The organism is Aphanothece hegewaldii CCALA 016 (assembly GCF_003007785.1).
In the GTDB taxonomy this organism is placed as follows: domain Bacteria; phylum Cyanobacteriota; class Cyanobacteriia; order Cyanobacteriales; family Microcystaceae; genus Chroococcus; species Chroococcus hegewaldii.
The window spans coordinates 1-53,558 of record NZ_PXOH01000028.1 but is presented as its reverse complement, the minus strand read 5'-3'; the positions used below and the strand labels follow the sequence as shown (position 1 = coordinate 53,558).

Sequence of the window (53,558 nt, the reverse complement as noted above, 5' to 3'; positions counted from 1 at the left end):
GCAGAAATCAAGGTCAATTTCACCCTTCGGGAGTGGAAAAAGTTTAATCTGGTAATTGTATAGGTGAGGAAAGATTGATGGACAGACAATTCCCCAACTGGGAACAACTCTACCAAGAACAAGCTGTTGAGTCGATGCCTTGGTTTCATGAAGCACTTGATCCTGATTTAGAGAAAGCTTTGCATCAGTTGAGCCTTACTCAAGGAAAGGCTTTAGACATTGGCACTGGCCCTGGAACTCAAGCGATTGCACTGGCGACATTAGGTTTTCGAGTGACAGCTACCGATTTATCAACAACGGCTATTGAAAAGGCAAAGAAAAAAACTCAAGATGCGAGGTTAGACATCCTCTGGATGCAAGATGATATCTTGAATAGCCAACTTAACGGACAGTTTAGCGTGATTGTTGATCGAGGGTGCTTTCACGTTCTGCCCCCGCAACGGCGACAGGATTATGTAAGCGTTGTAGCCAGTTTACTCGAACCGTCGGGCTATCTATTTCTCAAATGCTTCAGCACTTTAGAAACTAGAGAATCTGGCCCCTATCGGTTTACGGCCAATGAAATCGAAGCGATTTTTCAAAGTCATTTCCATCTCATCTCTACTGAGGAGACACAATACTATGGCACTCTCGACCCTATGCCTAAAGCTTTATTCTGCATTTTGAGAAAAGAAGAATTGGCAATTGGAGCAGCAGTCTGACTAGCCATTTGGAAAATTGTGAAGGATACTATTAAAGGTGATAGTAAGCTCTGACTTGTTCAATTGGTAAGTGCCACATTATTTCAGGTTGCCAAGTATCGGGATTGAGTGTAGAGTTTTTTCCTCGTTCATAAGCTTGTTGCAAGGCTTTGAAAATAGTTTGATGAGATTGAGGAGTATTCACCTGAGCTTTCTTTAACTGTTTTAGGACTTTCAAAACCAATGCACCGAGCAGGATAGCATTGATGGGTTTGGTACGATTTTCCGTTCCTAATAAGAACGCCTGTACCCTGGCTTCATCAATCAGATCTACACCGTATCCTAGTAGCGCATGAAGGCCATCATGAAGTTGAACACGTCGTGAGCCAACGGTAAACGGTTGAAGTGAATGACTAGAGAGTGTCTCTGCCCATACCCGACCGAAACTAAAGGGCGGATAACAACGAAGGCGATCAATGTCAGCTATCGGTTCTGTAGATCTTGGGAAATGAGTTTTCATTGATGAATGATTGGCTAGTTTTTAGAGTTTTGACTTTAAACTTCAACTGCGAGTTCAACGATCTAACTTCTTGCATAACGATCACTTTTTAATTTTTGAATAAAGAGACATAGAATCAGTACGGTCAGCCGTGTGGGAAGTTATGAGAGTGTAAGCATTAGTCATTCTCTTCATTTTTAGATTTCGTCACTGCTTTAGATAAAATCATCACAATTTTGGGAATTCTTTAAATATAAATCTTTAAAATTGCCTAATACAAGTGCTATGCCAATAGGAATCGATCACCCAGGAAGAAAATTTGTAGAAACTGAACCAATTGGTAGAGATGGTGAAAATGGTGAGCAAACAGTTTGGAGTGCCTGTAAAAAAACTTTTGCTGACCGTGAATGTATTGGCTACTGGGGATACCCAATTTTTTCAAGAACTGGAGAGACTCGTAAAGAGCCTGACATCTTAATTGCAGACAAGGTATTGGGTTTAATTATTATTGAAGTTAAATGTTTTACAATTGACCAAATCGTTCGAGTTGATGGACATCAATGGCAATTTCAGAATTTCTATCAAGCACAAGGGAGTCCTTATAAGCAGGCAGAAAACCAGTTTTATGCGCTACTTGGTTACTGTAATCGAGAAGAAGCGATCCGTCATCAGGTTAGAGGCCGTGCAATTGTCGCTTTACCTTTAATTACAGAACAGCAATGGCAGCAACGAGGTTTTGACCAACTGCCTAGCTGTCCTTCGATTATTTTTGGTGATCAGCTAGGAGAAAGAACATTAATTAGTCGAATCGAAAATACATCGCCTCTTGAATCTGGTAAAAACTTAAATAATGAACAATGGGAGCTTTTATTAGCTGTTATTGGAGGAACACCTGTTTTACAAAAACCGCTTAGTGAATCGATAGCGATCGCTCAAAATGGGCTGACTCGATCTAGCGTAATTAATCAATTACGAGAGCAACTCTACGAATTAGATTTGCAGCAAGTTCATATTGGTTTAGAAATTCCTCCTGGAGCGCAGCGAATTCGCGGAATAGCTGGCTCTGGTAAAACAGTATTACTTTGTCAGAAAGCAGCAAATATGTACTTGAAACACCCTGATTGGGATATCGCTTTAATATTTTTCACTCGTTCTCTTTATGCCCAAATAGAAGAATTGATTGATAAGTGGTTACGGCATTTCAGTTGTGGAGATGTTCAATATAAAAGAAATCCTCATGCACAATCCAAGTTAAAGATTTTACACGCTTGGGGAGCTAAAAATAGACAAGGATTTTATCGTATAGCTTGTCAAAAGCATAATCAATTTGCCCTAGCCGTTAAAGATACAGGTTATAAACAGCCTAATGAAGGATTAGCAGATCTGTGTGGGCGACTGATTAAATCCACAACTATTCAGCCAATGTTTGATGCTATTTTAATTGATGAAGGACAGGATTTAGTGGTGGATTGTGAAGAACTCATATCCGAAAATAAGCAAGTTATTTATTGGATGGCTTATCAATCTTTGCGACCTTGTGATCCTGAGCAGCCAGAACAACGAAGGCTAATCTGGGCTTATGATGAAGCTCAAAGTCTAAATGCTTTAAAAATCCCAACTGCACAAAAGCTATTTGGCGATGAACTAAGTCAACTTATTAGTAAAGGGAGACAATATCGGGGGGGCATTAATAAATCTGAAATTATGAAGCGATGTTATCGAACTCCTGGCCCAATTCTAACGGCTGCTCACGCTATTGGAATGGGATTGCTACGACCAGAAGGAATGCTTTCAGGTTTCACGAGAAAAGACCAATGGGAAGCGATCGGATATGAAGTTTTAAATGGAACCTTTAGAGAAGGGCAAGAAATTACTTTGCATCGTCCGCCAGCCAACTCCCCAAATCCGATACCTGCTCTTTGGCCAGAGTCAGTTATTCAATTTAATACTTACAGTTCTAGACAAGAGGAACTGAGTGTTTTAGCTAATAACATTCGACATAATCTAAGCAATGATGAACTTCAGTCAAGTCAACAAATTTTAGTTTTGGTTTTCGGTAATATTTATGATTCTATGAGGCTAGAAACTGACGTAGCACAGTTTTTAATGCAACAAGGTATTGATATTTTTATTCCTAGTGGTACAAGGCTAAATCAAGTAAATCCTAAATTTCCTGATCACGATCAAGATACTTTTTGGTATGAGGGAGGAGTAACAGTATCTCGTATTGATCGAGCTAAAGGAAATGAGGCTGATATGGTTTATGTTGTTGGTTGTGACAATATTGCCAGAGATGAATCTAATATAAGTTTACGAAATCAATTATTTGTTGGATTAAGTAGAGCGCGTGGTTGGGTGCATTTAAGTGGAATAAGTTATTACCCAATGTACGACGAAATTAAGCGGGTAATCGACGGTGGTGATACTTTTACCTTCACATATCGAAGACCTAGAATTGATCGGGATGACGATGAGGGAGGGGCAGCGTCAGAGGAAAACGAAGATGAAAATCAAGTAGCCTGATTTTCCAATTTTCCTTATATTCATCAATCGGCTGAAATATAGTAAGTATTTTCTTACGGGCGATTTGGTTGTGATACGAATAACAGAGTACAGTTGTTTCTTCATAATGGCGTAAATATAGGGTTCGTGCAACCAGGGGTAATCAATTCATCTGTACTATTAGATAACCTTTTTTAAGCCTTGATTGATCAGAAATTTTAATTAAAACTTTGCCTAGTTTGTCTCCTTTTAGGCAATGTTTTGGGAATCAAAGACGTGGCTACGGTACTTTTATAGCCTACTTTTTAGGATCTCAACTTCTGTTTTAGGCAAAGATTTTCCAGAACGAACCCGATAATCAAACGATAAAGGTTACTTATTTATTTTAACGATTTTGCCTAATCTGCTTAAAACTCAATCAAATCGCTGTATCCCTTGCTGGGTAATAATTTCAAATGTAGATTGCCCCTAGTTGCACGAACCCTATATTTACGCCATAATGCTAGTGTTTCCATGTATGGAAGAAAAACGAGTAATTGCTAAAAATTAGTCAAATATCTGACAGCCTCTTTTACACTCAAGCATTTTTAATTATGTACTGCGCCAAACAATCATATTCTTTATCCATATCAGACATCAATTCTTTTTGATTTGACGACCAAGCTCCTCTTACTAAACTATCTCTAGTTGGTTTCTCTTTAGAAAGATATTTAATTGGAACGTTTTGTACAAGGCTATCAGGAGCCATAACATTTAAGTCTTCTATTTTAGCTATTGGTTGCTCCGTAACAAATTGAGGAACGCAATTATATTCTCTAATATTCTCTTTAAGACGAGGAATCAGTTGATTTTTAACAATTTCCAAAATCCTGTCTAACTGCGCTTTATCAGCACCCGTTTCTTGTGATATATTGCTACCTGATGGTTTTCTTGTATCAAATCCATTAAAAATCCATCCTCCAAATTTAGGTTGTCCTTTAGATGGAATTAATGGATCGTAAGGATTTGACTTATTAAAGCGATTTCGTCCCTGATTCCAATCATCAATAAATGATGGTAAAACCTCCCCAATGAGACCAATACAGTAAGCCGAAAATAAATCAGGCGTACAAGGAACTAAGAAATAATCTGAGCAATAAAGAGCAGAACGAACAAGAGTATTAAATGAAGGTGGTAAATCAATTAGTACATAATCATATTGCTTTTGATATTTTTTTTCTGTTTCATCAACTAAAGTTTGAGGAACAAGAAATCTATACAATCCTGAACCACTAATGACATCATTACCAACATTAAGATAGTCGGCAAAATTGTTAAGCCAAAAATCACCAGGAATAATATCTAAATTTAGATGAGTGCCTTGGTATTTTGGTTGAGCTAAATAAATCTGAACACTTGTAGGCATTTGTTGACTATAAGGCTGTGCATAAGCTCTAATTGTTTTGCCAAAAGGATGTGTTTTAGAAGCTTCAAGATATCCAGCAAACTCATCATACCCAATAATAGCAACAGAGAGATTGCATTGAGGATCGAAATCAACTAAAAGAACTTTTTTACCTGCGGCTGCAAGCGATACTCCCAAATACCAAATTGTCGTTGTTTTTCCCACACCACCTTTATTGTTAAACAATGAAATAATTTTTCTAACCATATAAAATCCTAATTCTGTTTTTAGTTCATTAAACCTAAACTAAGACAAATTCTTAAAAACCTTTTTTCAACTCTTTTGAGTTAATAGTGTTTGGTTATATAGTTCCCAAAAATTTTCTCTAAGAATAAATCTTACAAATTAAGATTTGTTACAAATTTTGAAAAAATTAATATTTTATAGAGCTTATCTCTAAAGTTATCTCAACTGCGATCACTCTCTCATTCTGCCCTAACACTTTCACCCGTCTCACCATACCAGCATAGGGCGGTCTGCTTCGCAGTGCCAAAGGCAACGCACCTCCACCATTTCCCCTAATAATTTCTCTGTATCCTGCAACTGGCTAACCAGTGAGGTCAACTCATACCGTTGTTTTTGTAAGTTGACTTCCTGGGCTGCCAATTGGATCGAGTGCTGGTATTGCTGCTGTTAATATCGGGTTTTCTCCTCTGAAAGACAAGCGATCGCCATCCTTTAACTCTCATAATATAAATCATCAAAATAATTAGTTTTTCAACTAGCATTCATCATGAGTAATTAAATCACTCCGAACCCAGCCAACAGTATAGTCAAAACGAATTTTGTACCAAGCATATCCATCTTTACCTGTAACTACATCTATAACTTGAACAATTTTAAGAGATTTAACTATCGAAATAATTGGATCGCTTGTAGATGCACCTGAGCGTACATTAGCTGTTCCATTTTCTGAACCTGTCCAAATCAAATAGCCATCACAAACATAGTTGTCAAAGTAATTATCAGCTTTAACCTGTTTTGTCAGAGGAAAAAAGCTAATTACTCCAGTCAATAGTCCAGTAAGAAAACAGATAGCCATTGATGATTTTCTCCTGTTTGCTATCCAATGTAATCCTCCTTTTACTTTAACTTTTAAAAAAACTTTATTATTCCTATTCATCTTCCTCTATCTCAACTGAAACAGGATTCAAATAGAACTTAACTTGTAAAGCTAATAACAACAAAATAATTAGGCTACCAATGCCTATAACCCAATAAAAATGAAATAATATCCAAAGTTTTATGGTAAGCCATCCGACTATGATGTTAATAGCTGTTGGCCAAATGATAATTCCATTTTCTGATTGATTGTTCATAATGTTGTTACTGTTTCGACGATAAACACAACGACACCCCAAAATTCACACTCCCTAAACTCAAGCCCCAACTCATCCCCAGAAGCGGATCAAGTCTGGTAAAAGATGCGATCGCCATTCCACTCACCACTCCTGTCGCTTGGAAAGCAAGAAACAGTTTAAGAATCTGCTGTCGTTCTCGTTGTAAAAACGCGCTTAGGTTGGTGATAGGTTGCGTCTGGTTTTGATTTTGTCCATCAGCTTTTTTGTAGCTACATTGGGAGTTTCCATCATCGACGCAAAACTTTCTCTGACTGCTTGTTCAGATTGATGAACTTCTTCTGCTAATCCTGCGACGGTAAAATCACGATGTTTCATGTAGTCCAACTGAAGGTAGTTGAAAGCAACGAGGTTTTGAGCAGCCCCATATTGAGCCGCCACATTAATAGAGTGTAAATTCTGTTCTTGAATATCCTCTAAAGGACTGGTATCAACGACAATTTCTTCGGTGATAGTGGACTCAATCTGAACAGGTTCGCTCTGGGCATGAATTAATTCACCGTTACTCTTGTTATCTACTACTTTTTCATCAGCTTTAATACAAAAATTATTCACCTCAATAACCACAGCAGGAAAACCCTCTAAAGTGCTGTGCTTCTTAATGTAGGTATTCAATTCATCAAGTAACTGGACTTGTTCATCGCTGTAGAAACAATTTCGACCTTGCTTGATTGGCTCCATGTCGTAACCGAGTTTAATCAGATAGTCCCGTCGCTGATAAAACTGGGTTCTACCGATGCGGTATCTGTCTGGTAATGCTGATGCTTGTTTCATGTTCTTTGTCACTCCACGAACAAGTTGAGTATTTTAGAAAACATAGCTTAAAACTAAGTAGCTTGACCTCCGTAAATTTGCTGATTCTGTCAGTTTTTACGCCAATAAATGCCTTTAGTTTTCTTAATACAGAGCGAAATACGCTTTTATCTCTTATATGCTAGATAAGAATACTCAACATAATTTATGTCCCGTTACCCGAAAAACTGGAAAGCGATCGCTCATCAAATTAAAGAACAAGCTGACTGGAAATGTTTCAAGTGTGGAATGCAGTGTTTAAAGCCCGAAGATGACCTTTCTCAATGGAGCAAATTAGAACGAAGACGGAAAACGCTACAAGTTCATCACTGGAATTATGACCCATCTGATAATCATCCTCAAAACTTAGTGGCGTTGTGTACTTCGTGTCATTTGATGTTTCATTGTCGAGGTCAGTCCAGTATTAGTCCAGGTCAGTTAAAATTAGAGTTGACGAGCGACTGAAACTATACTGTTTTTACAACATAAGCTCCTTTAAAGAAAGCTTACGATGCCCCTTCATTTTTCTCTTCATCTGTATCGATCAATAATTTCTTAAACAGAGAAACAGAGATAATTGTCGCTTTGCCAATTTTTTGAACTTCATCAAAATCTTTGTCCCCTGTAATCAGGAAATCAGCTTCAGCCGCTATCACACAAGCCAAAAATTTAGCATCTTTGACATCTCTAGGAAAATCGATTTCTAAAGCAACATCAATTATAAAAGGTATAGTATCTATCTTGTTTAACCATTCTTGTTTTACTTCATCAGTTAACTTGAATTTACGACGATTCAACACTTCTTTGTATTCAGCCACAATTTCTTGAGAAACGACCCACTGTATATTAGCTGAATCACTAATAAACTGAATGACCTCTCTAGGTTTTCTTCCTTTTAAAACAGCAGAAATTAAAACGTTAGTATCGACGACAACCCTCATTCGCCTCTCCGATACGCTTCTATCTCTGCCGCTATCTCCTCTTCTGTAATATCTTGAATTTCTGATATAGACTGAGTTTTATCAAATAACTCATTTAATTCTTGACTGAGTTTTAGTTGCTCAGAAGCGAGAGGTTTCTGACGACTTTCCTTTAGTTCTTGACGGAACTTCTTAACTTGTTCTTTCAGGTTTTTTTCCGCCTCTTTCCCTTTAATAATATCGATTTTCTGTTTAGGTTTATCTCGTTGGGAGAGAAGTTTAAAAGCTTCCGTTATCACTTCTTGAGGAGTCGAATAACGACCACTGATTAATTGCTCTTGCAGAAATTGTTCTTGTTCAAAAGTTAAAATAATCTGCATCATAAGTCATATCTCTACAAGATTTTTTAGTTCATTTTCTGTATTTTTAAAAATTGAAATAACGATTTTTTCTACAATTAATTATCATGTTATTGTCACTCAATTATAACTTAAATATCAGGATAAATCATCCATTTTCAACGTCACTCTTGGTCAGTTATCTTTGGGATTATGGTAATTTCTACTTCTAGCGGTCAAAGTCGCTCGAAGTTCCGTCCTTTTGAGTAGCCATCAGAGAATCAAGTTTAGCTAGTAATCGCAAACCTTCTTCGGGATTGCCACTAGCTGCGATCGCCTTAAAGCGAGTCATCGCATCAAATTCAGTTAATGCAATAGTAGAAAGTTCTTCGATCAGTTTGTTAACACTGATCCCTCTAGTTTGTGCCAGTTCTTTCAATCGAATATGTTTATCATCGCTTATACGAATTGTCAAAGTTGCCATTTGTCTCAACTCCTGATTATTGCTTCTGGTTTTAAAAATAATAGATTAGGAAACAGTAATTCGCTTGAGTGAAAATCTCTGATATTATGAGTAGCAATCATCTGAGCATTACCAGCTACAGCTAATTCGATAAGGTGATTGTCTGCTTCATCTTTCAAGTTCGGTCGCCATAAGTAGTAGATGGAAATCCATTGGCTGACACTCATCAAAGAAGCCAGCAAAGCTAGAATTTCTACTTCCGTTAGAGGACATTTAGCCTTAATCTCCTCTCGTTTAATGACCGATTCATACTCACAGAATAAGGCATTTCCCATCAAAGGCTGATACTTACCTTTTAGGGCTAGTCGGAGCAGTTCTCGACTCGCTCCAATCGGGCTAATTAAGGCACTAACAATCACGCTAGTATCAATAACAATTTTGATGGACATCAAATTATGATAGCATATGTGCTTTCAGAAAACTAATTTCTCATAGAACTTGTTCTACCTGTTAAAGCTGACAATTTCCTTAATAACTCCTGCTGCTCCATCTGAGCCTGAGTCAATCGTTCTTTCAAATGTTCTTGTTTTGCGATCGCTCCTAAATAAGCATCCGTAGATGAACCACCAAAGCGATAATCAATTTCAACAACCTTCATCAAAACAGTTTGACTGTTCAATGATGAGCGAATCAATTTTTCCTGTCTAGCGGCTGACTCATAACTTAAAAGCAAGGTTAAAATTTGCTCAGATAGCTGAGATTTCTTAACTTCCCGTTGCCGTTCTAGTTCGGCTCGTGAGGCTTCAAGGTCGGCTTTTCGGATTTCTAAATCAGTAATCAGAAGGCGATCGCGTTGAAGTTGGCCACCACCTAATAAGTTTTTAATCCAAGAGAAAGGATTGATTATAGTAACAGGATTAAATGAGTTACCTGAGTCTGGAAGGTAATTCGTCCACAGTTTCGACTCCCCGTAATTAATTCCTTCTTCAGCTAATCCGAGTCGTCTATTAAGCAGTCCAATCCGCTCATCAATCGTTTTCAGTTCATTGGAATAAGAGATCGCAGCATTTGTCAACTGTTCTACACACTCAGAGTTACTATCGAGACACAGTAGCGGTTCGGCTTTCGCTGCCGTCATCGACATCAAAGGTAAGTTCAACGAGAAGAGTATGATCAGACTGACCTTTCCACTTAACCTTTTTAACCGTTCCAGAATAGGGAGCTTTGACTGTGCTGAGTTGGGTGAGCGCATTATCTACCTCCTGAAGCTTGGCTTGTATCTGTGCTTTACTGTATTCCTGTTCTTGTAACTGTCCCGCCCGAATTGTCCTCTGTCGCTCTATTTCAATCTGTTGATTCTGAAGTGCGATCGCTCGTCGGTTTTCTTCTAGGTGCAGTTGATATTCTTCTTGAGTTCGACGTTCTTTGGCTGCTGTCAATTGACTCTGAGTAATTTGAAGCTGTAGTTTGGCTTTTTCTTGTTGATCTTGTAACTGTTTGAGGATTGCTTGTTCATGTTCAATAATGACAGTGACAGAATGTTGTGGCTGTGTCGATGAAGATGGCGGTTGAAGGTTAGTTTGTTCGTCAAAAGTGACAGGTTTTGATTGGCGATTAACAAATAGATTTGATACCGAAAGCGGTGTAGAAGAAAACGGTCTTTTTTCAGAGTTAAAACTGTTCACTAAGTTTGATGAACTGACAACAAATGACAATTGCTGTGTTTTCTCCTGATTTGGTGATAAGAGTTCTTGAAGCTGCTTGATTTTTTCCTGTTGTTGAGCGATCGCAGTCTGTGATTCTCTGAGTTCTTGCTGTTTCAGGTTAATATTCGCTTGTTCTTGTAGATAGGAAACTTTTGGTAATTGACGTAATGGAGAAATAGAAGGTAGTGAATTAATCACAGGAATCGGTAGATTTAGCCTTTTAAGAGATAATTCAAGCTGTTTTTTCTGATTGAGCAATCGTTGGCGTTCAATAGTGCGATCGCTTAATACTTGTCCTGGTGTTAATTGTTCCCCTGGTTTAACCTTAAGTTCTTGAGGACTCGACAAAGTAAGCTCAATCTTAATTTCACGGGGTTCGAGTTGTTGAGGCTTTTTCGGTGTTATTTGAGGAATAGTTTGAGTGTTTTGGGTGTCTGACGGTTCAGTGGTTGGTTGGTTTTTAGTGACAAATGGCAGATAACTACATCCCGCTAAACTCATGATGATGGCTGCTGTACTGATAACATAACGGAAAATAAATGTTTTTTGAGAGGGGATCACCAAAGGAATTACTTCTGCTGGTTCCTCTAACAGAACGACTGTTTCACGATGATTAGCTCGTTCTTTCTTCCATTTGCTAATTAACTTACGAGAGCAGCCTTTACTCGTTTTCTCTTTTACTAACTGGATTAATTGATCATAAGTCGCATCTGATGGTGCGGTTGCTAAAACTGTATAAACTTGCTGCGTTCGTCGCCAGTGAGGTTTACCTTTTGATGACGTATCAGTTAAAGTCGTTAAAGAAACTGCATTAACCATGTTGCTCAATCCTTTGATAGTAAGGCAAAATATTAACTTGTTCCGCATCTTTACCAAAGCGACACAATGCAGATAACTCCTTCAACTGAGCCAGTTTGTTTTCAGCCAATCTAAATTTAGCCGCGACTTTTTTGACCTCGGAAGAATCGACAGGTAAGACAATCTTTGTACTAGAATTACCAATCACATCTGCACTCAAATGTCGTTCAGACTGAGATGCTAAAATCAGCCCTAGTCCGTATTTTCTCCCGTCCGCGATAATGCGATCGCAGGCTCGACTTTTCTTAAGTTCTTTTGCTTCATCAATGACCAAATAAGTGCAAGGAAGTTTTTCCGACCTTTCACCCCCTAGACGATGCTGGTTCATCAATTGCCACGCTAAAGACTCTGCTGCGATCGCTCCAATTTCTGGCGGTAATTTAGAAAGATCTATACGAATATGTTTTTCTTTAAACTCTGGCTGTGGACGGCTAAAAACACCATATTGAAAACTCGCAGCCATTTTTAGCTTTAACTTAACTGACTCTTTACAGCCATTTTCGATGCGACCTTCAATGACTTTTTGGATATCACTAAAGTTAGGTGTTTTTTTTGTCCAGCTTGTCGGCTGTTCTTGGGTGATGCCCCTCAAGTTATAGCAGGTTTCGAGGATTTCTAACATTAGTCCTTCCTGATTTGGCCCCAATTGAAGAGAACGCTTGAGAGTTTGAGTAACAGCGATCGCTTGTAAATTCGGGCCACCTCCTTCAGGATCAAGATTAATAACAAGGGGATTAATCCCGTGAGGACTCGCCATATGTAGGGGATAACAAGTTTCTCCGATAATTTCCTGATCGCCGTGAAAATCAACACAAAATACCTGAATATCGGGATAAGTCTGACGCATTGAGTAAGCGATCGCCTTCAAAGTCTGTGTTTTGCCTGAACCGCTTGCACCGATAACGACGATGTGACCATTGGGTAATGCTACTGGATTCCAGTAACAGTTATCCCCTAGTAAAATTCCAGTCTGTTCCAACAAAGCTTCAGTTGTCGAAGACGATTCAGCCACTTGAAACACAGGGTTAGGTAAGGGTTTATGTTTTTTGCTGAACATAAACTGTCCTCACAATTAAATTTCCTGATACAGAATAATCACCTAAAGTAGCGATCGCACTACTCGGACTAGCAGCCACCAGACGAGCATAGGCCAGTTCCCCAGGCTGTAGCGTAATTGTGTCAAAACGATCAATATGACTGGGTAACATTAAATCTTCAGCATCATGAACGGTCAACGTACCACTCAGATAAGTTCGTTCTTGGGGCAGTTGAGTAAGGAATGAATAAAGATCATCTTCTTCCAAAATCAAATCCTTAACTTCGACGGTAATCGGTGATAATCGCTCAATTCTGATTTGTGTCGCAATAATTTGACATTCTTGACTTGACCCCACTCGATAAACGATTCCTTGCTTGTTCTTCACCAGCAGATCGTTAGCCGTCAACGGTTCGACAACTTCATAACTTTCATCGACGGGTAATTCTGTTAAAGCATTTCTCCCCTTAATTTGGGCGATCAACAAATAACGTGAGGCATCTTCTTGAGTCGTAAAAATTGCCCCTGATGGTAAACCAATCGCTTGATTAAAGCCTCGAATTATTCCACCATTACTGTTGATGTTAATGCTTAAGGTGGCGATCGCTACCAGTACCATCAACAAAAACCATTCAGCATTGCTGCGCGTTCCTAGTCTTAATCGAGGGTTTCTTGGAATAATCATTCTACCCCGACTCGGATAGAACGCCTGTACTCCAGATTTAGTAAAAACATCGCCGAACCAGCCGAAGAAGTAACCCAAGATTAAACCTTGCCAGATATGGCTATAACCGTTGAGGGCTAAAGGGTAACTCACTAGAATAACTACACCACTGGCAAAGAAACTGTGGGTAATGCCTCGATGGATGGTATGGGATTCTAACCATCTGCTAATTGGGAAAAATAGACGACCAATTAAGGATTTACTCGTATCGATATCGGGACACAGTGAAGCGAGCGCCGCCACACCCAAAATTTCAGGGTTGGCAGTTCCTAACGTGATGCTGGTAAGTGCCACGCTAAATGCTATATGAGTCGGAGTCATCATCAGTCTCACCCATATCCTCTAATTGCCACTCCCAGACAATTGCCTGAGAATCTTCAATCCATTGTTCGATTAAAGCATCGTCTACCTTATACCCCATTGCTTTGATTGTTTGTTCGATGGTTAGTCGGGCGAGTTCTGTTTGATTCATTGGCTAGAAGTGATTGAAGAAGGTCATAAAGCCATCATTAGCATTCTTAAGTTTGGTTGTCAGTGATTTGCGTCACCGCCCCAGTCTGTTAGATTGCCTCGGTAAGCTGTAAATCATCAGTCGGACAATGCCGATCGCTACAGTTAGAATTCCTCCTAGTAAATAAAGACTTGTGTTGTTAAAGCCCAGACCCAAGAAGCGGAGGATCATAAAGCACATTAGCACAGCGATTAAAAGTGGTGTACCGTCAATCCATTGAGTGTGATCGTAATTATTTCCTTCTAAACCTAAATACTCTTCACGAACTACACGTCGTGCCAGCATTGGATTTCCGACAGCCCTCTGCTGCATATCTGCACTCTGCCCTGTTGATAACTCTAGTCCTAATGCTGCTGCTTCATCTTGCATAATCTCTCGAATAGAGCGATCGCTTAATGGCTCCAATTCAATTCGTGGCAGTTTGAGAAAAATATCTCTAGCAGGAGGAAAGGTCGCCAGTAACAACATCGGCTGTCCTTGTAAATGTAGTTTCTCCAACCAACAACGGAGAGACACTGGAAATCGATGAGCATTATCTAAAACCAAAAAAGCTAGATTGTCCAATAACCAATCAGCGATCGCATCCTGTAATTGCTGACTGGTCATCGTCTTACCTTCAATGGTTTCTGTATCGATACTCAAATCTCCAGCAATTTCCAACAACATCTGTTTAACTGTACCAATCGCGGGGGCGGCAACCGCAAAACCTTGAGACAGTAAATCATCAATAACGACTTCAGCGAGAAAGGTTTTTCCTCCTCCAGGTTCACTAACTACGAGTAGACTTGAATTCGCTAAGAGTGCTGCTACAATGCGACGTTTTTCTGTGTTTCTATAGCAGTGATCTGAAACGGAACTATCATCAGAGCGAATAGACAAAGCCCTTCGATCAGCCCCATCATTTGAGACTGCATATGTGTAGACTCTTTCCTCGCCATTCGCTAATCGCCTGCGGTGTCGCTCTATCGGCATAGTTCCGATTTATCAATTAAAACTATTTTCACTATGTTCTAATCTTTTTTTCTACCGTGATTCTACGGAATTATTTAAGATGTTCTTAAATTTTTATTAATAATGAGATTACAGCGAGCTTTTCTAACTCGCACCGCTTCAGATTTAGTTTAGTTGGCTTTAGTGTTCCTTTATTGACGAAAATGGGAAAGCTGAAAAATAAGCATCAGTTGAAAAAAACCCAAATGAACCGCATCAACCTTATTGTCTCTTCGATTATCTCTGTAATCTTAATACTAGAAAATGTAGCTCAAGCTCAATCTTTAACAGGAAAAGTAGTATCAGTTGGAGATGGCGACACATTGCGAGTTAATACGAATCAAGCTACATTAACTGTCAGATTAGCCTGCATTGATGCACCTGAAATGAGTCAGAAACCTTACGGAGAAGCAGCAGCCAAACGACTCGGACAATTGTTACCCAGTGGTGCAACGGTTACATTAAATGTGGTTGACACAGACCGTTATGGTAGATCAGTCGCTAAAGTCTATCAAGGAGATCGCTCGATTAATCTAACAATGGTTCAAGAAGGACAGGCGGTTGTCTATCATCAGTATCTCAATAACTGCAAAGATTTAAAAGATAATTTGTTGGTTGCTGAAAATAGTGCCAGAGCAAGAAAACTGGCTTTTTGGAGTCAGAATAATCCCGTCATGCCTTGGGATTGGCGAAGAAGCAAAAGAGCGAGTCAGCCAACTCCTACCCGTCAATCAACTCAGCAGATTCCCAGAAAGCCCACTTCAAGTAATTTACCCGCTTGTGTCAATAGTGACTGTAACTGCTCAGATTTTCGGACTCAGGCAGAAGCACAACGGGTTTTAGAGGCTTTTCCCAATGACCGATTTCGTTTAGATGGTGACAAAGATGGGGTGGCGTGTGAAGCCTTACCATGACTCTTTTTTGGCGAGTCCCTAAAGTGGCAAAATTCAATTCAGTTCAATCGGTTCAACGCATTCTAGACGATCATTAGCGGGATTATTGACGATCTGACTAACGGGAGTTGCTATCATCGATTCACTGGTATAGGATTTGAGCATAGATAGAAGACTTTCAGACTGACTTAAAGTAGGGTCTAACCACTGCTCATAAGCATCAGAAGTTAGGATGACGGGCATTCGGTCGTGTATCGGTTGCATCAAAGCATTCGCTTCAGTGGTGATGATTGTACAGGAAGTAATTGTTTCTCCCTCTTTTGGCTGCCAAGTTTCCCACAGTCCCGCAAAAGCAAACGGCTGTCTATCTTCTAAATGGATGTAGTAAGGCTGTTTGTACTTCTCACGTTTCTGCCATTCGTAGAAACCATCAGCGACAATCAGACAGCGACGGTGCTTAAAAGCATTGCGGAAAGAAGGTTTTTCAGCCAGCGTTTGGGTTCTGGCGTTAATCAATTTGTAGCCGATCTTGGGGTCTTTTGCCCAACTCGGTATCAATCCCCAACGCATACACTTCAGTCGGTTCCCCTCACTTTCTCGCTCCCGTATGATGACCGCTATCGATTGACTGGGTGCAATATTATAGCGGGGAGTAAGTTCAGGCACTTCCGATAAGTCAAAGGATTTAACAATCGCCTCACTAGATTGAGTTAGGGTAAATCGTCCACACATTAGATTTTCTAGTATTCTTGCACTATTCTAGTGTAACTTATTGGAGCAAGCCAGTACCAGCTTTGATAAAAAGCAAGCTCATCCGACCGTGTGGTTGCTCGGAGCGCTCAAGGGAGACAGCAGCAAAGCGCTCGCCCCTCCCCTACCCAAAATTAAGCCCCAAGCTGGAGATCTCACAATTTAGTTAAGATTGCCTAGTTTTTTCAATTGAGTAATTCCATTGCAACTGAGGCACAATAAGGATAAAGCTTGATGATGATTATGAAAATACCTCAATGCGATCGCTGTTATTTCTTCTCTCATCAACTGTACTTTGTCTGTGTAGTACATCCTGAAGGAGTTAATACAGATCATTGCTTAGATTTCAGACCCGATCCTGAGACTGTAGAAGAAAGTAACGAACTTTGGGCCCCTGAAGGTTATTCTTGGTATGGTGATGATCTAATTGAGAATCGTTTATCTCGTCACACAACACAAGAACAGCTAGAAATTCTCGATACTCATCCTTTTTTCACTGGTACTTGTCCTAACTGTGGTCATCAATTTGAAACCAGCCCGCCACCTCATTCACCTTGGCATTGTTCGAGATGTGGCTTTCTAGATGAACCAATTCTTTAATTTAGTAAACTAAAGTTTACTACTATTTTTGTTGCTTAACTAAATCCAAGTAATTTATTAAACTATTCTTAATTTCTAAGAAGGAAAACAGCACAAAATATTAAGAAAACAAAATATTTTCGGGAAATTTAGTTAAAGTTATTGATTAGCTTAAAACAAGTAATTAAACATTAAATAGTAGTTTTTAAAAAATCAATGAAACGTTTAATCGCAGCATTTGCCTCATTATTTCTCTTAGTTTTCCCTCATCCTGTTCTCGCATGGAACAAAGCAGGTCACATGGTTACAGGAGCGATCGCTTATAATGACCTTCTTCAAAATGACCCGCAAGCTTTGCAAAAAGTCATCAGTATTTTCAAAGAACATCCTGAATTTAACAGCCGTTGGGCTTCTCAGTTAGCTCAAATTCCCGATGCCGATAAAGATCTGTATTTATTTATGTTAGCGGCGCGTTGGCCTGATGATGTTCGAGGTGATGATGACTATGATCATCCGACATGGCATTTTATCAATATTCCTTTCAAACCTAATGGACAACCTGATAGCGTCGTCACCAAAGAACCTGACCCTGAAAACATCCTTACCGCCATTCAAGAAAATCTTGATATTTTATCGAGTAATGCCAGCGATGAAGATAAAGCCGTTGCTCTGTGTTGGATCTTTCATCTTTACGGCGACATCCATCAACCGCTTCACACGACTACTTTATTCACCACTCAATTCCCCGAAGGCGACAGGGGTGGCACTCGTTTCTACATCAAAGTCAAACCGACGAACCGTTCCACCATCAGTCTACACAAGTTTTGGGACGATCTAGTTGGGCGATCGTCAAACTTACAAACCGTTCGTAACCGAGCCACTCAACTCCGACTTAATAATGATCGCTCTACCCTACCCGAACTAGCCAATACAGACTTTCAAGATTGGGCCAAACTAGAAAGCTATGAAATCTCCGTCAGGGATGCTTACAAAAACGGAACACTCAAAGGCAGTACCGACAAACAGAATGGAGAAGTTCTACCTGTTGATTATACCAGTACTGTACAACCGATCGCCGAGAAACGAGTCACCTTGTCTGGCTATCGCATCTCCGATGAACTTAAAAAGCTTTTTTAAGTGATGATTGCCACAATACCTTAATTTAATAGCAGGTATTTTCCTTTTATGGCGACTCAACCCTGTAACTCAATGAACATAAGCCAATCAGTTAGGATCGAGCATTTAGAAGAGATTCCAATTTTCACAGATGTGCCAACTCACGCTCTCATCCAGTTGCAATCTCAAACCCACCTTCATCTTTACAGCAAGGAAGAGACGATCGCTCTTGAGGGCGATCGCTTGTTGCCCAAACTCTACGTCCTGCTACAAGGCTCACTCCGACTAACCCGCATCGGTACGACAGGCAAAGAAACTTTACTAAGAACAATCAGCGCAGGGGAAATCTTTGCGGCCCCTGCACTGTTTGGAGATGCACTTGCTCCTGCGACCATCACAGCCATGCTAGATTCTCAAGTTCTGACCATCGAGCAAGAAGCCTTACTCGATTCAATTCGGCAGACTCCCGAAATAGCCATCCGAATTTTGGAAGTCTACAACCAGCGTTTGCAACAAATGCACTCCTCCATTCACAATCTGATTTCCGAACGTGCCATCGTGAGATTAGTCCGTTTCCTACAATACCAAGCCGCACAATCGGGAACAATTTCAGGTTCAAAAGGTGAACAGTTGAACCGAAAACTTTCCCATCATCAAATTGCTTGCAGCATCGGGATCACTTACGAAGAATGTGTTCGGCTGTTCGGTCAACTCAAAGATGTTATCTCGTATCATCGTGGCGGAATGATTACCGTATTAGATTGGGAAATGCTGATGGAAATAGCTAATGGCACGATTGATTGAAAACTCTCAATCCCTTGCGCTCTTATCGAACTGCTAGTTAAAGCACTCTTGCTTCGGCTTCTTTGGCACCTTCTAGCATCAGTTTCATGACGACTGAGTAAGCTTCAGACCAAGCTTGTTCAACCTCCAATGTCCAAGCATCCTCAAGACAGATAGCGAGTGCTTTTAAAATCGTATTTCCCACCACCAGATAATGTTCTGGCAAGACTCCGTAGTCGATATGACGAGATCCTAACCCTTTAAGGGCATTGGTCAATACATCAGGTTGGCGTAAACTCTCTACAATCAGAACCAGCGATTTAAACAGTTTCTTAGGCTGTTCTTCCATCTGAGTCTGGGCAAATAGAGGCTTAACTTCTGGATAGTCAACAAACAAATTGTTGTAGAAGCAGGTGGTGAAATCAGTTCTTTGTTCTTTAATCTGCGAGAAACTAGATTCTAATAATTCAACATTCAAAGACATACAGCAGTCCTCGTTTTTTATTTCCTATCTGTAGTCTGCCAAACCTACCAAAATCAATCTATGAGCTATCTCATAGTTCGGAAATTTTTTACTTCCCTATATTTCTGACATCATGACCTCCTGACATCATGACTCCAAAAACCGTTGCTGCATCGTCTTCGCTCGTTTGTAATCAGCGATCGCCTTACGATGCTGTAATCGTTCCTGGGCTGAGTAAATAACCTCAGCCAATCCATCAGGATTTTCTGTTAGATAGAGATAAGCCGCTTCTAAAAATGTCTCCTTTGTAATCCGTTCATCATGACATAGCTGCCGTAACTCCAAATCGACGGTAGACTCTATACGAATCGTATTCCTGACTGTCTCAAAAGCATCAGGATTTAATTGAGTCTGATAGTCTTGACTCAAAGTAGTCTTGCTGTCATGACTTATAGATGTCATGATATCTTGCTGTTGTGAAGTCTTGACATCATGACTCACTGACTCTTTAACGACATCGATTCTAGTTAGAACTGTAGGCTTTTGCTTTTTCATTAAGCGATCTAGTGCATTTTCCTGACTCATAATTATTTCTCCACTACATACAACGATTTGATTTCTAATGCTTTTGTTACCGCTTTAAAAGGGTTTTCTAATTCTTCATACCCCAATTCATTAAGTAACATTCCTTGATTAAGTGCTTGTTTATAGCGTTCACTTTCTAAGATTGAGGGAAAAATCTGTAACTGTGGTGCGACTTCTTTCATCGCTGCGATCGCACTAGCACTATCCTTAGACTGAGAGCGTCCAAACCACTTATCACGGAATGGAACGACACCCAGAATCGAGCCTGTAAATGCTCCCAGATTCTCAAGACTTTGTACTAGCTCAAGAGTACGGATGAAAGAATTGACCCCTTTGGTTGAAGCTTCTGCGGGAATTAAAAGGTAATCGGCGGCACCGACGGTAGCGATGCTGATCTGAGTTCTCGCTGGTGGCGAATCGACAACACAGTAATCGAAATATTGAGCGAGTTTCTTTAATCTTGTTCTGAGGACAACTGCGCCCATACCACTAGATGCCAGATACTCTTGAGCATTACTCAATCCATCGTCAGCAGGGATGAGAAACTGATTAGGATTGGACAGCGAATAAACGGCTTCGGCGGGTTCAACTAAAGCTTTAATCAACTCCAGTAGAGTCGGCGCGTTGGCTTCAACTTCATGACCTAAGAAAAAAGTCAGATTGGACTGAGGATCTGCATCGACAAATAACACCTTAGCCGACTGACTAAGCAGCTTCCCTAAGAAAAAAGCAGTGGTTGTTTTACCTTGTCCTCCACTGAGAGAGGCAATAACGATCGTTTTCATAATGCTTGTGTGTCATATCTTCAATACTACATGACAGCAATATGTCTTGATGTCAGGACTTAAAGACAAAAATATGTCTATTAGTTTCTACGTCTTGACTAATTATTTGGTCAATGCGTTCCTTACTGCTTTTTTCCTGCCGTGCATGAGTTGTCTATTAAGTTCTCCTACATACCACCAACCGAGAATGAATTTAGGTTACTTAAAAAAGACTCTAAATCTTGGTTAGATTCTGCCAGCAGTTCAGTTAAAGGTTGTTCATTAACTTTAATATCTTCTAAGCGACACATTTGCTGATTTAATAAGAAAAACACAGTTTTAACCATCGAGTTTTTCCTCGAATGTTCGAGGCACTCTGAAGCATTGGAGCAGTTGTAATTCTGTCCCGTCATAACTTGGCAATCCAAACCCATTGGGCAATACATCGCTCGTACTGTGATCATTCAATTATTTATCTAAGTTAACTTTCCTAGAAGCGATTTGGTCTGATGATTTTCACCTTTAAAGAGCAACGAGAGACAAATCCTAATCCTAGCAAGACTAGCCAACCCCAACCCGATATAGAGGATTCAGGAATCGCCGAGATGAGTTGACGATTTGGTTGACGAGGGTCAAAGCCACTTGGCTCAATTAACAAAGAATCAGGAGAGAAAGTATTTGCGATCGCATCCCAAGCAACATATTTAAAATTGCTACTGACATTAACGAACTCCTGATCCTCTTCATCGAAGAAAGGCACTTCTGGCGCGTTAGAACCATCTTGGGTGACAAACAAACCAAAAGGGAACTGCTCACCTAGAGGTACATTTAAGACGGCTGCACCATCGGATTCTTCTACCGAATCAATAGTAGCTGATGCACCAATTGTAAAACTATCGAGATACTGATTATTTCCTTGTCGCTGATAGATAGCGAAAGTATTGTCTCCTTGACTGGAAGCTAAAAGGTAACCCGTTCCGTCCGAACCATAGTAAATTGTTAATCCTTCTACGTCCGCTTCGAGATGAGTTCCTTCTGGTTTAACTGCATCAATCAAGGTTGCTGTTTCTCCCCCTTGTGGTTCAGCCGAAAACTTCCAAATCCCTCGGTTTTCTTGTCCGGCATAAAGATATCCCAGTTCAACATCGGCGACCATTCCTTCAATCTGAGCATCTTCTAATTCACCTCCTGGAGGAATTGGTAAAGTTAACGTCCGTACCAGACTGGCAGTAACTCCACCTGAGCTATCATCAAATAATTCTAGTTGTGCGATCGTCCCTGCTTCTCTCTGGCTAACAAACACGTAATCACGGTTGGAAAGTGGACTGCGATAAGTGGCTAATCCATAAGCAGTAGTTGTCCCGTTGGAAGTTTCCCCTACTGGAGTGAAAATAGTTCCGATATTTGGAGAGGTAATATTTTCGAGAAGTCTAGTCGTCGGGTCGATTTTGAAGATGGCTAGTGTATCGTTGCGACGGTCTGAAGCGATGGCTAGATCGACACTTTGACCACCTATATTGAAATTGTAAAGCAGATCGACATTGTTATAGCGAATATTATCTGGGGAAATCGTCTGTATCAGGCTTCCCTCTAAATCATAAACCCGCAGCCCTGCATCTTTAACGGTTCCGACAACTAAGCTCAAAGCTGGATTAGTTGGATGAAGCCAGATCGCGGGATCGTCTGCATCCCCAGATGGTGAAACAATTTCATCTAATACTTCAGGAGTTTCGACTGTTGGAATGACTATAGCAGTAGCGATCGCCCGTTTGTCATTGAAGAGTGACAGAGCAATTGTTAGAAAAGCCAACAAGACCAACTGGTATTTGCCGCGCATAATTAATGATGTTTGTAGGAACATCCAAAATCTTAAACGAGGGATGTTATGGAAGGATTATCTTTCAATTAATGAATATTAGTTTACTTAACTAGAAACGTGCGCGGACTTCTTTGAGCGTCACAGACTTTTTGTACCAAGAGCATCACTGCTCGCCGAGTCGAGATATTTGCTCTAAATCACCATAGCGAGGGAGAAATAGCAGGCTATATGTACAGCAGTAGTAGTCTTTCCTACTCCTCCTTTAAATCCAGCAACAGTGATCAACATTTGTTTATGAGTGGCTTTGAATGCTGGTTGTCTTGACGATATTGTACCTGAATTAAGTTTTAGCGTGTCAAATTGGTGAATTTTTGAATTGGCTTCCATTGTGGTAATAGTAGCGATCGCAACATTGGTCAGGGACAATAATACTGAATTTGTACCACCTGCTGAACGGGTTTATCCTCAGCATTTGATTGGGGTAGCGATCGACTTGTTGAAAGCGGCTGATGTAGATTGGAATCAGGTTAGAAATATTGAGGAGTTGCAAAAAACTCTAAACCTATAAAGGTATTAGACTATTAAGCTTTATGGAGGAACTAGATCTAACGTTCCCGTTCACCCGCCGCTAGTAACCTCTTGGACTCAGCGAAAAGGCTCTAAACGGTCGGGTGCAAGCGGATTGTTAGGCTGTGATTATGCAAATAGCGGTGAAGTGTCTGTATAGAATCTGACCGAAGTTACTAACCCCTCTTCATTGTGATCTGTAAAAGCAACGGCTCGAATTGTAACTGCCTTCCCAATTACTCATTGGGAGTTTTCGTATGAATGAATCATTTCTTGAATTGTTTCAGTACCGCCAATTTCATAAAGACTAATCAAACTATTCTCAATGGTAAAGATTTGCTGAATTGTTGCACGAAAGAGCAAATTGCCTTGCAAATCTCTGACGATTTGATGAGTGGTAACGACATCTCGATTGTGTTCATCTGTCTCAAATTTTAAGGTTTCAAGCTGCACTTGAATCACCTTATATTGATTCGTCCAGTATTCGCGCACCGCATTGCGTCCATAAACAAAACCGCCTTCTACCCCGTTCGCCCATTTCACGTCTGGGTGCATCACCGAGATGATTGTTTCCAGATCGCCTTTGTTGAAGGCTTCGTATAAATTTTGCAGAAACTGCTGATTTTCCCTCATAATTGTTCACCATCCAATACGAATGTCATTAAAACAAGAAAGCAGCCCAACGTTCCGCCTGAGCGACTGTAAGTAACCTTTGCAACACCACCAAGGTTTCTCCACAATCCGTTCCAGCCGATTTATTAGGCTTTATTCCGTTCTTATTAATGGTACCAAGTGCATCATGTAATCTCGTTTTCCAATTGGCACACCAGCCATACGAAGAATGCCATAAGCCGTGACCATATGGAAGTAAAAGTTTGGAATTAAAAACTCATTGACATAGGCATGACCAGACAACTCAATGTAGAGGCTCTGCCCCTCGTAAATGCGCGTCATCTCAGCTAGCTTTGCATCTTCAATATTAATACCTAAAAGAAGTTCCTTGGTATTTGCGATGTGTCCGTATGCCTGTGCGAGAGATGTGACATCTGGATCTAGATTATTCGCAGGTTTACCATTACACCAGAGAGCAAAGTTGCGTGGTTGATTGCAGGTGAAAGCAATTTGTGTACCGAAGGGAAACATATCAGCCGCAATGCGCTTTATTAGGAACGACTCATCATCACCAAAATGAGATTGAGCCGACTTCAAGAGATGCTCAAGGGTCGTTAAGCGACTTTGGAAGAGGGTTCGGATTAAATCTACATTCTGACTTGGCATTTTGCGATCCCTCAAGACTTACTTTATGTATCCTAGCTGCATCTAGAACGACTTTCAGCCTAACTAATGATTATACTAAAACTCTCCGTCTATTTAACCTATATAGGATAAATTAAAGAATTTTTCGGTATATTCACCCTATAGGGAATGATATCAGGAAAATTTAGAGATATTCTCCAAATTATATCTATGGATGTTCCTGATACTTCATCTTCTCAATTCTTCACTCTTAAAACCTTTAAAATTTCCCTGACTGAGGCTTTTTCATCCTCTAATCTTTTTATCTCACTTAATAACCTCTGCGGATTGTAAGCCGTTCCCTTTTTGAGTTGATCGCCCTCCTCCCGATGCTTGTAAGGGCGATTATGCGATCGCTATCAGTCTTCAATCTGTATCTAATAGCTTTAGAATTTCCATCACTGGTGCTTTTTCCTCATCAAGTCGTTGAACTTCTGATACTAACTTTTTGGGGATATATCGGCTGGATTTAACATGACGCTCACTATTACGCCATAGCTCATAGTGATAGAAAGCCTGATGATACTTCCCTTTGTAGGTTCGCCAATAGATATAGCCACTACCATAACCTTGTTGCCGTCTGGATCTGACGCTCTTAGGAGATTCTGTAGGGGCGGTCATGTCATCTTTTAATGGCTGAATGTCAATAGCTATCTGAGGCTCATTTATATTTTCCGACTTCCGAGAAGCAGTAAAAGTGATAGGAGGAATATCGTTATTAACCAGTTCTAAAGAATCTCGAATCAGGTTGGTTTGCTGATGGATCGCTGTATGGATAACACGATTAAGAGCTTGAATACCTTCTGTGTAAGCTTTAATCGTTTCTTGTGCCTCAAACTTAGGCTGTGTATGTTGGATAGGATTTTGAGCCGTCATCATCCAAGTTACCACCCATCCACTGACTAACACGGCAAACTTAGCACTGCACCACTGACCGCAGTGGATCGCAATCTGTGGGTGTCCCCACGTGCCTTGTAAGTTGGCTGGTTTCCCTTTGCGAATCTGAATCAACTTGGATACGGGGATTCCCGTAACCTTACAAAGTTCTTCTAAAAATGTTTTTGTTGTTTCTAAGCGTAAATAGTCATTTAGCTTTTTTCCATTCGCCTGCGCCATTTGAGTTAGATTGATATACCCATCCTCACGACGCTGATCAATTTCTAAGCCGTTCGTCTCATGAATTATGATACTCATGTAAGCCTCCTGTTTAGGTTTACCGTGTTCGGGGTGTTCGCAGCACTGCCGAACATTTTTACTATTACTCTATTTTCTCAAATATTAACCTTTAAAACTCTTAAAATTTCCCTAATCGGGGCTTTTTCCTCTTCCATTCTCTCTATCTCACTTAATAACCTCTGCGGTATATAAGCCGTTTTCTTTACTAACCGATCACCTTCTTCCCAAATCTCGTAATGATACCAAGGCTGTAGATATTCCCCGATAACCTGACCAGTAGCCTTATCCTTGCGCTTACAGGGTTTCCAGTGAATCGAACCCGATCCTTCACCCTTGACTCGTCTTGTTTTACTGGGGCTAGTCTTACTAGGGGTCACAGTATTACTACTTTTACTGGGGCTGTTTTTCTCCCCTAGTAACGATTTCGATTCAGGTTCTAGCGTCACCCTCAACAACTCTAATATTTCGCTTACAGGCCGCTTCTGTGCCTCAGCGATCGCTATTCGTTCGATGAGATGCTTCGGAATGTATTTACTGCGTTTCTTATTTCCCTCCTTCCAGTGATAGTAAGCCTGTGGATAGTCCTTGCCATTTCGAGTAATAATGCGCCACTCGATATAACCATTCCCCTCGCCCCAATCCCGTTTACTTTTACTGGGGCTAGTATTACTAGGGGTTAAATGATTAGTTATTTTACTGGGGCTGTTTTTCTCCCCTAGTAAATCTTGAGATAAATCATTATTACTGGGGCTGTTTTTTATATCCCCTAGTAACGAACTGCAAACACCACAGCCGTCAGACACACTGATGATTTGACTCGCACAACTGGGACTTCTAGAAGGCTTTTCTGAGTGCAATTGTCCCCACTCTGTGGCATCGCCTACTTTCATGACCATCACCTCATGTTTCTAATCAGACCATAGGACGGTTCAAACAGACACTTCACCGTACCAGTGCTGCCGTGTCTGGCTTTGCTGACAATCAGTTCTAGTACCTCTCGGTCTGGTGTATCAGGGTTATAGTATTCATCTCGATAAGCCATGATGATGTTATCAGCAACCATCTCAAGGATTCCCGACTGACTGAGATCCGACATCAAAGGGCGTTTATTATTCCTCGTTTCTACCGCTCGTGAGATCTGGCTTAAAGCGAGAATTGGTACATTAAGATCTCCTGCCATCTTATAAAGCTCACGAGCAACATCACCGAGTTCATAACTTCGATTGCCCTCTCTAGTATCACCTGCCATCATTTGCAAGTAGTCCACCACCACCAAGCCTAGATTTTTCCCTTCACTAATCAGACGACGGCATTCTGAAGCCATTCCACTAACAGTAATCCCTCGGTCATCGTTGAAGTAAAGCGGTAAATCAGCAGCAAAGCTCATAATTCTTGTAATCGTATCCATCTCTGGCTCAATTAATTTCTTCGCTCCAGCCCGATGTTGTCGTATGCGATCGCTCATCAACGGAACAAGAGCAAAATCATGGTAAGCAGGATGAACACTCAGCAAACTCCACAGCCGATACTCTAACTGTTTCGCCGTCATCTCCAGCGAGAAAAACATTACAGGTAACTGATGCTTGATGATCATCTGTAAAGTGAGGAACATCGCACAGAAAGATTTACCCATAGATGGTCGTCCTGCAAGTATTGTCAGCGTTCCTGGCTCAAATCCTGCAATCAGTTCATCGAGATCATAGATTCCAGTGGGATAAATGGGATTTTCGTTCTCTAGCTCGTTGTAAGCCGCGATCGCTACATCGAGATTAGACTGTGTTTTTGATGACCGTTTTCGATTTGACACTTGAAATAACTGTTGTTCAGATTGGTATAACACTGTATTAAGCTCACTCGTCATATCATGAGCTAGATCATGGATCTGCATTCCCGTTCGACTCAGTTCACGCCGTAGATACTTATCCATCACCAAAGCCGCATAGCGATCAATGTTCACGGCTGAAACAGTACGATCTACCAACTGCGCCAGCCGTCCTAATCCACCAATCCAGTTGAGTTCCCCAAAATCTGCTAAATAAGCCGAAACGGTCATCAAATCAGTGGGTTGCCCAATTCGATGAAGGGCAAGTGCTGCTTGATAAATCTTGCGGTGAGCTTCAACATAAAACGCATCGGGGGGAAGTTCATTGACAATGCGGTCTAAGGCTTTTGGATCAAGAAGAAGACCACCTAAAATCGCTTCTTCAGCTTCGATGTTTTGCGGAGGTAAACGGTCAGACATCAGGGTTTTCCTCCTGACGTGGCTCGGTTTCCTCTAAGGCTTGATTATCGGCTATAGTTTCGGGTTTTTCCTCGTTTTCAGGCAAAGAAGCGTAATAATCTAGGACTTTCTGTCGTTGTTGCTCGATTTCTTCACGTATACTCAGGCGTTTTGTTTTTGAGCCGTCTAAATTTTGGACGCATGGTGAGTCTTCATTTTGAACTTTATTCTTGAGAGAAGGTTGATACATTTTGTAATACACCTCCCAACGATTTTGACCTGCTGCGTTTTTACAAGCCAGCCATGCTTCGAGATCCTTGATTGGATCGCGGAAGTTCTTAATTTGTTGCTTTACAAAATCAAAAAATCTCTCTCGCTCGTCTTCTGAGAGAGTCTTTTTAAAGTCTGAATAAGTCTGAATAGTCTGAGGAGAGCTAGAAACCATTTCAGGCAAGGGTTCTGGGGTTTGATTTTCGCAGATTTGAGAATCAAGTCTCATTTTTGAAATTTCAGTCTCATTTTTGAGACTCGTTTCGCAGATTTGAGAATCAAGTCTCATTTTTGAAATTTCAGTCTCATTTTTGCGATAACCTTTTCTTAACTTTTTTGGTGAGGTTGTATTTCGCTCGTCTGAGGGTGCAGATTGTGTCAACTTTGAGATGCCCTGTTGGTTTTTGATGCTGAAACCTTTATCTTGAAAGTCGAACAGTTCAAGCTCTTGGAACTTAGCGATCGCTCTGTAAACTGTCGCTTTACTTACGTCGCACTCAGACATGATAGTGAAGGTTCTGACATCAATGTAATGGTCGCCCCAAGGGTCAAGCTCTACCAAATAAGACCAAATTCGCCATTCAGCCGCCGTCAATTTAGCTTTTCTCAGCTTGCGTCCTATTTCTGGGGTAAGAGGATAAAATTTCACTTTAATATTCATCCCTGCACCTCCTCACCCGTGACAAATACATTGAATGAAAAACAGGCAGCTTCTACATCGGTCAGCTTTTCTAGCTCTGTCTGAGAACTGAGTAAATCGTATTGAGTTCCATCAAGAGAGAGCGATCGAACATATTTAATTAACTCTAGGGGGATCTGTATGAATGTAGTCTGTGTCATGATAGAGATGTTTTTTGAATTAGTTGCCCCGTTCCCTAACCAGATTGGGGCTTGTTTTTTTTGAAAAGAACGTGTACAAAAGATAAGCGATCGCTTGTCTAGTTAGGATTTGTATCAAAACAGGGTTCAGGCATTTTGCTTTTTCGATTTGTCGCGCATAATAGAGTTAGAGGAAAATAAATAATAACGCATAAGTTAATATATAATAAAAATACACTTATAAGTAGATTTCTGCCATATGTTCAGAGAAATCTTTAAGAAAGTTAAAGAATCAAGGGGTATTACAGGAAAAGCAATATCCGATGTAACAGGTATAAGTCAAAACCACATTTCCAAGTTTTTGAGTGGTGAAAGAGATGTTACGACAGACACACTTTGGCGAATGATAAAAGCAATGGAAAGCGTTTCACCAGGGGCTGAACAGAATTTTTTTGAAGATTTAACAGGTTATACTGGTCGTCCTTCTTTGAAGCAGATCGTAGAGAATGCAGAGCCACAAGACTTACTTCAAGTGATGGGCAACAGTCAATTCGCCGCGCTGATTAGTGCTTTTGCTGATAATTTATCTCAGGAGGAAGCCAACAAAACTCTAGAAAACTCTGCTTCTCTCCGTAAATCCCCGCATGAATCAAAATCGTCAAAGATGTATAAAGAAGCTATGGTTTCTTAACCTTTTTTAACAAAGGTTCACAGAGGACAAAACATGGCGAGCAGTGTTTTTTTTCCAGTCGATGCAACAGTGCCAGAAATGGCGAAAAAGTTTGATGAATTACCGCCGGATTATAAGGAAAAAATGCTGAAAGCGATCGCTCTGTGGATTGAATATCAGTCGTCTAAGGCAGAAGTTAAATAAAAAAATGGATAGCTTGAAATGGCTACCTTCTTTGGCTGACTGACAAAACTGACATAATGGTGCGGCTTTCACTACTATTTCTTTCTCTCATAAATTTTACATTTCGTTACAATTTTAAGTAAAGCAAGAGCGAACATTAGATTAGGAGATTGTCCGATGAACGGCAACATACGTGTCGGTAATTTATTTGGGATTCCTTTTTATGTGAGTCCTTCTTGGTTTATCGTGCTAGGGATAGTCACGTTGACTTATGGAGGAGAGCTTGCTGTATTTCCTCAACTCGGCGGCATTACTCCTTGGATTTTAGGCTTAGTGACCGCACTGTTATTATTTGCTTCAGTAATTGCCCATGAATTGGGTCATAGCTTGGTCGCTATCTCTCAAAAAATTGGAGTCAAATCCATTACTTTGTTTATCTTTGGTGGTTTAGCCAGCTTAGAAAAAGAATCAGAAACACCATTAGAAGCTTTTTCAGTCGCTATTGCCGGCCCCCTCGTCAGCTTGCTCCTCTTTGGCCTATTTACAATAATTGGCGTTAATGTGTCGCTGCCATTACCAATCGCTGCGATCATTTCTTTACTCGCTTCAATTAATTTAGCATTAGCATTATTCAACCTGATCCCAGGCTTACCCTTAGATGGTGGAAACGTCCTCAAAGCCTTAGTGTGGAAGATTACAGGTAATCCAAATCAAGGGATTATTTTTGCCAGTAGAGTCGGTCAAGTTTTCGGTTGGTTAGCGATCATAATCGGCGGATTAGCTGTTGTTGGGTTAAGTCCCATTGGTAGCTTTTGGACAGTATTGATTGGCTTCTTCTTGTTACAAAATGCAGGAAGTTCTGCTCAATCAGCCCAAGTTCAAGAAACGATGAATGGATTGACGGCTAAAGATGCAGTGATTCCTAATAGTCCAATTGTTAACCAAGATCTAAACTTGCGTTCTTTTGCCAACGATTATGTGATTGGACAGAATAAATGGAGTAAGTTCTTAGTGACTGACGAAGCGGGCAATTTACTGGGAGCGATCGCTACAGATGATCTAAAAAAAGTAGCGACCTCTGATTGGACAAAAATCCTAGTTAAAGAGTTAATACAACCCAACCAAGTTTTAACAACTGTTCGCTCTAATCAAACCTTATTAGAGGTTGTCAAACTGCTAGAACAGCAAAGAATTCCCCAGTTAGCGGTAGTAAATGAAAATGGGATCGTTGTTGGCTTGTTAGAAAAGGCTTCGGTCATCAATTTATTGCAACAAAAAGCACTTCTTAAAACCGCTTAAACTCGACTGAGCTTGTAATCTTGTCATTGGGGTGTCATCGACTGCATTCCGCAGAGGAAAAGTGATACCCCTAAATTTGTTATTATTAGGGAAAAGAGGCTTATGTTCGCGCTCAGAAGCCAAAACATTGTGAGCCACGATGAAAAATGTTTCTCACAAAAGAGTTTTTCAAATGATAGTGATAACTACCCGATTTACTGGGCAACTTGTCATAACTTTATTGGGCCAGATTTCTTTTCTCTTGAGATGACCGAACGAGCGAGACAGCTTGGTTATTCTCTAAACTTGCCTTCAGAACAGATTGAATTGAAAGATGTACTGGATATTTTAAATTAATGACGTAATGACGATCGCGTTCTTCAAAGACTAAAAAAGCGACACTGCGTTCTTAAATAGCAATAGAACAATATCATTAGTTTTAAAAAACACCATTAGTTTCAAGGAAATCTTCTAAATCGTTTTTAATGACTTCTAAAAAATCTTTAAGAGAATCTTGTTTTCTAAAAATTATCCGTTTTGTTCCTGGAAACCGCTTCTCATGATCGGTAGGGAAAGCTATTTCTTTTAAGGTTAATTGCTCAAGAAAACCTGTGTAGTCAATTAAGTCATCATCCATATTTTCATGAAATTTTATAAGCCGAGATAATGTTTCTATGACAACCTGTTGTTCTGTTTTTTCTGGAGAATAAAATAGACGAGCATCGCTACTTATTTCTTCTATTAATTTTTCGTACAAAATAATATTAGTAACTGGAGGTAGAATTAACAGATTTGTCTTTTTGTTTTCGTCAAGTAGAAAGTATTCTTTTAGTTTTGAATTGTCTTTACTAATAAAATCAAATAATATTTTAAATTTTGCCTCAGAAATATTTTTATTTCTATAATTAATTAAATTTTCATTATATTCACAAAAATCATTAATATAATAAAAAGTTGAATGAGAATCTAAATCGCCAAAAATATTATCAAAAGTGAAAATTTCTATTAAATTTTTATCGATAATAGAATTATGTATAGAAAGTGATAATTGCCTATCTCGTCCGATACTGTAATAAATTGCACTTTTACCAGATGTATACTGCTTCAAGTTAGAACGAATTGTGATATATGTTGAGCGTTTTTTTAAAATCCATGAATCTAAGCCGCCTTTTAGTTCTCGCAATCCTTTTAAAAAATTTAACAAAATATCTTCTAGTGCTTCATCAGATTCAATTTTAGATTCATCTTCGATTCTAATATTATTAAGATTTGATGAATCTATATTATTTAGTTTGCTGTCAGCTACAGTTAATACTGTCTTAAAAATTTCCACGAATTTTTTAACATCAACATTAATTGTTAAAATACCATTGTTTACAGTGATTTTAATAGAAGTTTCGTTTTTCATGATTAAAAATAATAAAATAGATTAATAATCTATAAGTTTTGGGTTTAATACCAACCAAAAATTATTTATTTGTTTGATTATGAAAACTACAGGCAAGACTAGAATTTATCCTGCTTGCCTCACTTTTCATAAGGTAATTCAATTAAGCGGCAGAAGAATCGTATGGTTCATAACCATTTCTAATTGCTGCTTTAATAAATGCAGTTGGGTTTTGAACACGATTTTGCTCTAGTGCTTCTTTCAAAGCTTCTACAGCTTTTTTAATTCGTTCGTAATCATTGATATATTCATAACAAAGTTGTCTTAAGCTTGGATCATAAATATTAACACCATAACTTGCTAACTCTCTTAATAAGTCATTCATAATTTATTAATTTATTTAATCGCAATTTATAAGAGTGTGCCTAATTTCCCTAAAAGTAATCCTTTTAGTGGGTTTGGCTTCAATCATTAAGTAAGTCGTTTTCTAAACCTTCTTTCATATTAAACTACATAGAAAATTTTGACAAATATTTTTTATGGGCTTATGTACTTATGTACTTTAATTGAACTTATCATCTTAGTGAGGATTCATTCACGGGCAAACGTTAGCTATTTAATGACGCATTACTGCAAATAGCAATATTACGAAGCTAGTTGGGAATTATAGAGATAAAAGCAACTCTCTAGTTTATGACCTCTAGCACTACGGTTAGGACGATCGGGTTATTATTACCCACTTTATTAAAAGCAGATCTCGTAGGATGGCGTAATACAGGATGGGCGGGTGTTACTCGTACCACCGCAGAACTGTTAAGCTACTGGTTTGAAGAAGAACGGGATGGAGCTAACTTTCATCCTTGCCAGCAACAGGCCATAGAGACAATCATCTATTGTCATGAAATTTTAGGTATTGCTAATCCCTATCAGTTGTATCAAGAGTTTTCCCCTAATAATCCGAGAGTGGCCGAAGCGGCTCAATCTACAGTGTTACGGAATGAATTAGAAGCGATCGCATTTCCAAAATACTGTTTGAAGATGGCTACAGGAAGCGGTAAAACATGGGTACTCAATGCGCTGCTAGTGTGGCATTATTTCAATGCACTAAATGGAGAACTGCTAAGAGATGGTGAGGGTCAACCGCGTCCCACTCCGCTAGGATTTACTAAACGATTTTTGATTGTTACGCCAGGAAAAGAAGTACAAAAGCGGATTATCTATTCAATCGAAAATGATCTAAAAAACTTACCTCTATTTGTGCCGCCTGGGGCTAGATGGCGCGATCGCTTTCACTTCGAGCTATACACCCCTAGCGACTTTCGGGAAAATTTGACTTTAACCGATGATGCTTTCTTAGTGGTCACGAACTGGCAGCAATTTCGCTTTGCTAAGGATAACCCGTCACTGTGGGAAACGTTCTTAGGGGAAAGGGAGGAGATCCCAAAAGCAGAAATTATCGCTGATTTACTGACTCAATATCCTGATCTTTGTATCCTCAATGATGAAGCGCACCATGTTCACGCCACTAGACGACCCAATAGAGATACAGGTCGAGATGAGGAGTTAGTTTGGCGGCGGTTTATGACTTTCTTGCACGATCGCCAGATTGAGCAGCATCTTGAAGGGCAAAGAGTCTTTCAACAAATTGATTTTAGTGCGACACCTTTCTATGGCAGTGGTGACAGTAAAGATTATTTTCCCCACATCATCTATGATTATGACCTCGCCCAAGCTTCGGCGGATCTATTGGTTAAACAGCTATTTTTAGAGCAGCGTCAGGGTTACAACCTAGAAGCCCTTGATTTCCGCGCCGAACGAGAACCCACAACAGGAAAGAGGCGAGGGAAAATTCTCGGTTTGTCTCCTGGCCAGAAAATCATGTTAGAAATCGGCAAGGAGAAGTTAGAGCAGCTAACAGAGGAATTCAAAGCTAAGGGAATTGACCGTAAGCCTGTCATGCTCGTTCTAGCTGAAGAAACAGAAGTCGCTGATCTCGTTGGAGACTATTTCAACACGCTGGCAAACCGAGATGGAGATTATTATGACAGCGATCGCACAGTGGTCTATCATTCCAACCTTAAAACGGCTGATTATGAAGCTGCGGCTAATAAGTTAAATGATATTGATAACGATCGTCTACCGCTTCAAGTGGTGGTGTCGGTGCTATCAGTGCGAGAAGGCTTTGACCGTACTAATATCTGTGTCATCGTCATGCTGCGGGCATCTGAGGCTGATCTGTTATTAGAGCAAATTGTCGGGCGTGGATTGCGTTTGATGTTTCCTGCCTATAAGAGCGAGTATGATCAGATTCAAGATCTGAAAGAGGAAGCCCGTCAACAACTGCTCAATCGTGAAGCCCCTAGTAATGCTTTTGATTGCCTCTTTCTCGTCGAACACCCCAAGTTTAAAGACTTTTACGAAAACTATCTGAGGGCGCAAGGTTATGCGATCGCCTCTGGGGATAGTTCTACGAAGAAGGCTACAGGTGATTTAATGCCTGTCGATGCTCAAAGCGATCGCCTCGATAAGTATGACATTAAATGGCCAGTGCAGATTTACGATGATATTCCGATGCCTAAGCTCCATGAGATCGATGTGATGAAGTTAGGTCATTATATGGTGCCATTTGAAACTCAGAAATCGATGCCGATTAAAACGATGATCACCGATGTTCATGTAGAGACGGACACGAAGGCGAAAACATGGGAACTAGAGAACGATTATTTTGACTATTTCTACTTTCTGCAACGAGTGGCCCGCGCTGTCACCCAATCGAAGAAGACCACCCATCTAAGCGGTTTGTGTACTGAAATTACTGGATTAGTCGATGAATATGTAACCCGTCGCTTGTTTACCAAAGAAATCGACTTCACCGAACCCGATAATTACCGAGTATTGCAAAATCAGCAGGTCATTAATTTTGTCAGTGATCAGATCAGGACAGCGATCACCAAAGCGACTGACGATCTGCTCTATCATCCGAGTGCCACATGGCGTAGTTTATCAGATGTTCCTCGGTTGTTGATGCGCTTCAAAAATATGGTGATTACGCCGCGCTGTATCTATCCCTATCAAGCGGTGCAGTCAGAAAAAGGTGGTTTTGAACGTCAGGTTATGACTAAACTACTAATTCCTTCTCCTGAAGTGTTGGCCTTTGCCAAGTTAGACAGGAAACATGAATTAGCGATCGCTTATCGAGATGACAGGGGGATACAACGCAAGTACGAACCTGATTTTATCGTCAAGACAGCCAGTAAAATGTTTATCTTGGAGACGAAAGGCGATCATCTGATGACGCAATCTGACACTGCTCTTAAAGCACAAGCGGCCGTAGCATGGTGTAAATCTGCATCGAGAGTCACACCACCTCTAGGCATCGACCAACCGCAAGAGTGGGAATACATTTTACTCAAGCAGAGTGTTTTTAATGCTAATGAAGGAGCTTCATTTAATGCCCTGTTGCCACTGATGAGGCAGGAAGTCGTCATGTTAGTAGCAGGGTTATATGGTGAATTGGGATTAGAGGTTTAAAAGAGGAAATATGACAACACTTTCGGGTATTGATGATATTGAACGGATCAGTTCACTTTTAGAGTCGCATGAGGTTGATGGATGCTATGGATACATTGATCTTGAAACGGGAGAACTTCTATTTGGACATGAAGATGATCCCGAACCTCTGTATTTAGAAGTTGATGAAGAAGATGATGAGGAGTTTGAAAAGCGTTATCTTTCTATTCCTCATCTCGGTTCACAGCCTGCTTACAATGACATGGTTGATTTTATTGCAACTGTAAAAGATTCAAAATTACAGAATCAGTTAGAAAGAGCGATCGCTCTTCAAAGACCCTTTGCTCATTTTAAAGATGTCATCAAAGGATCTGATGAACTTGATCGCTGGTATGAATTCAGTGGCGAGTGTCGCTATAACCGCACCGTTGAATGGCTCAAAAGACATAACATCAATTTACCCAACAGCTAAACATGACAAGTTACCGCCGTCGCAAAGACTCCGCTAAATTAGTTTGGGACAATAAACCTAAACGCGCCCCGAATCCCAAAGACATCGAATTTCAAACCGCCGAGATTGTCATTCCCAATCCACAGGAAGATCAGGGAAAATTACCGTTATTTGCCATGCCACAGCCAGGGGTAACATCTTTGTTTCCTGGTCAGATGGGTGAGTTACCGTTAGGGGGATTTAATATTGATAAAACTAAAATGAACCGTCTGATTTGGGGTGATAATTTGCTGGCGATGCAGGCGTTATTAGCTCAAGGATATGCAGGGAAAATTGATTTAATTTATATCGATCCGCCGTTTCAAAGCTCGGCTGACTATTCATTTGATTTGAAAATTGAAGGCAAAACTATAGAAAAGGAGGCCAACATCATTGAACGATTAGCTTATATAGATACTTGGGAGGGAGGATTAGATTCTTATTTGGATATGATTTACCCTCGCTTGCAACTCATGAAAAGATTACTTAGTAGTAAAGGTAGTATATATATTCATTTAGACTGGCATATTGGGCATTATGTAAAAATCATTTTAGATGAAATTTTTGGTCTAGATAGTTTTAGAAATGAAATTATATGGAAAAGAACATCAGCTAGAAGTGATTCGCATACTTATAACCATATTCATGATGTTGTTTTTTTATACTCAAGGTCTGATGAATTTACATACAATGTTCAATACACAGATTATGATCAGTCTTATATTGATAATTTTTATAGAAGTGTAGAAGAAGGTACTGGCAGAAAATACACGCTTGATAATGTTGCAAGTCCAAATCCTCGCCCTAACATGATGTACAAGTGGCGTGGATTTGATCCACCAGATAAAGGATGGCGTTATGAATATGAAACGATGGAACGGTTATATTCGGAAGGTTTAATTGTTTTTAGCAATACTATGCGCCCCAGGCGTAAGCGTTATTTAGATGAAATGCCTGGTGTTCCGCTACAGTCAATTTGGACAGATATTAATCCTTTGTCTGCACAAGCAATAGAAAATTACAATTACCCTACTCAAAAACCTGAAACATTTCTAGAACGAATCATCAAAGCCTCATCTAACGAAGGTGATTTAGTTGCAGACTTCTTCTGCGGCTCAGGCACCACAATGGCAGTCGCAGAACGTCTAAACCGTCGCTGGATCGGTTGCAACCTCGATAAAGTGGGAATCCAAGTCTCTAGAAACCGCCTCGTCAACCAACAAGCCTCACCCTTCCTGCTAGAGAACATCGGCAACTACCAACGCCATATGATCTATCTCTCTGGTAGTCGCATCAATGAAATGCAGCGTATCATTCTCAAACTCTACGAAGCGTTCCCTCGGAGTGATCGCCCTGACCTTGGCGTTAGAGGAGATGAATTAGTCTATGTCGGTTATCCAGACAGGCCTGTGACCGCTAAAAAAGCGATTGAACTGGCTGAGGATGCCCAGATCCTAGATGGAACGGGATACTCTACCCTAGTCATCCTAGCTTGGGATTATGATTACAACTTCACCACCGAGTTAGAGAGTCGCACTAAAGCACTTAAAGGCAAACTCAAAACCGAAATTAAAACCCTGACGATTCCCCCAGAAATTTACAACTATTTGAAAAAAGCCAAGAATGAGGAAGATTTAGCAGGACTTAAAGATAAAATCCTCTTCCATGAAAAACCCTACTTCCGCATCGGTACACCCAAAGTACAGGATATGGGTGACGGTAATGTGGTTATTACTATCGAAATTGCTCGCTATGTTCTGATGGATTTTCCCCTCAGCGACGATAAACAAAAAGCCGAACTTAGAAAAGTGATTAAAGATAATTTCGCGGCTTTGATTGATTATTGGGCAGTGGATTGGGACTATGACGGTAAAACCTTCAAATCACAATGGCAAGCAATTCGAGGCAACGGCAAACGCTCATCAACAGTAGTAACGGTGGCTACCAGTCCTGAGTTACCGAAAGGGAACAGAGCGCACCCTTCGGGATCTGCAAGGCAGATCGCTGTACGATTGGTGGATGTTTTTGGCAATGATGCGAGTGCGACGGTTGAATTAAAGTAAATGCTTTTTTTGTACTACTACCAAGATTGACTGAACTTTAACATCTCTCTATCTTAAAGGGTATAATAGTTCTCATGTATTAAGTACATTTTCACAAAGGAGGCTTAATTTTTATGCAGTTTAAAGCAAATCTCAACACACGAGACTCTATATTGGCTTCTTTGCAAGTTAAACAAGCAATGGAAAAACAAATCAAAAGTAAATTAGCATTTGTTAGATGCCCTGAACATAAAACTACAGTGCAAAATATTAAAGTCACTGGAAATTCAGCATCTTCTTTTAAAGTTGAAATGAAATATTGCTGTGATCAATTAAAAGCCGAGATAGAAAAAGCATTGAAATAAGTATTATTCTTGAAAACTATCTAAAATCTTATAATTATGAAAAGAGACATGGAATTAGTTCGTAAAATTCTACTAAAAATCGAAGAATCGAACACTTATGATGAGCCTATTGATATAGAGATTGAAGGCTATACTCAATCAAGTATCAATTTTCATGTAGCCATTATGAAACAAGGAGGATTAGTAGAATTATTTGGAAATCCTATAGCGACTTTTGACTCTTCTACAAGCTATTTTCCTTCTCGCTTAACTTGGCAAGGCTGTGAATTTCTTGATGCTAGTAGAAACGAGAATGTATGGCAAAGAGCCTTGAAAACAATCAAAGAAAAAGGTGGTGGAGTGGCCTTTGAGGTGATTAAAGCTCTCTTGATTCAATATGCAAAAGAAGAATTGAGTATTTCTAGTCGTTGATCTTAGCTAAACATACATAAGTCTGAGCGATCGCCTCCCTAAAACTTACTAAACGGCTGACCCAATCACTGCTAACACTTAGGCTAAATGGAAGGAGCGCTCGCCCCATCTTAGTCTGACTAAGGGGGAACTGCGCGCTCGCCTTAATCTGACCATCTACCAAGCGGATAAAGCAGCTAAAGAACAAGAAATGAATGTTAATGATTATCTGTTGAAGATAACGGGCTGGAAACCGTCTTCTGGAAAACGTCCAAGATACTATCCAGTCAAGAGTTGAGCAATTAAACATTTTCTTTTCCATTTATCTGTGGGGGGTTTAGGAGATGGTCTATTCCCTAAAAAACCAACAATCGCTATTTAAGTGGAGTGACATTGTTATTTTCTATTGCTTAGTAGGGAACTCTAACTCGTAAGAGATTGAGAAAAAAAGCCATTTATGGATAAGTTAGTTTCCGATATAGCAAGTTTAGGTGTGCCTGGATTAATTTTTCTGTTTCTTATAGCCGTGTCAGGATATGCAGGAGCAGCAGCTATAACAACGGCACTAGCAACGCTAGGTGGCCCTTTTGGAATGATTGGTGGTGTTGGAGTTCTTCTTCTACTTACAAAAATTTCTAAAGGAATTGCAGAGTATGGAGTTGATGAGCTTGCTAAAAACGTTGTAAGAAAGATGATTGAAGAAGGAAAAACTAAGGCATCTATTATTAAGGAAATAGATGAATTTCCTCTAATTTCATCTGATTTAAAGAAAAAGCTTTGTCAATTCGTTAAAGAAAACTAATAGATATTTTAAGGAAAATAGGATGATTTTTGGAACTAAGAAAGGCGACCGTCGAGTACAAAATTTATTAGAGCTACTCGAATTAAAGTATTCAATCGACCAAGATGGAGATTTTAAAGTAATAGTAGAGTTTAATGATGGTCGTTCACAAGTTGCCTTTATTGATTCAGACACACAAAACATAGGTGATTTTGAAATTAGAGAAATCTGGTCAGTCGCTTATGTTTCTGAAGGGTTTTTAGATATTGATACAGCTAATACTCTACTTTTACATAATCATCAACTCAAAATGGGTTCTTGGCGTTTAATCCCTGGAGAGGATAATACTTTTTTAGCCACCTTTTGTGTTCAGATTTCTGCTGATTGCGATCCTGAATCTTTTGGTCAAGCATTAGGACTTGTTTTAGAAACTGCTGATGAAATGGAAGAAAAATTAACAGGAAGAGATCATTTGTAAACCTCAGTACAGATTGATTGATAGTCAAGAGAAAAGTAACTGTTGCATCACCTAGATCTTACAGTTACCTATACCACCCTTAACCTTTTGGTAAGTCAGAATACCCCCCCGATCTAAAGATTTCCTCACTTCGTTTCTAATTGGGGCGGGGTAACTGGTTAGGGGAAAACCCCCTAAAACCCCCTTCGGGCGGATGGGCAAGGAAGGTTTTCCTTTTAGTTCATACTTTTCCCATCCATGAATGATCTGTTTCTTCTGGAATAGGAAGGTCGATACTCATATTGCTAAATAGTTCCCAAACTTTTTGGGCTTTTTCACCTTTGAATTCAAAAAAATCTGAATTGCCTTTTTGGTTATTTACATATAGTTTAACTGTGCAATCTTTATCTTTCTCAAGTTTTTTAATTTCATTTAAAGAGATAATTTTTTCTCCTAATTTGATAAAGTTTTTATCTTTCATAAATTCCTTTGTTGAACTTAACTTCTTTCTTAGTATTCCCAATAGCAAATACCAACTCTCTATCTTCTTTCCCCGAAGCCCAAAAAAGGCCTTTGCCGCCGTCGAGTGGCCACCCAACGGTTGTCAGGCTGATAACCTTTGGAGATCGTGGCTCTTGTCGTCGCTAATTACCTTCACTACATCCACGCTTTAAAAGCCCTCTTGGGGGACTGATTTAATTGTTATAGCGATCGCTCCCGAAAGACGAAAAGTTATTTTTTTAGTCTCAAGGAATGAATGTGAGTTAGCGCATAAAATGAAACTGAGACAACGAAAATATGTAGTTTCAAACTCGATTTTTTGTGCATAAAGTGAAACTCGTCGCGCTGATAATGAAATTACCTCTTAAAATTTGCGTATAAAATGAAACTTTCTTTAAGTGACGAATCTCGAAATAAGACTTGGACATATCCTTAACAAGAATTTGGGCGAAGGTGATGGAGCGACTGGGCATCACTCGAACTTGAGATTAGGTTTTTGCATTACGGATGAAGGAATTGAGAATAGAGGCAGGTAGTTCCCACTCGGTTAACCAAGTATCGAAGTCTGGATGCGTGTTGATGTGATGCAGGATGCTGTTGATGAGTTCGGTGACGTTCACCATCAGTTGCCAGAGGATGCGTAGGGTAGCTTCTGGGGCTTTGAGAAGCGATTGGATGGTAATTTCGTGGTTTTGGGATTGTTGGTCTGACATGGCTTTTTTCCCATATCTATACTATACTATTGTACTACTAAAGCAGTTGCTGGTTTCTGAACTAGACAGGCTTTAACAAAGCTCTACCATTTTTTATCTGTTTTTTAAACTGGCTTCTCGCAGTTTTTGAACAATATTTTATGGAATGGTAACTAAAATTATTCTTGCTATTATCAAAGAATATTAAGCTTATTTTCTATTGTTTTAAATTAATCTCTGTGAATAACTTAAAAGATCTACCAGATATACGAAACCATCTATATGACGAAGCTGAAAAGCTATGGTGGTGGAGTATTTATCTTAATTTGGGTGCACAATTCTCGTCATTAATTGTAGTTCTTATTAATAAAGCTTGGGTTTTAGCAATTGCTGGCTTTTTGGCATTAGTCGCACCAATAGTAGTAATTTGGCTTAGAGAATCTGCAAGTACATTTACACAACAAGCTGATAAGTGTAGACGACTGATTTTATATGCAGACGGTTTAGGGGAAGAAATATCTAAAGATGATTTGGCAACGATTCGGTCATGGGCAACTGGGATTCAACTTAAAGAAGCACCATTTATTAGTCCTTACTATGCTTCTAATCTACCATTTGGAACACTTAGACTCGTTGATATTGTTGCAGAATCAGCTTACTTTACTTCCCACCTGGCGGGCAAAGCAGTAAATTACTTAAAGCTCATTTGTGCTATTTCAGTAATTGTACTACTCAGTATCCTGTTTATTAGTATTTCTGTATTAAATTCGATGAGTATAGTTATAATAATAGCTAGAGTTGCTATCTTATTTACTACTTTTTTGTTATCTGGAGATACGTTTTTGCTATTGAAAAAATATACAGACTTAAAAGTACAAGCGAACGATACTTTTAAAGTATGTGCAAAATTACGTAATGAATCACAATTATCACTCTATCAAGCTATGCAAATGGTTGAAGATTATCATCTTACTTTAATACAAAGTCCTCCTATCCCTTTAAAACTTTACTTAAAATACCGCGAACATCTCAATGATGCTTATCGAAAAAGTTATGGCTATTAGTCTGTTTTACAGTCAATAGTATTAAGGATTTTTCACTCACTTTAGAAGCTTTAAATTTATGTCAGTTTTATCTTATTTAGAAAATCTAGCAAGTCTCCTTAATATGGCTGAACGTGAGTCTATCAATATAGACCGTTCTATCAATACTCTCCATACAAGATTAGGAAATCGTTTCAGCACTGATCAACTCAAAGAGCGATTTAGATTTGGTTCTTCGGTTCGGAGAACAATGCTACCAAGAAATGCCGACCCCAATTCTGATGTTGATTATATGGTGGTATTCGATAATACACTTAACTATAAACCGCAAACTTTTATGTCTTACTTAAAAAAATTTGCAGAAATCTACTACTCAAGATCTGAAATTTATCAGTCCTCACCAACAGTTGTTTTAGTTTTAGGACACATTAAATTTGATCTAGTACCTAGCTATCGTAACTGGAATAATCTTTACATACCAGCACCTCGAACTCACTATAATGATTGGATGATAACTGACCCATTATCATTTAACGATACGATTGAAAAAGTTAATAAAAATACAAACTTTTTGTTTAAACCTATGATTCGTTTATTAAAATACTGGAATGCCAGTAACAGCTACATTTATGAGTCATATACTCTTGAACAGAAAATGACAAATACGAGTTTTTATTTCTGTCATAATCTTAAAGACTATTTGTTTTCAGCAATAGATAGCCTGAATATTTGGGATTTGCCCAGTTATCAGCATCAAAAAGTTGAACGTGCGAAGCAAATAATAAAAAATGTCCGTCAATATGAACAAGATGGTAAGTCAATTTTTGCTGAACTCGAAATTAAAAAGCTATTTCCCGAATTATCATGAAGGACTTGCTACGCCTAGAACTAGCAAACAGAGGATTATGTTGACTGGAACCTGAAAATTTAGGTTAGTACCGACCAAATCAAAATTTTAAGTAAATAATAAAAATTATCTACAACAATTAAACTTAACCATTAACATTAATAACCCTTCTGCCACTTTACCATCGACTTAAATAGCATTTCACACTGCTTACACTTCCCCTTGATCCATTGGGACGGAATCGTAAACCGTTTCCTACATCTGGGACATAGAGACAGCAACCTTAGCCGATGATGCTCACACCCTGTGCAGTTATAACAACAGTGTCCCTTTATTACTAATTTTTCGAGCTGGAGAAATCATTTTTGTCTCCTCCCCAAGATCATTTACTTATTTCTCTAGCTTAAGCCTAACGCTTCTTGCTCTGTAGGCTCCGCTTAAAACATAAAATTTCACCTTATGTGCAAATCTGTTTCAAGTTATGTACAACAAATTTCACTTTATGTGCGAAACCACATGAGACTGGAACGATAAGATTGCAGCGATTGGAATCATAATATTGCAATCAAGAAGCCTCAAAGCCCTATTCTGTCGTAAACTAAATTCGTCCTGTTTTTCATTACTGGAACCATAACATTGCAGTAACCCACTAATTGGAACCATAAGTCTTCAGTGACTCCATAAAATTTAATAACCTTTTCAGCCTAAAAGTGACAAAACTTGACCGCTTAATCTTAAGAATCGCTCTTAAACAGGACTTTTTGCCGATTTTTAAAATTAGAAGCATAAAATTGCAGTGGGACATTGGAAGCATAAGACTTCAAGTTACTGCAAAGTTATGGTTCCAGTGACACCACAATGGATTTGACAACGGTTCGTTGACATTCTAAGCTAGGTTACGGAAAACAACATTACCATAACCTAGCTCCGTGAAAACACAGGCACTCGTCAAACCAGAAAAATTCGGTTCTCTCACTTGTGACGAACCCGATCTGCTGGCTCAATTATTATCAGATAAGCGATCGCCTGAAACCCGTCGTGGTTATGCGAGAGATCTACGCGACTTTTTTAGATTTGTGGCAAATGTTGATGAACCGACTCCCGAAGTTGTACAAGCCTTCTTAAAATTAGATCAGTTTCAAGCCCTCTCACTGGTGCTGCGCTACAAATCCCATCTCTACGATGAGCGTTCCTTAAAAGAAGCAACGGTAAATCGGCGGTTGGCTGCCATTAAATCATTAGTGCGTCTGGCGAACCAGTTAGGACAATGCAGCTTCACTTTGTCTGAAATCAAAGGGGATAAAATAGTTAGATACAGAGATACTACTGGCGTGAGTAAAGAAGTCTATCGCCGTATGCTTTCCATAAGCGATCGCAGTACTTTAAAAGGGAAACGCGATTATGCGATTCTACGGCTGCTTTGGGATAATGCGCTGCGTCGGGGCGAAATTGAAAAAGCCGATATTAAGGATCTAGATTTAAGTGAACGTTCTTTGTTGATTTTAGGAAAAGGCAAAGGTCAACAAAAACAAGCGATTACCCTATCTCGTCTGACGGTCGAGGCAATTATGAATTGGTTACAGGCCAGACGGGAACTAGATGTCACGCAACCTCTATTTATCGCTTTAGACCGAGCTTATTATGGTCATCGGCTGACGGGAACGGCTATCTATAAATTAGTGGATGCGATCTCTATTTCAGCAGGGATTAACAAGAAACTCTCACCACACCGCATCAGGCATTCAGGGATTACGGCGGCTTTGGATGCGACGAATGGCGATGTGAGGAAAGTACAAAAACTCAGTCGTCATGCCGACTTGAATACTTTGATGATCTACGATGACAATCGAAGGGATGTACAGGGAGAAATATCAGATTTACTATCGGAGTTAGTTTGATGAAACAATCGATGTTGTTGTTTTTATCGGGATTAACGGTTTTTGGGACTGGCCTTGTTCCTCTAGCCGCGCAGCCTGCCAAGTTTGAGTCGGCTTTAGAGAAAACCGAAAGAGAGGATTTTACGGGAGCAATTCAAGACCTAAAAACAACCGCCGTTTGGTTTGAGCAACGACAAGATGATGCCAATGCTTACAAGAGTCGCGTTTTAGCCGATTATCTTCAGTGGCTTGAAACCCGAAAAATTAACTTCGAGCGAGGAGTTGATGAGGCGTTACCTTTTTTCTATCAATTAGGTAGTTGTTTAGGAGCCGATTGCGCCTATTCACTGGTTTGGGTTAATCCTGAGTCTGAAGCAAATCGATATGGCGGGGTTTTGATTCTAGAAAAGAATTTAAGAATGATTTCTCATCCAGATGGCTCAGGAATTCCTGTTGTGGCGATTGTCGATGTTCAAATTGTGCCGTCACTCAAAAGTAACGAGACGATTATGATCGATTGCACTTCACCTCAAATCAAGGGTAAAGACACTTACTTATTCGCTCTGGTTCAACCTTTAGGACAAGATGATGAAGAATACTATACCCAAATTAGACAAGCTTGGAAAATTGAGCCTCGTCTTGAGAAAATCGAGACTTTGCCTTCAGAAAATTTGAAACAGATTCGCTGTGTTAATCCCTGTCCTGGGGGATGTTAATGAAATTAATGTTAAAAGAGAGTTGATGTGATGGCTAGACGAGCTAAAGATGAAATTACACAAGTCGAAATCGATGAAATCTTGGCTGAAGCAGGAAGAGACACTACGACAATCTCCGTTACCTCGATTACCGTAGAAAAGATCAACGACGAAGTTGAGCCATTAACCGATACTGAGGAAAAGGAAAAAAAACGCCTAGAGAAAAAAGTCGAGAGAGCCTTTTATGAAGCGGGGTCAGCCCTCAAAGAACTGCGAGACAGAAAACTGTACCGCAACACTCATACCACCTTTGAGGAATACTGCCGCGATCGCTTTGGTCATAGTCGTCAAAAATCTTATTACCTCATTGCGGGTGCTGAAATTTTCCAAAACTTGTCAACGAATCGTTGTCAAATTCTCCCAACGACTGAGTATCAAGTCCGTCCCCTGTCTGTTTTAGAACCACCAGAACAACTCGTCGCGTGGAGTCAAGCGGTAACAGAAGCCTCCTTTAAAGTCCCGCCAGCAAGACTCGTTAGAGAAGCGGTGCAGCTTTTTCAAGACAAACCTCATAATATCTTTGAAGTCTCTGAAGTCGTTGGAGTAATGGCCAAAGATAACCCAAAATTACGCGGGAAAAATGGCTGTTGGGCGATCATTACTGCGGTACATGAATTTAGTTGCGATCTACAATTCTGGAACGGAGTTGCTGATGGAGTGAGAATTGAGTATATTAAAGAACTCGGCTATACATCGGACGAGTGTCAATCAGTTCAGCAGTTGTGTAATCGGATTAAACGGCTACTTATAAGAGACGATTTAGAAGAGACAGCCTATGCTTTTTTAGGAATACTAGGAAAGTTAAAGCGATCTTGTTTGACTGAATTAGAAGATGAGATGTTATTTATTTTAGAAAGAAATTATGGAATAATTAAATTTAAATAGTATTTATTTTTTAGTAATAAATAAGCTCTTTAAAAAATGAAAGATGATATAATTACGAGTAACAATAAGATTTTCAAATTCGTTTTAAAAGTTGAAAATGATTGCGCTTAGGAGTGAAAAAAAAGAGAGATATGCTAACAGAACTGATGGTCAAGCCTTCATCATGGATCGAAAAAGAAATTCAATTTTCTCAAGTTAAAGGACTTTACTTATTCAAATTTACTGAAGAATTGCAAGCTCGTTTAGATACCCTTTCCGAACAGGAGAAACAAGGACAATTAAACTCAGAAGAAGAAGCAGAACTGGCGGGAATTTTAGAACTCAATCAGATTTTTACTCTGCTCAATGCTAAGATTATTGCTCAATCGAAATGATCGATTCTACTATCCGATTACAAGTTAGAGCGAGAGCTAATTATCTCTGTGAATATTGTCATTCATCTGAAGATGCCAGTGCTGCTTTATTTGAGATTGATCACCTGATTCCTCGGTCATTAGGTGGATCTGACGAACTGGTTAATTTAGCTCTTGCGTGTCAACGATGTAATCGATATCGTTATAACTTTGTCACAGGAATCGATCCGCTCGTCACAGGAAGAAGTTTCATTATTTAATCCACGTCAAGAGAAATGGTCAAGTCATTTTATCTGGACAGCAGATGGCTTGAAAATTATCGGTTTAACTCCAGTAGGACGAGCAACAGTACAGCGTTTAGATCTAAATGATGAATTTCATAATGATGGTTTTATTGTAAAAGCGCGTCGGTTTTGGATAAAAGGAGGTTGGCATCCTCCTAGCACAGATCCTATTGAAAGAAAAATGAGTTAGCCGCAGTTTCTATATTGTCGTCGTTTGAAATGATTTACCTTCACTTTTTAGATAATTATGACTCAAATTAAACTACACGATACAGTGGCTCTGGTTGAAGATACAAAAACTCATCGATTCATGACTTCAATAGAAATTATTTTGCGTCGGGGACAAGTCGGGACAGTTGTTGAAGAATATAAAGATGGAGAAGCATTTGAGGTTGAATTTTCCGATGATCGAGGACAAACCTATGCTCTTTTAACGGTAAAGTCCGAAAAGCTAATTCCTCTTTTTTATGATTTAGCCGAGCTTAACGTGCGTTAGTAATTATTAATAATTACTTTGACAAAATCTAAGAGTTTATGTAAGTCTTTTTGCAACAAATTTAGGTTTTGTTTTGTTGTATTCATTTGAGTAATAGATGACTTGATGTTAAGTCAAAAAAGTTCAATTCGAGGTTAAGGAGTCAATGAACGATCGCTCTGATGATCAATCAAAATAGAAAGGCGCACGCCACCATCTGATTTAACCATTTAATACCTTACTATTGAATCATTGATTCAGCATCGCGGCTGATCGGCCTGACTTTTAACTCTTGTATTGGCTCAAAGGTAATTAACCTTTCATATTTGTTTTTGCCAGTCTCGTCCTTACCCACACACCTTGTAAAGAAAATCGCCGCACCGTAACTGTTCTCAGGCGATCGTCTAACATAACGTTGATTATTCCAGATGACGATCGCCGCACCATAACGATCCATTTTTTCCACCTCAGCATCGATGGAAGACCAATCGAAGGTAGGGAAGTTTTTCAGGGACTGTTTATAGTTGGGTGCTGGCTTTTCTGGAGCAAGGCGATCAAGTGCGATTGCTATCTTTTCCAATGCTGCAACTTGTCTTTCTTGAAGCTTTAGCCATTGCTGAAATTGGTTGTCATTCATTGTTTTTCCTCCATTCTTTCATCGTTTAGAGGGTTGCCCCTCCTCATTGTACTAATTTGTGTTCGCTAATTTAGGGAAATGTCCCCCAACAGCCGAGGGACAAAACTTGTTTACAGCATCCATGTTTCATCTGTTCGCTTCTTCAATTCCTGCCTTTAAAGCTTCGCCAGCATTCTCGAAACAGCCGCTCAAATAGGGGTCTTCAGGAAATTCGTTAAAGGCCATCATTCCCTGTCCGTAGGTAATAGAAAAGGAGTAGTGTCTTTTGTTATTTGGACACAGCCAGACTTGTACCGTGTGCGTTCCTTTAGGGGATTTTCTTCGATAGACTTTGCTCTCAAGAAATGGTTTGAGAACTTGGGACACGCGGCCTAAATGACCGCAGCGATCGCAGTAGATATCTAGGCTGTGGGGGTGCTTTCTATAAATTTCGGGGTTTCCGCATTTTGGGCAGACTTTCATTTTTTTTGGGGATAATGGTTTTTCAGTAAGTGGGATAGCACTAGCCCATCCAGCTTCAAACCAAGCTTGTTTTATTCTCTGAATTATTTCCTGATCATGATAAGTACCATAAATTGAATTGTAGTCTCCAGATGGTAAAAAGCAATAACTAGGAACTTCCCAACCTAACCCTTGCGCTTCTTTGTTCCAGTCGTATCGATGCGCGTATTCTTTAACAATTAGTACTCCATCTTCAATGTAATAAGGAATTTCCCAACTGTAAGTTAAGTCCTTGCAGTTGTCTCGGTTTGGACAATATTTTTCAGGGCATTCATGTTCTATTGGGCAAAATGGTTTTCTCATTGTAGTTATCAAGGGTAGTGGATGACTTAATTAGGGAAGATGCTTGCCTTTGTTCTAGCGGATAATAACTGAGTATTCGTGTGATTCAGAGAGGAAAGCCCAACCGATAACCCCTTGAGCATCAGTTTTGAGTAGTTCTTTAATTTTGGTCAGCTTCGGCGTGTACTCTACCTGAACGTATTCGGGGGGTAATTCCTTTGGAGAAACATTTAATAGCACTCGCGGCGGTTTCTTCCGAAGTCCAATTTTGACCGTTACCCCATCAATGCGGTTGATTTGGGCGTGTTGCATCTGCAACGTTAGATAGTGTCTCAACCGAGTAGCAGTATTCTCCGCTTGTTCTGCTAGAGTGCGAATCCGTTTCGCTTCGGCTTTGCGTGCTTCTGACAGGCTCTCTTGGTGGCGAATGTAGGCGGCCACCTGTTCGGCTTTGGTCTTGAAAGATTCCCCAGTTTGTAGCCATTGGGAAAAGGCTTGCTCTAGTTTGGTTTCTCGTTCAGAGTCGGTTAAGGTTTCGTCCTCTTGAATGAGCGCGATCGCGTTTTCTAGCTGTTGAATTTCTTCGGATAGTTCCCAGAGTCGAATTGTTTGTTGAGTCATGATTTTTTCTCCTTTAATGGGAGAGAAGGAACCCTCTCCCAAAAACTTTGTTAAGTTATCAATTGCCTTTTTGTTGCTCGTAAGCTTCCAGCAGCTTCATCAAAGAATCCAAATCGAAGTAGTTTAAAGCTGCGCTCAACTTGTGAAATTGCTCCCATTTTTCTTCGGCATAAATCTTGTTATTGGGGTCAATTTCAAGAATTCGGCAAAGTTCATAAAAATTAGTTTTCCAGTCTAAGGTGGCAATGGCGGTCACGAGGTATTTGAGTTGTTCTTTAGTAAGTGTCATTTTTGCAATTCCTATTTCAGTTATTAGTTATCAGTGAAGTGACCAGTGACCGATAGACGATAACTGGTCAATGCACGTTAATTAAGCAGCAGGTAAACTACGCTGATTCGGGTTTCCGCCTAGTTCTTGGCGTTGGGCGATCAACGCTTGTAACTGCTCAGAAGACCAGCCGTTTACACAGGTAAGGGCGCGGGTTCCCTCTAAATCAGTCAGTTGGTCGCCAGTTGTACTCATGAAGGCTTTGATGAGTTCAAGCTGTTGGTGTTCTTCCTCTGACTGCCGTTCTCGCCAGTCAAAATTTACGGTGTAATAAATCCCTTTTTCCCCTATTTCCTTGTTAAAGCTTAAGGTGAAAATCCCAAAGCCTGGATCTCCATAACTCATTGCTTCTTGCACTTTGTTAAATAAGTGGGCGATCGATTGCTTTTTGATATAGCTACAACAGACCGTATTTTTGGGCAGAATTTCTAGGGGAACGTTGGGAGCAGCAATATAAAATAGTTGAATCCACAGCACGTTTTCAGTTTTCCCCAAAGTACCGAAGAATTTGGAAGCTTTGATGATTGCAATATCTACCTTTTGGTCTGGGTTAGTTTTGCGGTGTTGGGCTTCGTAACCACCGATAAACAAGCCGCCATCTTTGCAGTTGAGCCGCACGGAATAGGGAATATCGGGTAAGCAGATTGCATTGTCAGGACGTGTACCAAAGACGCTAAATTGATTAGAATTAGATTTTTTCGTAGCCATTGTGATTTACTCCTTGTATTTTTGTGTCAATTTCTGTTTGTTGAAAGATAACTTTTCACTACTTACCGTCAATTAGCTGATGAGCGAATTTCTCGCAGGCATACCAGACCATTAGGTTTTTAAAAGAGTCAAAGTCGTCTAACATATCGCTGCGTCCAAATTCGGCAATCATAGCGGCGACGTTTTTGTAACCTGTATCTTCGGCATCTTCTACGGCCATGTCCCAGATCTCGTCAGCAAATTTGTCAAAAATCTTGACAGTATCGCTGGTGTAAGTAATGTAGGGAAATCCGCCATCAGCCCCATGTAAGGCGATGTCTTCTGCATATTCGTGTAGGTTGGCCTTAAACCAATTTGTGAAAGATTTAGAACGGATAATCATCTTAAAAGTCCAAGAGCGATGTAGTTGATGGGATGGAGTGACCAGCTTCTTACTGGCCACTAAGAACAAAAACCTTTACCAGCGTGGTATGTAGCCTGTGGTGTAATAGTTGTACTCGTCGTAATCACAGCCGAAATGCTTGGATTCTTCTGATTCGACTAAGTAATCAAGCCCGAAACTGTGACTATCCGAATAACGCTGCATCCCTCGGATCTTGATTTCTGCTTCAAATTTTTTGAGATATTTAGGCTTGCGAACTTCACACCAATAGCAGCGATAGAAGGTGTTTAAAGTTTTAACGTATCCTGCTACCTCGTCTTTTTGGCAGCCTAGATAAACCATAAAGGCTGGCTCTGTCTCTGTTGCATTGCCCCAACCATGCGGATCTTTAGAAGATTCACAAATTGCCACACTTTCACACAGTTGAGAGACTTTAAAACTACCGTTGGGTGAAATTTTTAAAACTGCATCGTTTAACATGGAAATTACCTCATTGAAATTTGGGGATGAGCCGAGGTCTGATACTTTGGTCGGTTTCTGCCTCGGCTTATTGATTATTTACAAGCGTTGATTAAAAGGTCAGCTAAGGTTAAGTCTGCCTTGCTAACTGTTTCTTTTGCTTCCATAGCCTTGACAAGATCGGAAATGCGCTCGATCGCACCATTAAGATCCATTGCTTCTTCGATGGTGAGGTTAAGATCCTTTTCTTGCACAATCAGCAAGTTTTTTAGAGCCGTTTGTAAAAGTTCTTTAGCTGTCATTTTGGTCGATGTCCTTTAACTGAACTGATTTTATTATAGCGTGTCGTCATGCTATAAACAAGAGTTTTTGAAAAAGTTTACAAAACTTTATAGCGTGTCGTCATGCTAGGATAGATAAAGAATTGAGTTAATAAAAATGCCGAAAGGACGACCAGGGGGAAACCCTGACTTAGAAAAGCATCAATTCTCTACCGATAGAGAGGAACCTTGTACGGCTAAACTGACGTTACGGGTTCCGCCATCTCAGTATGAGAAGCTTAAGCAGCTACCCAAATGGCAAGAAAAAGTAAGAGAAGCGATCGCCTCCCTTCTTGAAAAACAACAACAACAACTAGAACAAGGACAACTGAACAGCAGCGCGACCGAGAACGAGACCGCAGCCAAACCAGCCAGAGCAGCCAAGAACAGGGGACAAACCCCAACCAACGGGACAGGAGAGAGAACCTAGGAAAACCAAGCAGGGAACACCAGAGCCAAGAGCAAAAGCAAGGGAAGCCCAAGAGCCAGAACCCGAACCGCAGAAACAGCGAGACGAAGAAGAAGACGGGACAAGACCAGCAGGACAAGGGGAAGAAGGAAACGAAACCCACAGACCAGCCGCCGCCCCCACAGCACGAACAACCGCCACCGAACGAGCAGCAAACGCACTCCTTCCAGAACCGAAAGCAGAAGCATTAAAAACACGAGCCGAAGGAAAAGCAGAACGGAAGAACGCATCGACACCAGCCGCACAACCGACGAACACGTCAGCCCCCGACGGAACAAAAGAGACAGCGACAGAGCAGCCAGACGGAACAGAAGACCGGGAACCAGAGAAACCGAAAGCAGAGAACCGAGAAAAAACAGAAGCAACCACAGCAACAACCAACGCTACACGACTATTATAGCATGACGACACGCAAAAAACAACACTAAAAGCCAGAACGAGAGAGGCAGCCAGACCGCGCCTTTTCCCATCTGCCCTAAAAAATCAGCATATTAGGGATTAGCAGCAGGTGATGGAGATACGCCATGTTTGAACGCTTTACAGAAAAAGACAGTCGCGGCTACTGCACGCGCTTTTAAAACCAGCCTAGTAATCATGCTCGCCCAAGAAGAAGCCCGGCGTTTGGGTCACAACTTCGTAGGAACAGAGCAGATCTTACTAGGAT

The 53,558-nt window shown here is 40.0% G+C and carries 69 protein-coding genes and 1 pseudogene (1 of these 70 running past the window's edge); 27 read left to right on the top strand and 43 right to left on the bottom strand.

Going from position 1 to position 53,558, the window contains the following annotated elements:
- Positions 1–156 carry the 5' portion of a thermonuclease family protein gene (locus tag C7H19_RS25380; protein WP_146136554.1) on the bottom strand. It extends 324 nt beyond the left edge of the window, so the window shows 156 of its 480 coding nt (coding positions 1–156); it begins with the start codon at positions 154–156; the stop codon falls past the left edge of the window.
- On the opposite strand from C7H19_RS25380, the gene C7H19_RS19570 reads away from it, so the two are divergent.
- The gene (locus C7H19_RS19570; protein ID WP_245927650.1) at positions 135–701 is read left to right on the top strand and encodes a class I SAM-dependent methyltransferase; all 567 of its coding nucleotides are present in this window, start codon (positions 135–137) and stop codon (positions 699–701) included. The genes C7H19_RS25380 and C7H19_RS19570 overlap by 22 nt on opposite strands.
- A 31-nt stretch (positions 702–732) precedes the next feature.
- Here the strand turns inward: C7H19_RS19570 and C7H19_RS19565 are convergent, their stop codons facing one another.
- Complete coding sequence (locus tag C7H19_RS19565) at positions 733–1,200, bottom strand: hypothetical protein (protein ID WP_106458609.1); 468 nt, start codon at positions 1,198–1,200, stop codon at positions 733–735.
- Between the two features lie 246 nt (positions 1,201–1,446).
- Between C7H19_RS19565 and C7H19_RS19560 the strand changes: the two genes are divergently transcribed.
- The gene (locus tag C7H19_RS19560; RefSeq protein WP_219907691.1) at positions 1,447–3,702 is read left to right on the top strand and encodes an ATP-binding domain-containing protein; all 2,256 of its coding nucleotides are present in this window, start codon (positions 1,447–1,449) and stop codon (positions 3,700–3,702) included.
- A gap of 556 nt (positions 3,703–4,258) precedes the next feature.
- On the opposite strand, the gene C7H19_RS19555 is transcribed toward C7H19_RS19560, so the two are convergent.
- The 4 genes from C7H19_RS19555 to C7H19_RS19540 form a co-directional block, all read right to left on the bottom strand.
- Positions 4,259–5,332 carry a ParA family protein gene (locus C7H19_RS19555; protein WP_106458607.1) on the bottom strand — a complete coding sequence of 358 codons (1,074 nt, stop codon included), beginning with the start codon at positions 5,330–5,332 and terminating at the stop codon, positions 4,259–4,261.
- A 514-nt stretch (positions 5,333–5,846) separates the two neighbouring features.
- Entirely contained in the window at positions 5,847–6,167 is a 321-nt protein-coding gene (locus C7H19_RS19550; RefSeq protein WP_181280677.1) for an SH3 domain-containing protein, read from the bottom strand.
- Positions 6,168–6,240: 73 nt separating this feature from the next.
- A complete protein-coding gene (locus tag C7H19_RS19545; RefSeq protein ID WP_106458605.1) occupies positions 6,241–6,444 on the bottom strand; it encodes a hypothetical protein in 204 nt (67 codons plus the stop codon).
- A gap of 195 nt (positions 6,445–6,639) precedes the next feature.
- Positions 6,640–7,257 (bottom strand): hypothetical protein, encoded by a 618-nt coding sequence (locus C7H19_RS19540; RefSeq protein WP_106458604.1) that lies wholly within the window; start codon positions 7,255–7,257, stop codon positions 6,640–6,642.
- A gap of 186 nt (positions 7,258–7,443) precedes the next feature.
- Between C7H19_RS19540 and C7H19_RS19535 the strand changes: the two genes are divergently transcribed.
- Positions 7,444–7,740: an HNH endonuclease gene (locus C7H19_RS19535; protein ID WP_106458603.1), complete on the top strand. Its 297-nt coding sequence runs from the start codon at positions 7,444–7,446 to the stop codon at positions 7,738–7,740.
- Between the two features lie 41 nt (positions 7,741–7,781).
- On the opposite strand, the gene C7H19_RS19530 is transcribed toward C7H19_RS19535, so the two are convergent.
- From C7H19_RS19530 to C7H19_RS19490, 10 genes are all read right to left on the bottom strand, one after another.
- Entirely contained in the window at positions 7,782–8,216 is a 435-nt protein-coding gene (locus tag C7H19_RS19530; protein WP_106458602.1) for a putative toxin-antitoxin system toxin component, PIN family, read from the bottom strand.
- Entirely contained in the window at positions 8,213–8,578 is a 366-nt protein-coding gene (locus tag C7H19_RS19525) for a ribbon-helix-helix domain-containing protein (protein WP_146136553.1), read from the bottom strand. Before C7H19_RS19525 ends, C7H19_RS19530 begins: the two co-directional genes overlap by 4 nt.
- A gap of 184 nt (positions 8,579–8,762) precedes the next feature.
- Entirely contained in the window at positions 8,763–9,017 is a 255-nt protein-coding gene (locus C7H19_RS19520) for a toxin-antitoxin system HicB family antitoxin (RefSeq protein ID WP_106458600.1), read from the bottom strand.
- A 5-nt stretch (positions 9,018–9,022) separates the two neighbouring features.
- Complete coding sequence (locus C7H19_RS19515) at positions 9,023–9,445, bottom strand: putative toxin-antitoxin system toxin component, PIN family (protein WP_106458599.1); 423 nt, start codon at positions 9,443–9,445, stop codon at positions 9,023–9,025.
- Positions 9,446–9,477: 32 nt separating this feature from the next.
- Positions 9,478–10,134 carry a hypothetical protein gene (locus C7H19_RS19510; protein WP_106458598.1) on the bottom strand — a complete coding sequence of 219 codons (657 nt, stop codon included), beginning with the start codon at positions 10,132–10,134 and terminating at the stop codon, positions 9,478–9,480.
- Positions 10,094–11,521, bottom strand: a complete 1,428-nt coding sequence (locus C7H19_RS25870) for an HlyD family secretion protein (protein ID WP_181280676.1) — start codon at positions 11,519–11,521, stop codon at positions 10,094–10,096. Before C7H19_RS25870 ends, C7H19_RS19510 begins: the two co-directional genes overlap by 41 nt.
- On the bottom strand, positions 11,514–12,617 hold the full coding sequence (locus tag C7H19_RS19500; protein WP_106458597.1) for an ATP-binding protein: 1,104 nt from the start codon (positions 12,615–12,617) through the stop codon (positions 11,514–11,516). The genes C7H19_RS25870 and C7H19_RS19500 overlap by 8 nt, the downstream gene beginning before the upstream one ends.
- Positions 12,598–13,644, bottom strand: a complete 1,047-nt coding sequence (locus C7H19_RS19495; protein ID WP_106458596.1) for a metal-dependent hydrolase — start codon at positions 13,642–13,644, stop codon at positions 12,598–12,600. The genes C7H19_RS19500 and C7H19_RS19495 overlap by 20 nt, the downstream gene beginning before the upstream one ends.
- Positions 13,616–13,792, bottom strand: a complete 177-nt coding sequence (locus tag C7H19_RS25865) for a hypothetical protein (RefSeq protein ID WP_181280675.1) — start codon at positions 13,790–13,792, stop codon at positions 13,616–13,618. Before C7H19_RS25865 ends, C7H19_RS19495 begins: the two co-directional genes overlap by 29 nt.
- 72 nt (positions 13,793–13,864) lie before the next feature.
- A complete protein-coding gene (locus C7H19_RS19490; RefSeq protein ID WP_106458595.1) occupies positions 13,865–14,803 on the bottom strand; it encodes an ATP-binding protein in 939 nt (312 codons plus the stop codon).
- Positions 14,804–15,027: 224 nt separating this feature from the next.
- On the opposite strand from C7H19_RS19490, the gene C7H19_RS19485 reads away from it, so the two are divergent.
- Entirely contained in the window at positions 15,028–15,735 is a 708-nt protein-coding gene (locus C7H19_RS19485) for a thermonuclease family protein (protein ID WP_106458594.1), read from the top strand.
- 33 nt (positions 15,736–15,768) lie between these two features.
- Here the strand turns inward: C7H19_RS19485 and C7H19_RS19480 are convergent, their stop codons facing one another.
- The gene (locus C7H19_RS19480; protein ID WP_106458593.1) at positions 15,769–16,446 is read right to left on the bottom strand and encodes an SOS response-associated peptidase; all 678 of its coding nucleotides are present in this window, start codon (positions 16,444–16,446) and stop codon (positions 15,769–15,771) included.
- Between the two features lie 261 nt (positions 16,447–16,707).
- Here C7H19_RS19480 and C7H19_RS19475 point away from each other — a divergent pair, with 261 nt between their 5' ends.
- From C7H19_RS19475 to C7H19_RS19465, 3 genes are all read left to right on the top strand, one after another.
- The gene (locus C7H19_RS19475; RefSeq protein ID WP_181280674.1) at positions 16,708–17,064 is read left to right on the top strand and encodes a hypothetical protein; all 357 of its coding nucleotides are present in this window, start codon (positions 16,708–16,710) and stop codon (positions 17,062–17,064) included.
- Positions 17,065–17,259: 195 nt separating this feature from the next.
- Positions 17,260–18,180: a S1/P1 nuclease gene (locus C7H19_RS19470; RefSeq protein WP_106458591.1), complete on the top strand. Its 921-nt coding sequence runs from the start codon at positions 17,260–17,262 to the stop codon at positions 18,178–18,180.
- Between the two features lie 48 nt (positions 18,181–18,228).
- On the top strand, positions 18,229–18,963 hold the full coding sequence (locus C7H19_RS19465) for a Crp/Fnr family transcriptional regulator (RefSeq protein WP_219907690.1): 735 nt from the start codon (positions 18,229–18,231) through the stop codon (positions 18,961–18,963).
- 37 nt (positions 18,964–19,000) lie between these two features.
- Here C7H19_RS19465 and C7H19_RS19460 read toward each other — a convergent pair whose 3' ends face one another.
- The 6 genes from C7H19_RS19460 to C7H19_RS19440 all read right to left on the bottom strand — a co-directional run bounded on the left by C7H19_RS19460 (position 19,001) and on the right by C7H19_RS19440 (position 22,861).
- Positions 19,001–19,426, bottom strand: a complete 426-nt coding sequence (locus tag C7H19_RS19460; RefSeq protein WP_106458590.1) for a globin family protein — start codon at positions 19,424–19,426, stop codon at positions 19,001–19,003.
- Positions 19,427–19,552: 126 nt separating this feature from the next.
- A complete protein-coding gene (locus C7H19_RS19455; protein ID WP_106458589.1) occupies positions 19,553–19,990 on the bottom strand; it encodes a carboxysome distribution maintenance protein McdB in 438 nt (145 codons plus the stop codon).
- 2 nt (positions 19,991–19,992) lie between these two features.
- Positions 19,993–20,775, bottom strand: coding sequence for a ParA family protein (locus C7H19_RS19450; RefSeq protein ID WP_106458588.1), 783 nt, complete (start codon positions 20,773–20,775; stop codon positions 19,993–19,995).
- A gap of 167 nt (positions 20,776–20,942) precedes the next feature.
- Positions 20,943–21,218 (bottom strand): hypothetical protein, encoded by a 276-nt coding sequence (locus C7H19_RS25860; protein ID WP_181280673.1) that lies wholly within the window; start codon positions 21,216–21,218, stop codon positions 20,943–20,945.
- Positions 21,219–21,244: 26 nt separating this feature from the next.
- Positions 21,245–22,615 carry a phytase gene (locus tag C7H19_RS19445; protein WP_245927648.1) on the bottom strand — a complete coding sequence of 457 codons (1,371 nt, stop codon included), beginning with the start codon at positions 22,613–22,615 and terminating at the stop codon, positions 21,245–21,247.
- A 150-nt stretch (positions 22,616–22,765) separates the two neighbouring features.
- Positions 22,766–22,861 (bottom strand): ParA family protein, encoded by a 96-nt coding sequence (locus C7H19_RS19440; protein WP_245927652.1) that lies wholly within the window; start codon positions 22,859–22,861, stop codon positions 22,766–22,768.
- An 88-nt stretch (positions 22,862–22,949) separates the two neighbouring features.
- On the opposite strand from C7H19_RS19440, the gene C7H19_RS19435 reads away from it, so the two are divergent.
- Positions 22,950–23,141 (top strand): hypothetical protein, encoded by a 192-nt coding sequence (locus tag C7H19_RS19435; RefSeq protein WP_146136552.1) that lies wholly within the window; start codon positions 22,950–22,952, stop codon positions 23,139–23,141.
- A gap of 239 nt (positions 23,142–23,380) precedes the next feature.
- Here C7H19_RS19435 and C7H19_RS19430 read toward each other — a convergent pair whose 3' ends face one another.
- The 7 genes from C7H19_RS19430 to C7H19_RS19400 all read right to left on the bottom strand — a co-directional run bounded on the left by C7H19_RS19430 (position 23,381) and on the right by C7H19_RS19400 (position 28,943).
- The gene (locus C7H19_RS19430) at positions 23,381–23,773 is read right to left on the bottom strand and encodes a nuclear transport factor 2 family protein (protein WP_106458586.1); all 393 of its coding nucleotides are present in this window, start codon (positions 23,771–23,773) and stop codon (positions 23,381–23,383) included.
- 132 nt (positions 23,774–23,905) lie between these two features.
- Positions 23,906–24,418, bottom strand: a complete 513-nt coding sequence (locus C7H19_RS19425) for a DUF1993 domain-containing protein (RefSeq protein ID WP_106458585.1) — start codon at positions 24,416–24,418, stop codon at positions 23,906–23,908.
- A 384-nt stretch (positions 24,419–24,802) separates the two neighbouring features.
- Positions 24,803–25,630, bottom strand: a complete 828-nt coding sequence (locus tag C7H19_RS19420; protein ID WP_106458584.1) for a KilA-N domain-containing protein — start codon at positions 25,628–25,630, stop codon at positions 24,803–24,805.
- 77 nt (positions 25,631–25,707) lie between these two features.
- Complete coding sequence (locus C7H19_RS19415; protein ID WP_146136551.1) at positions 25,708–26,502, bottom strand: hypothetical protein; 795 nt, start codon at positions 26,500–26,502, stop codon at positions 25,708–25,710.
- 5 nt (positions 26,503–26,507) lie between these two features.
- On the bottom strand, positions 26,508–27,854 hold the full coding sequence (dnaB, locus tag C7H19_RS19410; RefSeq protein ID WP_106458582.1) for a replicative DNA helicase: 1,347 nt from the start codon (positions 27,852–27,854) through the stop codon (positions 26,508–26,510).
- Positions 27,847–28,764 (bottom strand): hypothetical protein, encoded by a 918-nt coding sequence (locus tag C7H19_RS19405; RefSeq protein ID WP_106458581.1) that lies wholly within the window; start codon positions 28,762–28,764, stop codon positions 27,847–27,849. The genes dnaB and C7H19_RS19405 overlap by 8 nt, the downstream gene beginning before the upstream one ends.
- Positions 28,761–28,943, bottom strand: coding sequence for a hypothetical protein (locus C7H19_RS19400; protein ID WP_106458580.1), 183 nt, complete (start codon positions 28,941–28,943; stop codon positions 28,761–28,763). Before C7H19_RS19400 ends, C7H19_RS19405 begins: the two co-directional genes overlap by 4 nt.
- 238 nt (positions 28,944–29,181) lie before the next feature.
- Here C7H19_RS19400 and C7H19_RS19395 point away from each other — a divergent pair, with 238 nt between their 5' ends.
- From C7H19_RS19395 to C7H19_RS19385, 4 genes are all read left to right on the top strand, one after another.
- Positions 29,182–29,613 (top strand): helix-turn-helix domain-containing protein, encoded by a 432-nt coding sequence (locus C7H19_RS19395; RefSeq protein WP_106458579.1) that lies wholly within the window; start codon positions 29,182–29,184, stop codon positions 29,611–29,613.
- Between the two features lie 33 nt (positions 29,614–29,646).
- Positions 29,647–29,796 carry a hypothetical protein gene (locus C7H19_RS25855; protein WP_181280672.1) on the top strand — a complete coding sequence of 50 codons (150 nt, stop codon included), beginning with the start codon at positions 29,647–29,649 and terminating at the stop codon, positions 29,794–29,796.
- A 156-nt stretch (positions 29,797–29,952) separates the two neighbouring features.
- The gene (locus C7H19_RS19390; protein WP_106458578.1) at positions 29,953–31,074 is read left to right on the top strand and encodes a site-2 protease family protein; all 1,122 of its coding nucleotides are present in this window, start codon (positions 29,953–29,955) and stop codon (positions 31,072–31,074) included.
- Between the two features lie 102 nt (positions 31,075–31,176).
- A complete protein-coding gene (locus C7H19_RS19385; RefSeq protein WP_106458577.1) occupies positions 31,177–31,410 on the top strand; it encodes a hypothetical protein in 234 nt (77 codons plus the stop codon).
- 82 nt (positions 31,411–31,492) lie between these two features.
- Here C7H19_RS19385 and C7H19_RS19380 read toward each other — a convergent pair whose 3' ends face one another.
- Both C7H19_RS19380 and C7H19_RS19375 read right to left on the bottom strand, forming a co-directional pair.
- Entirely contained in the window at positions 31,493–32,461 is a 969-nt protein-coding gene (locus C7H19_RS19380) for a hypothetical protein (protein WP_106458576.1), read from the bottom strand.
- A gap of 142 nt (positions 32,462–32,603) precedes the next feature.
- On the bottom strand, positions 32,604–32,825 hold the full coding sequence (locus C7H19_RS19375; RefSeq protein WP_106458575.1) for a hypothetical protein: 222 nt from the start codon (positions 32,823–32,825) through the stop codon (positions 32,604–32,606).
- Between the two features lie 308 nt (positions 32,826–33,133).
- Between C7H19_RS19375 and C7H19_RS19370 the strand changes: the two genes are divergently transcribed.
- The 7 genes from C7H19_RS19370 (at position 33,134) to C7H19_RS19335 (ending at position 40,496) form a co-directional block, all read left to right on the top strand.
- Complete coding sequence (locus C7H19_RS19370) at positions 33,134–35,971, top strand: DEAD/DEAH box helicase (protein ID WP_106458574.1); 2,838 nt, start codon at positions 33,134–33,136, stop codon at positions 35,969–35,971.
- Between the two features lie 10 nt (positions 35,972–35,981).
- Complete coding sequence (locus C7H19_RS19365; RefSeq protein WP_106458573.1) at positions 35,982–36,422, top strand: UPF0158 family protein; 441 nt, start codon at positions 35,982–35,984, stop codon at positions 36,420–36,422.
- Between the two features lie 2 nt (positions 36,423–36,424).
- Positions 36,425–38,503 carry a site-specific DNA-methyltransferase gene (locus C7H19_RS19360; protein WP_106458572.1) on the top strand — a complete coding sequence of 693 codons (2,079 nt, stop codon included), beginning with the start codon at positions 36,425–36,427 and terminating at the stop codon, positions 38,501–38,503.
- A gap of 113 nt (positions 38,504–38,616) precedes the next feature.
- Positions 38,617–38,847, top strand: coding sequence for a hypothetical protein (locus C7H19_RS19355; protein ID WP_106458571.1), 231 nt, complete (start codon positions 38,617–38,619; stop codon positions 38,845–38,847).
- 36 nt (positions 38,848–38,883) lie between these two features.
- The gene (locus tag C7H19_RS19350; RefSeq protein ID WP_106458570.1) at positions 38,884–39,258 is read left to right on the top strand and encodes a DUF2513 domain-containing protein; all 375 of its coding nucleotides are present in this window, start codon (positions 38,884–38,886) and stop codon (positions 39,256–39,258) included.
- A gap of 436 nt (positions 39,259–39,694) precedes the next feature.
- On the top strand, positions 39,695–40,039 hold the full coding sequence (locus tag C7H19_RS19340) for a hypothetical protein (RefSeq protein ID WP_106458568.1): 345 nt from the start codon (positions 39,695–39,697) through the stop codon (positions 40,037–40,039).
- A 22-nt stretch (positions 40,040–40,061) separates the two neighbouring features.
- Positions 40,062–40,496 carry a hypothetical protein gene (locus C7H19_RS19335; RefSeq protein ID WP_106458567.1) on the top strand — a complete coding sequence of 145 codons (435 nt, stop codon included), beginning with the start codon at positions 40,062–40,064 and terminating at the stop codon, positions 40,494–40,496.
- 220 nt (positions 40,497–40,716) lie between these two features.
- Here the strand turns inward: C7H19_RS19335 and C7H19_RS19330 are convergent, their stop codons facing one another.
- Positions 40,717–40,956, bottom strand: coding sequence for a hypothetical protein (locus tag C7H19_RS19330; RefSeq protein WP_106458566.1), 240 nt, complete (start codon positions 40,954–40,956; stop codon positions 40,717–40,719).
- 508 nt (positions 40,957–41,464) lie between these two features.
- Complete coding sequence (locus C7H19_RS19325; protein ID WP_106458565.1) at positions 41,465–41,689, bottom strand: hypothetical protein; 225 nt, start codon at positions 41,687–41,689, stop codon at positions 41,465–41,467.
- Positions 41,690–41,907: 218 nt separating this feature from the next.
- Here C7H19_RS19325 and C7H19_RS19320 point away from each other — a divergent pair, with 218 nt between their 5' ends.
- The 8 genes and pseudogenes from C7H19_RS19320 (at position 41,908) to C7H19_RS19285 (ending at position 48,208) form a co-directional block, all read left to right on the top strand.
- Positions 41,908–42,732, top strand: a complete 825-nt coding sequence (locus tag C7H19_RS19320) for a hypothetical protein (RefSeq protein WP_106458564.1) — start codon at positions 41,908–41,910, stop codon at positions 42,730–42,732.
- A 58-nt stretch (positions 42,733–42,790) separates the two neighbouring features.
- The gene (locus C7H19_RS19315; protein WP_106458563.1) at positions 42,791–43,579 is read left to right on the top strand and encodes an SMODS domain-containing nucleotidyltransferase; all 789 of its coding nucleotides are present in this window, start codon (positions 42,791–42,793) and stop codon (positions 43,577–43,579) included.
- Between the two features lie 908 nt (positions 43,580–44,487).
- A complete protein-coding gene (locus tag C7H19_RS19310) occupies positions 44,488–45,456 on the top strand; it encodes a tyrosine-type recombinase/integrase (RefSeq protein ID WP_106458562.1) in 969 nt (322 codons plus the stop codon).
- Positions 45,456–46,151 carry a hypothetical protein gene (locus C7H19_RS19305; RefSeq protein ID WP_106458561.1) on the top strand — a complete coding sequence of 232 codons (696 nt, stop codon included), beginning with the start codon at positions 45,456–45,458 and terminating at the stop codon, positions 46,149–46,151. The genes C7H19_RS19310 and C7H19_RS19305 overlap by 1 nt, the downstream gene beginning before the upstream one ends.
- A 30-nt stretch (positions 46,152–46,181) precedes the next feature.
- Complete coding sequence (locus C7H19_RS19300) at positions 46,182–47,075, top strand: hypothetical protein (protein WP_106458560.1); 894 nt, start codon at positions 46,182–46,184, stop codon at positions 47,073–47,075.
- Positions 47,076–47,206: 131 nt separating this feature from the next.
- A complete protein-coding gene (locus C7H19_RS19295; protein ID WP_106458559.1) occupies positions 47,207–47,449 on the top strand; it encodes a hypothetical protein in 243 nt (80 codons plus the stop codon).
- Positions 47,446–47,902, top strand: a pseudogene (locus tag C7H19_RS27255) (HNH endonuclease). Before C7H19_RS19295 ends, C7H19_RS27255 begins: the two are co-directional and overlap by 4 nt.
- Positions 47,903–47,959: 57 nt before the next feature.
- Complete coding sequence (locus C7H19_RS19285; protein ID WP_106458558.1) at positions 47,960–48,208, top strand: DUF4926 domain-containing protein; 249 nt, start codon at positions 47,960–47,962, stop codon at positions 48,206–48,208.
- Positions 48,209–48,428: 220 nt separating this feature from the next.
- On the opposite strand, the gene C7H19_RS19280 is transcribed toward C7H19_RS19285, so the two are convergent.
- From C7H19_RS19280 to C7H19_RS25375, 9 genes are all read right to left on the bottom strand, one after another.
- Positions 48,429–48,824 (bottom strand): single-stranded DNA-binding protein, encoded by a 396-nt coding sequence (locus tag C7H19_RS19280; protein WP_106458557.1) that lies wholly within the window; start codon positions 48,822–48,824, stop codon positions 48,429–48,431.
- 126 nt (positions 48,825–48,950) lie between these two features.
- On the bottom strand, positions 48,951–49,628 hold the full coding sequence (locus C7H19_RS19275; RefSeq protein ID WP_106458556.1) for a hypothetical protein: 678 nt from the start codon (positions 49,626–49,628) through the stop codon (positions 48,951–48,953).
- 54 nt (positions 49,629–49,682) lie between these two features.
- Positions 49,683–50,228, bottom strand: coding sequence for a siphovirus Gp157 family protein (locus C7H19_RS19270; protein WP_106458555.1), 546 nt, complete (start codon positions 50,226–50,228; stop codon positions 49,683–49,685).
- 58 nt (positions 50,229–50,286) lie between these two features.
- Complete coding sequence (locus C7H19_RS19265) at positions 50,287–50,517, bottom strand: hypothetical protein (RefSeq protein WP_106458554.1); 231 nt, start codon at positions 50,515–50,517, stop codon at positions 50,287–50,289.
- 81 nt (positions 50,518–50,598) lie between these two features.
- Positions 50,599–51,264 (bottom strand): hypothetical protein, encoded by a 666-nt coding sequence (locus C7H19_RS19260; RefSeq protein ID WP_106458553.1) that lies wholly within the window; start codon positions 51,262–51,264, stop codon positions 50,599–50,601.
- A 58-nt stretch (positions 51,265–51,322) separates the two neighbouring features.
- Entirely contained in the window at positions 51,323–51,706 is a 384-nt protein-coding gene (locus C7H19_RS19255; protein WP_219907689.1) for a DUF7222 domain-containing protein, read from the bottom strand.
- 15 nt (positions 51,707–51,721) lie between these two features.
- Positions 51,722–52,126 carry a hypothetical protein gene (locus C7H19_RS19250; RefSeq protein WP_106458552.1) on the bottom strand — a complete coding sequence of 135 codons (405 nt, stop codon included), beginning with the start codon at positions 52,124–52,126 and terminating at the stop codon, positions 51,722–51,724.
- Between the two features lie 74 nt (positions 52,127–52,200).
- A complete protein-coding gene (locus C7H19_RS19245; protein WP_106458551.1) occupies positions 52,201–52,407 on the bottom strand; it encodes a hypothetical protein in 207 nt (68 codons plus the stop codon).
- 331 nt (positions 52,408–52,738) lie between these two features.
- Positions 52,739–53,305: a hypothetical protein gene (locus C7H19_RS25375; RefSeq protein ID WP_146136550.1), complete on the bottom strand. Its 567-nt coding sequence runs from the start codon at positions 53,303–53,305 to the stop codon at positions 52,739–52,741.
- Between the last annotated feature and the right edge of the window lie 253 nt (positions 53,306–53,558).

What these genes read in the sequence shown, in the direction of transcription:
- C7H19_RS19350 (WP_106458570.1), top strand. Translation starts at nt 38,884, where the DNA reads ATGAAAAGAGACATGGAATTAGTTCGTAAAATTCTACTAAAAATCGAA.
- C7H19_RS19445 (WP_245927648.1), bottom strand. Translation starts at nt 22,615, where the DNA reads ATGTTCCTACAAACATCATTAATTATGCGCGGCAAATACCAGTTGGTC.
- C7H19_RS19395 (WP_106458579.1), top strand. Translation starts at nt 29,182, where the DNA reads ATGTTCAGAGAAATCTTTAAGAAAGTTAAAGAATCAAGGGGTATTACA.
- C7H19_RS25860 (WP_181280673.1), bottom strand. Translation starts at nt 21,218, where the DNA reads ATGATCACAGTACGAGCGATGTATTGCCCAATGGGTTTGGATTGCCAA.
- C7H19_RS25855 (WP_181280672.1), top strand. Translation starts at nt 29,647, where the DNA reads ATGGCGAGCAGTGTTTTTTTTCCAGTCGATGCAACAGTGCCAGAAATG.
- C7H19_RS19480 (WP_106458593.1), bottom strand. Translation starts at nt 16,446, where the DNA reads ATGTGTGGACGATTTACCCTAACTCAATCTAGTGAGGCGATTGTTAAA.
- C7H19_RS19300 (WP_106458560.1), top strand. Translation starts at nt 46,182, where the DNA reads ATGGCTAGACGAGCTAAAGATGAAATTACACAAGTCGAAATCGATGAA.
- C7H19_RS19495 (WP_106458596.1), bottom strand. Translation starts at nt 13,644, where the DNA reads ATGATGACTCCGACTCATATAGCATTTAGCGTGGCACTTACCAGCATC.
- C7H19_RS19515 (WP_106458599.1), bottom strand. Translation starts at nt 9,445, where the DNA reads ATGTCCATCAAAATTGTTATTGATACTAGCGTGATTGTTAGTGCCTTA.
- C7H19_RS19450 (WP_106458588.1), bottom strand. Translation starts at nt 20,775, where the DNA reads ATGAAAACGATCGTTATTGCCTCTCTCAGTGGAGGACAAGGTAAAACA.
- C7H19_RS19440 (WP_245927652.1), bottom strand. Translation starts at nt 22,861, where the DNA reads ATGTTGATCACTGTTGCTGGATTTAAAGGAGGAGTAGGAAAGACTACT.
- C7H19_RS19400 (WP_106458580.1), bottom strand. Translation starts at nt 28,943, where the DNA reads ATGACACAGACTACATTCATACAGATCCCCCTAGAGTTAATTAAATAT.
- C7H19_RS19465 (WP_219907690.1), top strand. Translation starts at nt 18,229, where the DNA reads ATGGCGACTCAACCCTGTAACTCAATGAACATAAGCCAATCAGTTAGG.
- C7H19_RS19565 (WP_106458609.1), bottom strand. Translation starts at nt 1,200, where the DNA reads ATGAAAACTCATTTCCCAAGATCTACAGAACCGATAGCTGACATTGAT.
- C7H19_RS19490 (WP_106458595.1), bottom strand. Translation starts at nt 14,803, where the DNA reads ATGCCGATAGAGCGACACCGCAGGCGATTAGCGAATGGCGAGGAAAGA.
- C7H19_RS19555 (WP_106458607.1), bottom strand. Translation starts at nt 5,332, where the DNA reads ATGGTTAGAAAAATTATTTCATTGTTTAACAATAAAGGTGGTGTGGGA.
- C7H19_RS19485 (WP_106458594.1), top strand. Translation starts at nt 15,028, where the DNA reads ATGAACCGCATCAACCTTATTGTCTCTTCGATTATCTCTGTAATCTTA.
- C7H19_RS19330 (WP_106458566.1), bottom strand. Translation starts at nt 40,956, where the DNA reads ATGAAAGATAAAAACTTTATCAAATTAGGAGAAAAAATTATCTCTTTA.
- C7H19_RS19535 (WP_106458603.1), top strand. Translation starts at nt 7,444, where the DNA reads ATGTCCCGTTACCCGAAAAACTGGAAAGCGATCGCTCATCAAATTAAA.
- C7H19_RS19390 (WP_106458578.1), top strand. Translation starts at nt 29,953, where the DNA reads ATGAACGGCAACATACGTGTCGGTAATTTATTTGGGATTCCTTTTTAT.
- C7H19_RS19370 (WP_106458574.1), top strand. Translation starts at nt 33,134, where the DNA reads ATGACCTCTAGCACTACGGTTAGGACGATCGGGTTATTATTACCCACT.
- C7H19_RS25865 (WP_181280675.1), bottom strand. Translation starts at nt 13,792, where the DNA reads ATGAATCAAACAGAACTCGCCCGACTAACCATCGAACAAACAATCAAA.
- C7H19_RS19475 (WP_181280674.1), top strand. Translation starts at nt 16,708, where the DNA reads ATGAAAATACCTCAATGCGATCGCTGTTATTTCTTCTCTCATCAACTG.
- C7H19_RS19260 (WP_106458553.1), bottom strand. Translation starts at nt 51,264, where the DNA reads ATGGCTACGAAAAAATCTAATTCTAATCAATTTAGCGTCTTTGGTACA.
- C7H19_RS19415 (WP_146136551.1), bottom strand. Translation starts at nt 26,502, where the DNA reads ATGAAAGTAGGCGATGCCACAGAGTGGGGACAATTGCACTCAGAAAAG.
- C7H19_RS19430 (WP_106458586.1), bottom strand. Translation starts at nt 23,773, where the DNA reads ATGAGGGAAAATCAGCAGTTTCTGCAAAATTTATACGAAGCCTTCAAC.
- C7H19_RS19245 (WP_106458551.1), bottom strand. Translation starts at nt 52,407, where the DNA reads ATGACAGCTAAAGAACTTTTACAAACGGCTCTAAAAAACTTGCTGATT.
- C7H19_RS19375 (WP_106458575.1), bottom strand. Translation starts at nt 32,825, where the DNA reads ATGAATGACTTATTAAGAGAGTTAGCAAGTTATGGTGTTAATATTTAT.
- C7H19_RS19540 (WP_106458604.1), bottom strand. Translation starts at nt 7,257, where the DNA reads ATGAAACAAGCATCAGCATTACCAGACAGATACCGCATCGGTAGAACC.
- C7H19_RS19335 (WP_106458567.1), top strand. Translation starts at nt 40,062, where the DNA reads ATGATTTTTGGAACTAAGAAAGGCGACCGTCGAGTACAAAATTTATTA.
- C7H19_RS19460 (WP_106458590.1), bottom strand. Translation starts at nt 19,426, where the DNA reads ATGTCTTTGAATGTTGAATTATTAGAATCTAGTTTCTCGCAGATTAAA.
- C7H19_RS19265 (WP_106458554.1), bottom strand. Translation starts at nt 50,517, where the DNA reads ATGACACTTACTAAAGAACAACTCAAATACCTCGTGACCGCCATTGCC.
- C7H19_RS19360 (WP_106458572.1), top strand. Translation starts at nt 36,425, where the DNA reads ATGACAAGTTACCGCCGTCGCAAAGACTCCGCTAAATTAGTTTGGGAC.
- C7H19_RS19455 (WP_106458589.1), bottom strand. Translation starts at nt 19,990, where the DNA reads ATGAGTCAGGAAAATGCACTAGATCGCTTAATGAAAAAGCAAAAGCCT.
- C7H19_RS19525 (WP_146136553.1), bottom strand. Translation starts at nt 8,578, where the DNA reads ATGATGCAGATTATTTTAACTTTTGAACAAGAACAATTTCTGCAAGAG.
- C7H19_RS19250 (WP_106458552.1), bottom strand. Translation starts at nt 52,126, where the DNA reads ATGTTAAACGATGCAGTTTTAAAAATTTCACCCAACGGTAGTTTTAAA.
- C7H19_RS19305 (WP_106458561.1), top strand. Translation starts at nt 45,456, where the DNA reads ATGAAACAATCGATGTTGTTGTTTTTATCGGGATTAACGGTTTTTGGG.
- C7H19_RS19545 (WP_106458605.1), bottom strand. Translation starts at nt 6,444, where the DNA reads ATGAACAATCAATCAGAAAATGGAATTATCATTTGGCCAACAGCTATT.
- C7H19_RS19295 (WP_106458559.1), top strand. Translation starts at nt 47,207, where the DNA reads ATGCTAACAGAACTGATGGTCAAGCCTTCATCATGGATCGAAAAAGAA.
- C7H19_RS19285 (WP_106458558.1), top strand. Translation starts at nt 47,960, where the DNA reads ATGACTCAAATTAAACTACACGATACAGTGGCTCTGGTTGAAGATACA.
- C7H19_RS19520 (WP_106458600.1), bottom strand. Translation starts at nt 9,017, where the DNA reads ATGGCAACTTTGACAATTCGTATAAGCGATGATAAACATATTCGATTG.
- dnaB (WP_106458582.1), bottom strand. Translation starts at nt 27,854, where the DNA reads ATGTCTGACCGTTTACCTCCGCAAAACATCGAAGCTGAAGAAGCGATT.
- C7H19_RS19325 (WP_106458565.1), bottom strand. Translation starts at nt 41,689, where the DNA reads ATGTCAGACCAACAATCCCAAAACCACGAAATTACCATCCAATCGCTT.
- C7H19_RS19280 (WP_106458557.1), bottom strand. Translation starts at nt 48,824, where the DNA reads ATGAATGACAACCAATTTCAGCAATGGCTAAAGCTTCAAGAAAGACAA.
- C7H19_RS19470 (WP_106458591.1), top strand. Translation starts at nt 17,260, where the DNA reads ATGAAACGTTTAATCGCAGCATTTGCCTCATTATTTCTCTTAGTTTTC.
- C7H19_RS19570 (WP_245927650.1), top strand. Translation starts at nt 135, where the DNA reads ATGCCTTGGTTTCATGAAGCACTTGATCCTGATTTAGAGAAAGCTTTG.
- C7H19_RS19405 (WP_106458581.1), bottom strand. Translation starts at nt 28,764, where the DNA reads ATGAATATTAAAGTGAAATTTTATCCTCTTACCCCAGAAATAGGACGC.
- C7H19_RS25870 (WP_181280676.1), bottom strand. Translation starts at nt 11,521, where the DNA reads ATGGTTAATGCAGTTTCTTTAACGACTTTAACTGATACGTCATCAAAA.
- C7H19_RS19530 (WP_106458602.1), bottom strand. Translation starts at nt 8,216, where the DNA reads ATGAGGGTTGTCGTCGATACTAACGTTTTAATTTCTGCTGTTTTAAAA.
- C7H19_RS19500 (WP_106458597.1), bottom strand. Translation starts at nt 12,617, where the DNA reads ATGTTCAGCAAAAAACATAAACCCTTACCTAACCCTGTGTTTCAAGTG.
- C7H19_RS19385 (WP_106458577.1), top strand. Translation starts at nt 31,177, where the DNA reads ATGTTCGCGCTCAGAAGCCAAAACATTGTGAGCCACGATGAAAAATGT.
- C7H19_RS19380 (WP_106458576.1), bottom strand. Translation starts at nt 32,461, where the DNA reads ATGAAAAACGAAACTTCTATTAAAATCACTGTAAACAATGGTATTTTA.
- C7H19_RS19420 (WP_106458584.1), bottom strand. Translation starts at nt 25,630, where the DNA reads ATGAGTATCATAATTCATGAGACGAACGGCTTAGAAATTGATCAGCGT.
- C7H19_RS19355 (WP_106458571.1), top strand. Translation starts at nt 38,617, where the DNA reads ATGCAGTTTAAAGCAAATCTCAACACACGAGACTCTATATTGGCTTCT.
- C7H19_RS19270 (WP_106458555.1), bottom strand. Translation starts at nt 50,228, where the DNA reads ATGACTCAACAAACAATTCGACTCTGGGAACTATCCGAAGAAATTCAA.
- C7H19_RS19510 (WP_106458598.1), bottom strand. Translation starts at nt 10,134, where the DNA reads ATGACGGCAGCGAAAGCCGAACCGCTACTGTGTCTCGATAGTAACTCT.
- C7H19_RS19340 (WP_106458568.1), top strand. Translation starts at nt 39,695, where the DNA reads ATGGATAAGTTAGTTTCCGATATAGCAAGTTTAGGTGTGCCTGGATTA.
- C7H19_RS19365 (WP_106458573.1), top strand. Translation starts at nt 35,982, where the DNA reads ATGACAACACTTTCGGGTATTGATGATATTGAACGGATCAGTTCACTT.
- C7H19_RS19425 (WP_106458585.1), bottom strand. Translation starts at nt 24,418, where the DNA reads ATGCCAAGTCAGAATGTAGATTTAATCCGAACCCTCTTCCAAAGTCGC.
- C7H19_RS19550 (WP_181280677.1), bottom strand. Translation starts at nt 6,167, where the DNA reads ATGGCTATCTGTTTTCTTACTGGACTATTGACTGGAGTAATTAGCTTT.
- C7H19_RS19275 (WP_106458556.1), bottom strand. Translation starts at nt 49,628, where the DNA reads ATGAGAAAACCATTTTGCCCAATAGAACATGAATGCCCTGAAAAATAT.
- C7H19_RS19315 (WP_106458563.1), top strand. Translation starts at nt 42,791, where the DNA reads ATGTCAGTTTTATCTTATTTAGAAAATCTAGCAAGTCTCCTTAATATG.